Origin of the sequence: Collinsella aerofaciens (assembly GCF_009876115.1) — a bacterium.
Lineage (GTDB): Bacteria > Actinomycetota > Coriobacteriia > Coriobacteriales > Coriobacteriaceae > Collinsella > Collinsella aerofaciens_N.
In genome coordinates, this window is sequence record NZ_WWSY01000008.1 from 1 (window position 1) to 57,671 (window position 57,671).

At 57.6% G+C, this 57,671-nt stretch carries 48 protein-coding genes and 1 tRNA gene (1 of these 49 running past the window's edge); 21 read left to right on the forward strand and 28 right to left on the reverse strand.

Annotation, left to right across the window (positions count from 1 at the left end; translation table 11 throughout):
• Positions 1-193 precede the first annotated feature (193 nt).
• Positions 194-1,225 (forward strand): 3-deoxy-7-phosphoheptulonate synthase, encoded by a 1,032-nt coding sequence (locus GT571_RS05565; protein ID WP_161155970.1) that lies wholly within the window; start codon positions 194-196, stop codon positions 1,223-1,225.
• Between the two features lie 407 nt (positions 1,226-1,632).
• The gene (locus GT571_RS05570) at positions 1,633-2,277 is read left to right on the forward strand and encodes a GNAT family N-acetyltransferase (protein ID WP_099432178.1); all 645 of its coding nucleotides are present in this window, start codon (positions 1,633-1,635) and stop codon (positions 2,275-2,277) included.
• An 82-nt stretch (positions 2,278-2,359) separates the two neighbouring features.
• Here the strand turns inward: GT571_RS05570 and GT571_RS05575 are convergent, their stop codons facing one another.
• Both GT571_RS05575 and aguA read right to left on the reverse strand, forming a co-directional pair.
• A complete protein-coding gene (locus GT571_RS05575; protein ID WP_161155972.1) occupies positions 2,360-3,910 on the reverse strand; it encodes an RNA-binding domain-containing protein in 1,551 nt (516 codons plus the stop codon).
• A 189-nt stretch (positions 3,911-4,099) separates the two neighbouring features.
• Complete coding sequence (gene aguA, locus GT571_RS05580; protein WP_161155974.1) at positions 4,100-5,221, reverse strand: agmatine deiminase; 1,122 nt, start codon at positions 5,219-5,221, stop codon at positions 4,100-4,102.
• 181 nt (positions 5,222-5,402) lie between these two features.
• Between aguA and GT571_RS05585 the strand changes: the two genes are divergently transcribed.
• Entirely contained in the window at positions 5,403-6,203 is an 801-nt protein-coding gene (locus GT571_RS05585) for a LuxR C-terminal-related transcriptional regulator (protein ID WP_161155976.1), read from the forward strand.
• A 138-nt stretch (positions 6,204-6,341) separates the two neighbouring features.
• Here the strand turns inward: GT571_RS05585 and GT571_RS05590 are convergent, their stop codons facing one another.
• The 3 genes from GT571_RS05590 to GT571_RS05600 form a co-directional block, all read right to left on the reverse strand.
• The gene (locus GT571_RS05590) at positions 6,342-7,724 is read right to left on the reverse strand and encodes an MATE family efflux transporter (RefSeq protein WP_099432182.1); all 1,383 of its coding nucleotides are present in this window, start codon (positions 7,722-7,724) and stop codon (positions 6,342-6,344) included.
• Positions 7,725-7,811: 87 nt separating this feature from the next.
• The gene (locus tag GT571_RS05595) at positions 7,812-9,440 is read right to left on the reverse strand and encodes an amidohydrolase (RefSeq protein ID WP_099432183.1); all 1,629 of its coding nucleotides are present in this window, start codon (positions 9,438-9,440) and stop codon (positions 7,812-7,814) included.
• Between the two features lie 307 nt (positions 9,441-9,747).
• A complete protein-coding gene (locus GT571_RS05600; RefSeq protein WP_161155978.1) occupies positions 9,748-10,740 on the reverse strand; it encodes a LuxR C-terminal-related transcriptional regulator in 993 nt (330 codons plus the stop codon).
• A gap of 90 nt (positions 10,741-10,830) precedes the next feature.
• Here GT571_RS05600 and GT571_RS05605 point away from each other — a divergent pair, with 90 nt between their 5' ends.
• On the forward strand, positions 10,831-11,022 hold the full coding sequence (locus GT571_RS05605) for a hypothetical protein (RefSeq protein ID WP_157758004.1): 192 nt from the start codon (positions 10,831-10,833) through the stop codon (positions 11,020-11,022).
• A 95-nt stretch (positions 11,023-11,117) separates the two neighbouring features.
• Here the strand turns inward: GT571_RS05605 and GT571_RS05610 are convergent, their stop codons facing one another.
• From GT571_RS05610 to ptcA, 4 genes are all read right to left on the reverse strand, one after another.
• Positions 11,118-12,515: an APC family permease gene (locus GT571_RS05610; protein ID WP_099432185.1), complete on the reverse strand. Its 1,398-nt coding sequence runs from the start codon at positions 12,513-12,515 to the stop codon at positions 11,118-11,120.
• 500 nt (positions 12,516-13,015) lie between these two features.
• Positions 13,016-14,221 carry an agmatine deiminase family protein gene (locus GT571_RS05615; RefSeq protein WP_117743247.1) on the reverse strand — a complete coding sequence of 402 codons (1,206 nt, stop codon included), beginning with the start codon at positions 14,219-14,221 and terminating at the stop codon, positions 13,016-13,018.
• Between the two features lie 284 nt (positions 14,222-14,505).
• Positions 14,506-15,945: an APC family permease gene (locus tag GT571_RS05620; RefSeq protein ID WP_099432188.1), complete on the reverse strand. Its 1,440-nt coding sequence runs from the start codon at positions 15,943-15,945 to the stop codon at positions 14,506-14,508.
• Between the two features lie 133 nt (positions 15,946-16,078).
• The gene (gene ptcA / locus GT571_RS05625; RefSeq protein ID WP_099432189.1) at positions 16,079-17,152 is read right to left on the reverse strand and encodes a putrescine carbamoyltransferase; all 1,074 of its coding nucleotides are present in this window, start codon (positions 17,150-17,152) and stop codon (positions 16,079-16,081) included.
• A gap of 330 nt (positions 17,153-17,482) precedes the next feature.
• Here ptcA and GT571_RS05630 point away from each other — a divergent pair, with 330 nt between their 5' ends.
• Entirely contained in the window at positions 17,483-18,448 is a 966-nt protein-coding gene (locus GT571_RS05630) for a response regulator transcription factor (protein ID WP_099432190.1), read from the forward strand.
• Positions 18,449-18,632: 184 nt separating this feature from the next.
• Here the strand turns inward: GT571_RS05630 and GT571_RS05635 are convergent, their stop codons facing one another.
• Positions 18,633-20,870 (reverse strand): ABC transporter permease, encoded by a 2,238-nt coding sequence (locus tag GT571_RS05635; RefSeq protein ID WP_099432191.1) that lies wholly within the window; start codon positions 20,868-20,870, stop codon positions 18,633-18,635.
• Positions 20,860-21,645, reverse strand: a complete 786-nt coding sequence (locus tag GT571_RS05640; protein ID WP_006234847.1) for an ABC transporter ATP-binding protein — start codon at positions 21,643-21,645, stop codon at positions 20,860-20,862. Before GT571_RS05640 ends, GT571_RS05635 begins: the two co-directional genes overlap by 11 nt.
• A gap of 148 nt (positions 21,646-21,793) precedes the next feature.
• On the opposite strand from GT571_RS05640, the gene vsr reads away from it, so the two are divergent.
• On the forward strand, positions 21,794-22,840 hold the full coding sequence (gene vsr, locus GT571_RS05645) for a DNA mismatch endonuclease Vsr (protein ID WP_240136058.1): 1,047 nt from the start codon (positions 21,794-21,796) through the stop codon (positions 22,838-22,840).
• Positions 22,841-23,491: 651 nt separating this feature from the next.
• Here vsr and GT571_RS05650 read toward each other — a convergent pair.
• Positions 23,492-24,349, reverse strand: coding sequence for a class II fructose-bisphosphate aldolase (locus tag GT571_RS05650; RefSeq protein ID WP_117629873.1), 858 nt, complete (start codon positions 24,347-24,349; stop codon positions 23,492-23,494).
• A 335-nt stretch (positions 24,350-24,684) separates the two neighbouring features.
• Between GT571_RS05650 and GT571_RS05655 the strand changes: the two genes are divergently transcribed.
• Positions 24,685-25,488 carry a DeoR/GlpR family DNA-binding transcription regulator gene (locus GT571_RS05655; RefSeq protein ID WP_161155980.1) on the forward strand — a complete coding sequence of 268 codons (804 nt, stop codon included), beginning with the start codon at positions 24,685-24,687 and terminating at the stop codon, positions 25,486-25,488.
• A gap of 66 nt (positions 25,489-25,554) precedes the next feature.
• Here the strand turns inward: GT571_RS05655 and GT571_RS05660 are convergent, their stop codons facing one another.
• Positions 25,555-26,715 (reverse strand): FprA family A-type flavoprotein, encoded by a 1,161-nt coding sequence (locus tag GT571_RS05660; RefSeq protein ID WP_192934651.1) that lies wholly within the window; start codon positions 26,713-26,715, stop codon positions 25,555-25,557.
• A gap of 129 nt (positions 26,716-26,844) precedes the next feature.
• Positions 26,845-27,831: a LacI family DNA-binding transcriptional regulator gene (locus GT571_RS05665; RefSeq protein WP_161156063.1), complete on the reverse strand. Its 987-nt coding sequence runs from the start codon at positions 27,829-27,831 to the stop codon at positions 26,845-26,847.
• Positions 27,832-28,214: 383 nt separating this feature from the next.
• On the opposite strand from GT571_RS05665, the gene GT571_RS05670 reads away from it, so the two are divergent.
• Positions 28,215-29,420 (forward strand): galactokinase, encoded by a 1,206-nt coding sequence (locus GT571_RS05670; protein ID WP_161155985.1) that lies wholly within the window; start codon positions 28,215-28,217, stop codon positions 29,418-29,420.
• Complete coding sequence (locus tag GT571_RS05675) at positions 29,411-31,039, forward strand: UDP-glucose--hexose-1-phosphate uridylyltransferase (protein ID WP_240140089.1); 1,629 nt, start codon at positions 29,411-29,413, stop codon at positions 31,037-31,039. Before GT571_RS05670 ends, GT571_RS05675 begins: the two co-directional genes overlap by 10 nt.
• 249 nt (positions 31,040-31,288) lie before the next feature.
• On the opposite strand, the gene GT571_RS05680 is transcribed toward GT571_RS05675, so the two are convergent.
• The 7 genes from GT571_RS05680 to GT571_RS05710 form a co-directional block, all read right to left on the reverse strand.
• A complete protein-coding gene (locus tag GT571_RS05680; RefSeq protein ID WP_161156067.1) occupies positions 31,289-32,224 on the reverse strand; it encodes a hexose kinase in 936 nt (311 codons plus the stop codon).
• 53 nt (positions 32,225-32,277) lie between these two features.
• On the reverse strand, positions 32,278-33,159 hold the full coding sequence (locus GT571_RS05685; RefSeq protein WP_161155987.1) for an aldose 1-epimerase family protein: 882 nt from the start codon (positions 33,157-33,159) through the stop codon (positions 32,278-32,280).
• A gap of 376 nt (positions 33,160-33,535) precedes the next feature.
• Complete coding sequence (gene lacB / locus GT571_RS05690; protein WP_006234831.1) at positions 33,536-34,060, reverse strand: galactose-6-phosphate isomerase subunit LacB; 525 nt, start codon at positions 34,058-34,060, stop codon at positions 33,536-33,538.
• A 63-nt stretch (positions 34,061-34,123) separates the two neighbouring features.
• Entirely contained in the window at positions 34,124-34,552 is a 429-nt protein-coding gene (lacA, locus tag GT571_RS05695) for a galactose-6-phosphate isomerase subunit LacA (RefSeq protein WP_006234830.1), read from the reverse strand.
• 307 nt (positions 34,553-34,859) lie between these two features.
• Positions 34,860-35,849 (reverse strand): hypothetical protein, encoded by a 990-nt coding sequence (locus GT571_RS05700; RefSeq protein ID WP_161155989.1) that lies wholly within the window; start codon positions 35,847-35,849, stop codon positions 34,860-34,862.
• Positions 35,850-36,309: 460 nt separating this feature from the next.
• Entirely contained in the window at positions 36,310-36,648 is a 339-nt protein-coding gene (locus GT571_RS05705) for a PTS lactose/cellobiose transporter subunit IIA (RefSeq protein WP_089572387.1), read from the reverse strand.
• Positions 36,649-36,862: 214 nt separating this feature from the next.
• Complete coding sequence (locus tag GT571_RS05710; protein ID WP_161155991.1) at positions 36,863-37,867, reverse strand: LacI family DNA-binding transcriptional regulator; 1,005 nt, start codon at positions 37,865-37,867, stop codon at positions 36,863-36,865.
• A gap of 356 nt (positions 37,868-38,223) precedes the next feature.
• On the opposite strand from GT571_RS05710, the gene GT571_RS05715 reads away from it, so the two are divergent.
• Together GT571_RS05715 and lacG (GT571_RS05720) are read left to right on the forward strand one after the other, a co-directional pair.
• Entirely contained in the window at positions 38,224-39,999 is a 1,776-nt protein-coding gene (locus GT571_RS05715) for a lactose/cellobiose PTS transporter subunit IIB (protein ID WP_161155993.1), read from the forward strand.
• A gap of 66 nt (positions 40,000-40,065) precedes the next feature.
• Positions 40,066-41,505, forward strand: a complete 1,440-nt coding sequence (gene lacG / locus GT571_RS05720; protein ID WP_161155995.1) for a 6-phospho-beta-galactosidase — start codon at positions 40,066-40,068, stop codon at positions 41,503-41,505.
• A gap of 257 nt (positions 41,506-41,762) precedes the next feature.
• Here the strand turns inward: lacG (GT571_RS05720) and GT571_RS05730 are convergent, their stop codons facing one another.
• Positions 41,763-42,764: a LacI family DNA-binding transcriptional regulator gene (locus GT571_RS05730; RefSeq protein ID WP_161155999.1), complete on the reverse strand. Its 1,002-nt coding sequence runs from the start codon at positions 42,762-42,764 to the stop codon at positions 41,763-41,765.
• Positions 42,765-43,048: 284 nt separating this feature from the next.
• Here GT571_RS05730 and GT571_RS05735 point away from each other — a divergent pair, with 284 nt between their 5' ends.
• The 4 genes from GT571_RS05735 (at position 43,049) to GT571_RS05750 (ending at position 47,182) form a co-directional block, all read left to right on the forward strand.
• Positions 43,049-44,827, forward strand: a complete 1,779-nt coding sequence (locus GT571_RS05735) for a PTS lactose transporter subunit IIBC (protein ID WP_161156001.1) — start codon at positions 43,049-43,051, stop codon at positions 44,825-44,827.
• A gap of 75 nt (positions 44,828-44,902) precedes the next feature.
• Positions 44,903-46,324, forward strand: coding sequence for a 6-phospho-beta-galactosidase (gene lacG, locus GT571_RS05740; RefSeq protein ID WP_204987202.1), 1,422 nt, complete (start codon positions 44,903-44,905; stop codon positions 46,322-46,324).
• A gap of 296 nt (positions 46,325-46,620) precedes the next feature.
• Positions 46,621-46,887 (forward strand): type II toxin-antitoxin system Phd/YefM family antitoxin, encoded by a 267-nt coding sequence (locus GT571_RS05745; RefSeq protein WP_117564761.1) that lies wholly within the window; start codon positions 46,621-46,623, stop codon positions 46,885-46,887.
• The gene (locus GT571_RS05750) at positions 46,877-47,182 is read left to right on the forward strand and encodes a type II toxin-antitoxin system RelE/ParE family toxin (protein ID WP_117583553.1); all 306 of its coding nucleotides are present in this window, start codon (positions 46,877-46,879) and stop codon (positions 47,180-47,182) included. Before GT571_RS05745 ends, GT571_RS05750 begins: the two co-directional genes overlap by 11 nt.
• A 242-nt stretch (positions 47,183-47,424) precedes the next feature.
• On the opposite strand, the gene GT571_RS05755 is transcribed toward GT571_RS05750, so the two are convergent.
• Together GT571_RS05755 and GT571_RS05760 are read right to left on the reverse strand one after the other, a co-directional pair.
• Positions 47,425-47,715, reverse strand: coding sequence for a hypothetical protein (locus GT571_RS05755; protein WP_161156003.1), 291 nt, complete (start codon positions 47,713-47,715; stop codon positions 47,425-47,427).
• Between the two features lie 415 nt (positions 47,716-48,130).
• On the reverse strand, positions 48,131-49,825 hold the full coding sequence (locus GT571_RS05760; protein WP_161156005.1) for a PTS lactose transporter subunit IIBC: 1,695 nt from the start codon (positions 49,823-49,825) through the stop codon (positions 48,131-48,133).
• 357 nt (positions 49,826-50,182) lie between these two features.
• Between GT571_RS05760 and GT571_RS05765 the strand changes: the two genes are divergently transcribed.
• From GT571_RS05765 to GT571_RS05780, 4 genes are all read left to right on the forward strand, one after another.
• Positions 50,183-51,103, forward strand: a complete 921-nt coding sequence (locus GT571_RS05765) for a DUF7916 family protein (RefSeq protein ID WP_161156006.1) — start codon at positions 50,183-50,185, stop codon at positions 51,101-51,103.
• A 72-nt stretch (positions 51,104-51,175) separates the two neighbouring features.
• Positions 51,176-51,895, forward strand: coding sequence for a GntR family transcriptional regulator (locus GT571_RS10170; RefSeq protein WP_161156007.1), 720 nt, complete (start codon positions 51,176-51,178; stop codon positions 51,893-51,895).
• Between the two features lie 105 nt (positions 51,896-52,000).
• On the forward strand, positions 52,001-53,167 hold the full coding sequence (locus GT571_RS05775) for an AgaS family sugar isomerase (RefSeq protein ID WP_161156008.1): 1,167 nt from the start codon (positions 52,001-52,003) through the stop codon (positions 53,165-53,167).
• A 9-nt stretch (positions 53,168-53,176) separates the two neighbouring features.
• Positions 53,177-53,422 (forward strand): family 1 glycosylhydrolase, encoded by a 246-nt coding sequence (locus tag GT571_RS05780; RefSeq protein WP_338400636.1) that lies wholly within the window; start codon positions 53,177-53,179, stop codon positions 53,420-53,422.
• A 193-nt stretch (positions 53,423-53,615) separates the two neighbouring features.
• Here GT571_RS05780 and GT571_RS05785 read toward each other — a convergent pair whose 3' ends face one another.
• Positions 53,616-54,380, reverse strand: coding sequence for a DeoR/GlpR family DNA-binding transcription regulator (locus GT571_RS05785; RefSeq protein WP_225093911.1), 765 nt, complete (start codon positions 54,378-54,380; stop codon positions 53,616-53,618).
• A 206-nt stretch (positions 54,381-54,586) separates the two neighbouring features.
• Between GT571_RS05785 and GT571_RS05790 the strand changes: the two genes are divergently transcribed.
• The gene (locus tag GT571_RS05790; protein WP_161156010.1) at positions 54,587-55,639 is read left to right on the forward strand and encodes an aldose epimerase family protein; all 1,053 of its coding nucleotides are present in this window, start codon (positions 54,587-54,589) and stop codon (positions 55,637-55,639) included.
• 84 nt (positions 55,640-55,723) lie between these two features.
• Here the strand turns inward: GT571_RS05790 and GT571_RS05795 are convergent, their stop codons facing one another.
• Entirely contained in the window at positions 55,724-56,203 is a 480-nt protein-coding gene (locus GT571_RS05795) for a PTS sugar transporter subunit IIB (protein WP_161156012.1), read from the reverse strand.
• Positions 56,204-56,410: 207 nt separating this feature from the next.
• Between GT571_RS05795 and GT571_RS05800 the strand changes: the two genes are divergently transcribed.
• A tRNA-Thr gene (locus GT571_RS05800) sits at positions 56,411-56,486 on the forward strand.
• Positions 56,487-56,692: 206 nt separating this feature from the next.
• On the opposite strand, the gene GT571_RS05805 is transcribed toward GT571_RS05800, so the two are convergent.
• The gene (locus tag GT571_RS05805) at positions 56,693-57,268 is read right to left on the reverse strand and encodes a DUF5067 domain-containing protein (RefSeq protein ID WP_161156014.1); all 576 of its coding nucleotides are present in this window, start codon (positions 57,266-57,268) and stop codon (positions 56,693-56,695) included.
• A 247-nt stretch (positions 57,269-57,515) separates the two neighbouring features.
• A protein-coding gene (locus tag GT571_RS05810) for a NanQ anomerase/TabA/YiaL family protein (RefSeq protein WP_117772916.1) crosses the window boundary here: on the reverse strand, positions 57,516-57,671 show its 3' portion. The gene runs 318 nt beyond the window's last position; the window shows 156 of its 474 coding nt (coding positions 319-474); its start codon lies beyond the right edge, outside the window — the gene reads right to left on this strand; its stop codon occupies positions 57,516-57,518.

Here is a 57,671-nt window from a genome sequence, read left to right on the forward strand (position 1 = left end):
GGGTATCGGGTTCCCACATTCATCCGCACATGTGCGGATGAATGTGGGAGGTGTTCGGATAAAGTTGATAATCAAGGCTGTCCCTTTTTGGCAGGTTTCAGGGTGACAAGGGCTTGCACTTTAGCATGCGACAGCGGATAATGCCGTGCATTCGACAATTCACGCTTTGACTTATTTGATTGAGGAGGTCCCTATGGCCATGGAATTTAAACGCAAGCTGCCAATCCCCATGGAGATCCGCAAGGAAATGCCGCTTTCCGCCGAGCTTACCGCCAAAAAGCAGGCATTCGACGCCGAGGTCGCCAAGGTCTTTACCGGCGAGGACGCACGCAAGGTGCTCATCATCGGCCCGTGCTCTGCCGACCGCGAGGACTCGGTGCTTGAGTACATGAACCGACTGGCCAAGGTCGCCGAGGAGGTCAAGGACAAGCTCATCATCATTCCGCGCGTCTATACCAATAAGCCGCGCACCAAAGGCACCGGCTACAAGGGCCTGCTGCACAACCCCGACCCCGAGGCGCCCGATGACCTGCTCGAAGGCGTTAAGGCCATCCGCCACATGCACCTGCGCGTCATCGAGGAGACTGGCTTCTTTACCGCCGACGAGATGCTCTATCCGTCCAACTACCAGTACCTCGTTGACCTGCTGAGCTACGTTGCCGTGGGCGCGCGCTCGGTCGAAAACCAGGAGCATCGCCTGGTGTCGAGCGGCATTTCGGTGCCCGTCGGCATGAAGAACCCCACCGCCGGTTCCACCACCGTCATGCTCAACTCCATCTACGCCGCCCAGGCACATCAGAGCTTCATCTTCCGCAACTGGGAGGTTGAGTGCGACGGCAATCCGCTCGCGCACGCCGTCATGCGTGGCTACATCGGCCTCGACGGCCGCACTTATCCCAACTACCACTACGAGCACCTGGAGCGCCTGGCCGAGCGCTATACCGAGCACGCCGGCTATGCCAATCCCGCAGCGGTCATCGACTGCAACCACGACAACTCGGGCAAGCGTCCGCTGGAGCAGTATCGCATTTGCAAGGAGGTGCTCGACAGTTGCCGCCGCAACGAGTCCATCTCCAAGCTGGTCAAGGGCTTTATGATCGAGTCTTACCTTGAGGACGGCAACCAGCCGGTCGATGGCTGCGTCTTTGGCAAGTCGATCACCGACCCGTGCCTGGGCTGGGAAAAGACCGACTACCTCATCCACGAGATCGCGGAGCGGGTTTAGTTACGCGGGCCGCATTTGGACAATCTGACGTTCAACTTCAAGGGCGCGACCAGAAGGTCAGCGCCCTTTCGTTTCACGTCACCTTGTCTCAAATGCGACCCGGTCGCTGTCCGTCCTCTACCTGCGGCGTTGTCTTACTCCGGATGCGGCAGTTAGGGACGTTCCTTTTCTGCCGGCAGTCTGGGACATTCCTTGGGGTAGTCGTTGGGGACGCTCTTGTTTGACCAGTCGTTTAAGAACGTCCCCAACGACTACCCAGAATGAGAGTGTCCGAAAATCCGCCCTCATTCCTTCTTAGGGCCCTCCGTCCCCGAGGTATCGTGGCTCGTCTGCCGAATGATTGATGCGGGCGCTCTGCGGCCATGTCACACTCAGAGGTGGCCTGACCCAACTTGGAAGGAGCCTCCATGAGCCTTGACAACGTAACCCTGCGCGCCGCCACGCTCGATGACCTGGCCGGCATCGCCGCCATCTACAACCAGCTGTGGTGCAACACGCTGCGCAACCGCGGCGACGTCGAAGCTGCCGATTTCTGCGCGCGCTTTAACATCGCCATGCAGCTGCAGCGCTCCCCCATCGCACTCGTCGCCGAGACCGAGGGCCGCATTATCGCCGCCTGCTGCATCGGCATCTTCGAGGACGGCAAGCCGCGCACCAATCCCACGTGGGAGCCCTGCTATAACGAGATGTTCGCCCAGGCAACCGAGATGGCAAAGACCGCCGATGCCAAGCTCGAGGGCTCGCTCTTTGGAGACAGCCGCGAAAAGGCCACAGCGGATCGCTTTGCCGCCACAGGCAACGAATATGCCCAGGGTCAGCTCAACTTGATTATCATTGTGCCTGAATGGCAGGGCAAGGGACTCGGCCGCGAGCTCATCGACCTTGCGCGCGCCGAGCTCGCCAAGGCAGGCTGCACCAAATTCTTTCTGATGAGCGACTGCAACTCCGACTGGCAGTTTTACGAGCACCTCAACATGAAGCGCATCCTAGAGGACCACAGCCAAGACACCGGTGACGGATTTATCGTCTATATGTACGGAGGCACGCTCTAAGTACCCCTTCAATCAAGGTGCGCCGGGCACCCGGCCCTTGGCCTCTGCCCAGGAATACCCCAGGGGGCCGGACCGCCCGTCCCTAAACCTGCCCGACAGCGCGATATCTCGTCGCCCGAGCGCGCCCCTCTTTAACGAGTGCGCCTTCCTCAAGCAAACCGTTGATAACCCGCAGCGTCACGTCGCGCCCAGTTCCCAGAGCGTCCGAAGCATCCTGGCGCGTAAAACCGCGGGGCCGCTCAAGGGCAAAGCGAATCAAGGCGCGAGCGTATCCACCACGTCGCTCGTCCGAGACATCCTGTAGCATCGCGGACGCCTTGCACGCAACATCAAAGCCAAGCTCCTCCACGAGCTTGGCACGCACCTCGTGGCCGCAGTCGCCATTCATCGACACGTGCCCCTCTCGCTGCGCTCGCACGGATGCAAACGCCTGCGAAACATCGGGCGGCAGCGCCCCTTCCCGCTCGAGCTGCTCATAATCGCTGTAATCCCCACGCAAGTTGGGACCGCTATTGCCACGAGGCGTCAGATAGGAATTGCGCACGGCGTTGACGTTGGGCAGCGACAACCTAAACATTGCAGGGTAGGCGCAGACCTCGGGTTCCAACCCTTCTGCCTCATAGAGCGCACGGATCCCCTTGAGGCCCGTTCCAAACGCCTCAACCATCCCCAGACGCAAAAAGAGCAGTTGCAGCTTTGGATTCCGAGCGTCCGAGCCGCCCGCAAGCGCCTCCTCGACGCTGATGTGCTGCGGCCCTCCCGCATTGGTAAATTCAAGCGCCGTACGGCTCATCTTGATAAGAGACGCCACCGAAGATTCGTAGTCGCGATGGATAAACAGGTTCAGAATTCCCTCTCGAACAGCCTCGCGGGGATAGTCGTCCTTATCTATGCGATCGAGCCTTCCCGGCACAAAGTACATACGCGTTGCGTTCGATATATTGAGGAACCGTTCGATATCCTCTATCTGCCTGAAGATCGAGCCCTCGCCATCCTGGCGGTCGATAAACTCGGTATACGCATCGTCGTTGAAGAGGCCAGCGCGGACTGCAAAGGGGTTTTGGTCAGAGACCAGCAGTGCCAAATTGGTGTAAAAGCCCAGCTCATCGATAAGGCCGAGATTCTTTTGAGAGGTTTGGTCAAACGTAATCTCCGCGCGCCTAAAGACCCGCTCGGCTTCAAAAAACGTCAAGCTCTGTTCATGAGAGCGCGCGGTCTCAAAATAATCGCCGTCGGTGCGCTTGATCATCGAGCGGATCTGGGCCATCTCGATGGGCACGTTGGCAGGACCTAGGCGCCGATATACCCCGGCGGGAACAAATCCCTTCGAGCACAGGCAGTACGGCTTGTGAGGACCCGCTTCCACCTCGATTTTCACCAACGCTGCGCCATCGATGTCCAATGCGGAGACCGTCGTGATTTCAGAAACGTCGGGATACACGCCATCGGTTATTGCATTAGAGCATTGAAGCATGGTGGCATCGATATCGTCCACGCCGACGATGCTGCCAAAATCGTCGATTCCGATATACAAGGTACCGCCATTCGAATTGGCAAACGCCACCACAGCTTTGAGCAGCTTAGGGGTAAATGTGCACTTGAACTCCACGGTCTCACTTTCAACAAGCTGCATGCTACCCCCTATCATCGACTATCGACGATTCTAGACCAACTATCGACGATAAGCAAGGCCCCTGGTACCCTCGCTTAGACCCGAGTGCCCGCGTGCAACGCTGCCCGCCGCACGCAAAAGGGCCCGCCAGCGTGTGCGCCAGCGGGCCCCAGGTCATATCGACACTACCCCGTGTGCCTGCAACCGCCTCTACTTGCAGCGCGCCTTGGGCTGCTGCTGGGTGATGCAGTGAATGTTGCCGCCGCCGTAAATAACCTCGCGAGTCATGATACCGATGACTTCACGGTCCGGATAAGCAGCCTGGATATCCTTGAGCGCCTGGGCGTCATTGGGATCGCCGAACTGCGGTACAAGCACTGCGCCGTTGATGGGCAGGAAGTTGAGGTAGCTGGGCTCAAAGGCGTCCTCGGGAGTACGCGGCAGCACGCCCTCGACGGGGTCAATCGTGCTGGCCTCCTCTTCGGTCATATATACCGAGGTCGCAGGCATAATCACCTTGTGGATCTTGAGCTTGCGGCCACGGGCATCCGTCGTCTCGGAAAGCGTCTTATACGCCTCTTGGCACTCCTTGTAGAACTTATGGTTGGGATCATCGGTCCACATGCAGCAGACCTCGCCGGGCGCACTAAAGCATGCGACGTCGTCCACGTGCCCGTTGGTCTCAAACGGGTCGATGCCATCCTTGATCCAAATGACCTTCTCGATGCCCAGGTACTCGGCAAGCTTCTCCTCGATCTGCTCCTTGGTGTACTGGGGGTTGCGGTCCTCATTGAGCAGGCACATCTCGGTGGTCACCACGGTGCCCTGGCCGTCGCAGTTAAACGAGCCGCCCTCGAGGATGTAGTCCTCGGGACGATAGCGGTTGACCTGCTCGAGCTGTGCCACCTGCAAGCCGATGCTCGCATCCTTGTCCCACGGGAAATACAGACCGTCGATAAAGCCGCCATACGCGTTAAAGTGGAAGTGCGAGAGTGCCACGTCGCCCTTGTCGTTGACAAGGAACGCCGGGCCGGGATCGCGAATCCAGCTGTCGTTGTACTCCATGTGGATAACGCGCACGTTCTCAACGCCGTCGAAGATCTCACACACCGCGGGGAAGTCTTCGGTGTTGACGCCCACAGTGATGGGCTGAAAACGTGCAACGGTCTTGATGATCTCGGTGAAGACCTTCTGCGCCGGCTTGGCACCGCAGCGCCACACATCCGAGCGATGCGGCCACAAAATCCAGGTGCGCTCCTGCTCTTCGTACTCGCCGGGCATGTAGAATCCGTCCTTCTTTGGCGTAGACTCGCTCTCGTAAATGGTCTTCATGTTGGCTCCTAACGATATGGACGACCCTTTGTGATGACGGCCCCATTGTGCGGCTCCGGAAGCCCACTCTCAATGGGCCTAGGGGACCCTTTCGCCACCCAAAAGGACACCGTTCACTGACCTAAAGTTCTAGTGGCGCGCGAGACGTGTCATACTGACAAAGCCGCATGAAAGGACATCCATGACCAATACCACGCATACCCGCTTTAACCCCGATGAGATCCACGGGAGCCGCTGGTCCGCCCTCAACGAATGCGCCTTATGGATTCATGGCTGCGACGACTTCGCCACGCTTCAAGCCGGGCTTCTTGATAGAGTTAATCAGGTGATATCGCACCGGGCCTCGATGTTTGATATCGCACGCGCCGGCACACACGGACAGACAGAATTCGTAAGCCCCGTTGCCCGTGGCATGGCAGAAGACCAGCTCGAGAGCTACTACGAACGCTATGCCGCCTTTGACTACACCCTTTGGAGCTTTGACGTTCACAACGTGCATGTTTATCGCGACCTGGACCTTGTGGATGTCGAGCGCCGCAACGCAACGCCCATCTATCAGGAGTGGATGAAGCCGCTCGGCATCTACTATGGCTGCACTGCCACGCTCGCGCACGGGAGCACATCCCTGGGGTCGCTCACGCTGTTTCGCGCACGAGAAGCGGGGGATTTTTCGGACGAAGAGCTCGAAGCCCTACGCCAGCTCGCGCGGCACCTGAGCCTGCGCCTGTACGGGATCCTTGCGCAGAGCACCGCACAGCAAGCTTGCGAGAACCCCTTAGAGGCGCTCATCAGCGAGCTCGAAGTCCTCCCCCGCGAGGCAGAGGTGCTCAAGATGATGCTTGCCGGCAAGACCAACCGCGAAATGGCCGAGGAGCTCTATATCTCGGAGTCGACCGTAAAAAAGCATGTCAACGCCCTCTATCACAAGCTCGGCGTCAAAAACCGCCTGGGCCTCATGGCATTGGTTCGAGAACAATCATAAGCCGGCCTTTAATTTGAAAGTAGCGCTGGTAGATTGCCTATTTGAACCTCGTTGCAAAGAACCGCCGCAGACGCCTTGGGAGCATCTGCGGCGGCTTGCATTAAACAGTCGCTGTCATGTGTCGCAAGCGCGCGTTGGCTACGCGGGAAGCCCGCTCAGGCGCTTGGACTCGTGCGCGGCGAGCGCAATGGAGATGATGCCGGTAATGGCGTCGGCCACCACCAGGGCGATCCACACGCCCTCAACACCCATCATGTTGCCGAGGAGGTACATAAGCGGCACCGAGCAGATCACATAGCGAAGCAGGCCGGTAAACGTGGCGACACCAACCTTCTCGACCGCCTGGAAATATATCGACATGGTCATGGCAAGATAGCCCAGGGCAACAGCCAGGATGACGGTACGCGTGGCGTTGGCGGCAACCTCAACGAGCGCAGGATCGCTGCCGGCAAAGAAGGCGCACACCGGCGTGGCGGCAAGCCAGAGCGCGACGGTGACCAGCGCCAGCGTCACAACCTGGTACTTAAGCGTGCAGGAGAGCGTCTCCTTAAGGCGTGCCCAAGCCTTTGCACCGGCGTTGAAGGCAGCGATGGGCTGCAGGCCATAGGAGAAGCACTGGGCAACCATCATGGTGATGTAGAGGATGTAGCCGTTGATCACGCCAAAGGCTGCGATGTAGAGCGAGCCCATGTCGCCGCCGAGCGAGCCCAAAAGCGAGTTGGCAACTGTGTTAAAGATAAAGGTCGCGCCCTGGACCAGGAAGAACGGGAAGCCGATCTTGAGGATCTGGCCGCAGACGGCGAGGTCGAGCTTAAGGTCGGCCAGGCTAATCTGGAGCTGGGACTTTTTGCCCCCGATGAACCAGAAGATACCGATGGCCCAGATACCGATGGAAAGCCCGTAGTACACGCCGGCGCCCATAACGCCAAACTTGAGCACAAACGTGGAAAGCGCGAGCCAGCAGATGGCGACGATGGCCGAAACGGTCATGAGGTTGGCCTGAATCTGTACTTTCTCGTCCACACGCATCACAGCGGTGACCATCTGGCCAATGACCGTGAGCGGCAGCAGCACGGCGAAGGTGCGCACGCCGGCAACGGTATCGGCCATGATGTCGGGCGTGGCGCCAAAGAATGCGCAGATGGGCTCGGTAAACACGGCCATCACCACAGCAAGCAGCACACTCACAATCGTGGTGAGCCAAAAGCCCTGGCTAAAAGCCTTGCTTGCGCCCTTAATGTCGCCGGCACCCAAAAGGTTGCCCACCACGGCGGGCACGCCGGTGCCAAACAGGTTGCCAAAGGCCAGGTTGATGTACTCGACCGACATGATGATCGAGACGCAGGCCAGGCCGTGGGCACCCAGGCCCCAACCCATCACGAGGCCCTCGAGGACCACCATGATGATCTGGGCGAGCATGCCCTGGCCGGTGACGATGGTGTACTTACGCACCAGGCCGGGAATCGGTTGGGAGGCGAGCTCGCGCTCCTCTTCCACGGCAGCGGTTACTTCTTCTGCCATTGTTCTCCCCTTTCCTTGAGAGAGTAGTGCTGAATGGATGTCAGGCGGCTGACAACTGGCGCCAAGCCGCCCGGCCAAGCGATGGCGCTATGCCTCAAAGACCACCTTGCCGGCGATCATCGTGAGGGCTGCGGTAGCCTCGAGCACCTCTGCCGGCTCGCAGGTAAAGAGATTGCGGTCGAGTACGCAGATGTCGGCTTGCTTGCCGCAGGCGAGTGTGCCGATGCGGTCCTCAGCATGCATAGCGTAGGCAGCGCCGTAGGTGTATGCGCGCAGGGCCTCGGCCATGGTGATTCGCTCCTCGGGGAACCAACCCTCAGGATTAGATCCATCCTCGAGCATGCGGTAGACCGCTCCATAGACTTCCTCCATAGGCTCAAGCCCCACGACCGGAAAGTCGGAGCCCAGATGCACGCAGGCACCGCTCGCGAGCAGGCTATGAATTGGCCACGAGAGCGCCGCGCGCTCGGGACCAACGGCGTCGTCCTTTGCCAAGTCGGCCATATCAAGCAGCATATGCCACGGCTGCATGGCCGGACAGACGCCGAGCTCCGCATAGCGCGGCAAATCCTCAGGTTGAACAGTCTCGTTGTGCTCCATGGAGTGACGACAGCCCATAAGACCGTAACGCTTCTCACCCTCTTCGAAGCAGTCCAGGATAAAGCGTACGGAACGATCGCCTATGGCATGGATGCGCGTGTCGACACCCCACTCAAGCGCTTTAAGGATGGCTTTGCGCACACGCTCCGGTTCCTCAGCCGGCTCGCCACAGGTCTCGGGAGCATTAGCATAGGGCTCGAGCATCCAAGCAGTATGATCGGAACACACGCCGTCAATGAACTGCTTAAAGCCATGCCACTCAACTTGCGTGCCCGGGAAGTCGTATTTCGCCCGAATCTCCTCGAGCGTCATGGCCTCGTTCTCAAAAAGGTCTGTGTACATGAACACGCGCAACGGATGTTCGCCCTTGCGGTTGAGTTCCGCGAGGAATTTATAGGGGTTATCCATGCTCACAAAAGTGGGGTTAACCATGCCGACTGTCGTAATACCGAGAGCGTTGGCACGATGCGCGGTCTTGGCAAAGGAAGCACTAGCCACCTCGGGGGCAGGATTGTATACCTCATCCAAGAAAAGGGCTCCCGCGTTATTCGAGAAGACCCCAGTGGGGTTGCCAGCTTCATCCCTAAGAATCTTGCCGCCTGATGGGTCTGGCGTTTCAGCAGTAATGCCGATTTTCTCGATTGCGCAGGTGTTGGCACTAAACGTGTGCACGTCAACCTGCTGCAAAAAGACCGGACGGTCCGAAATGTACTCATCGATCATTGCTGCCGTAGGCATCTCGGGCACGTCCCACTGGAACTGAATAACCTGATAGCCCACGATCCACTCGTTGTTCGGGTGGTCTTCGGCAAACGCCTGCACGCGTTCCATACACTGCTCAAAGCTTGTGCAATCGATGAGATTGACGGCGAAATCGGGATCGGACACAAAGGCGCCCTGGGCATAGTGAGTGTGTGAGTCGATGATGCCAGGCATGACGAGCTTATCGCCATAGTCGCGCACCTCGGTATCGGGCCCGATAAAAGCGTCGAGGTACTTATCCTCGCCGCACGCAACAATCCTGTCACCTGCGACGGCAACGCCGCCCTTGAACGGGGCCAGCCCGTCACCAGTGAACACAGCATTACTTTTGATGACTAAATCCGCTTTGTCCATATGAGCCTCCTCAGACGTTACAGGACAATGGATGAGCGCCACGATACGACGCGCCCAATCGGTGAGGGAGCATTTGTCGCTCCCTACATGACACGTGCCTACGAGCGGTCGGGCGTCTGTCCAGCGCCCTACGCCCCGTGTCAACACCCATTGACGCACCTCCTGCACAAGCTGCCAAGATGGAAGCGAGCGAACGGACGGGTTAAGCAGGTTTACACGTCTGAGCAGGTATTTTATTGTCAAAGTTTATTGTCGCTTCATTACGCCAAGTGGTCTGCGATACGCTGTCAGCCGAACCACTCCAGCCTTACGAGCGCCAGAATGTCTCAATCAAGTCGTCACGCGCCTTGACTTCGCTCTTTACATAGATGCGATGCAGGTGAGCCTTGACGGTACCCGGACTAATCACAAGTTCGTTAGCAATATTTTGGACATCGAGTCCACGCAATACGAGTGTAAGCACTTCCTGTTCACGCTTTGAAAGCCCATGCTCGTCCGAGAAAATCACAACACGCGAGACAAGGTCCTCCCGTGCATCACGGCGCTCTGTCGCTACCTCTTCATCGGCACGAGGGTGACGCGAGAACACACGTAAGATATGGCTGAACTGTTTAAATAGCCGAACGGCTGCAGCCACAAACAATAAATTCTCTGAGATATTCCGCTCGCCCAGATACCATAAAAAGGCGCTCACCATCACGTTGTCAACGTCAGGCGTGCAGAATAGGATCATATAGGTATCTTCGATAACCACCATCACGGTAAGCACGCAGGCTATGCGAAAGAACGTCCGAGAGCGCTCAAGATCGAGCCGCTCAGCCCTATTCTCCGTCTTGCGATAGCAGGCGTAAGCATATACCAAGCAGAATGCCATTCCCAAATCGCGCGAAAGCCAAAAAAGATATTGCTGAACCTGGCCCGCAAAGCCAGTACGAGGCACCAGAGCAAGCTGAAGCACGGCGATCGGTACGACATATGCGGCAACGCGCTTAACGGTCACCTCATCGTGTAAGCGAAACGTTACCCAAAGCCATACGCACGCAAGAATCGCCACGCCCAGCGCGCAGCGCAGTAACGGATGTTGAAGCGGCTCATTAAACGTCACCACATAGTCATATTTGAGCCGGTTGTACTCATCAAAGAAGATCACCGACATATCGAAGATATAGAGAAGGAAGCCCGCGGCCGCCACCAAACAATCGCGTCGACGAGTCATGAGCCATATTACGAGCGCAGTAGATGCCGTCACCAATCCAACGCCCATGACAAGAATCGTGTAGATAAAGAATGCGAAGCTCATACTACCCTCATTCCGCGCACAACCAGCTTGATTCTGCATTACGGTTATGGTAGAAACATCGAACGAATACCAAGATCGAAAGGAGAGGCCATGGCACCGATTGCACCGCTCAAGATTATTGTCGCGCCTGCCGCCAAGGCCATCGCCAAGATCGGTTCGACCATGACCTACGATGATGTTCCTTGCATCGTTGATGAACGCAACGACAGCTGCCCCTACCTGGGCCATGTCCCCTACTTTGCGCCTAAACTCTCCTCTGATATCGAGCAGCACAACTGCTAGCATAACCTTCACGATTGCCGCAGTAATCCTCGCAGCAATTTGTTAACTCGGAAGCAACTCCGGTTTTGAGTCCCGCGCTGTCGAACCGAACCCCCTCACGATTTGCGTTTTCCACACACGCCAACGCCGGGATTGTCGACACTGCGGCCGCGGCGCGATATGAGGCGCGAAACCTCGCCCAGCAACACGCCGATCACCACACCCATGAGGATCGGCAACTTTGACATCTCGGCGGGCGAGCTGTTAAGCGGCACGATTGTCGCAACAATCGAAAGCACGAGTTCTATCACCGGCACCGCAAGCGCTACCGCAAGCACCTTGCCCTCGAAGGGCGCGCGGAACACGCGCGGGCGGTCGTCGTATTTGCGCAGGCGCCAAAACGCCGGGAACATCGGGATATAGCTCATGAGCAGAAAGACGACGTTCATCGAAAAGAAGACCCAAAAAACGTCGGAACCCTCACCCAGTGGAATCTGAAGTAGCAGCACCAAGCTGGCAAAACAACCGTTAATGAGTGCCGAGCCGTTGGGCATGCCGGTCTTCTTGGACACCAGCGCAAAGGGACGCGGCATGTTGCCATGGCGCGCGGCATAGCTCGCCACGTTGTTGACGCCAAAACTCCAGCAGATCATGTTGGCGAACAGCGTCACCAAAAAGGCCATGCCCACAATCATCGTCAGCGGGTGGCTGCGCCCCACCATGGCGGCAACCGCGTCCACAATGCCCGAATCGAGCGAAAGCTGCTCGGTGGGAACCGCAGCCCCAATGCCGATGCCGCAAATGATGTAAATTGCCGCAATGGCAACGCCACCGGCGATAACCGCCTTGGGAATATCGCGCGACGGGTTCTTCATCGTGCTGGCAAAGGTCGCGACCACCTCAAAGCCCATAAAGTTGAATAGGATGATCGAAAGATACGTCAGTGAGTTAGTGTCTCCCAGATTGGGGACAAAGGTCTTAAACGACATATCGTTGGCAAAGCCGTTGTTGCAGGCAAACCAGATGCCGACGATTCCCACCACGGCGGTAATGAGCACCTTGATGACGGCGCCGCCATCCATGACCCAATCGGCCTCGGCCACCGGCTGCATTGCCATGACCGTGACGCCCCACACAAAGGCAAGCTCGATGGCAATTCGGACCCCAAGCGAAAATTCGATGCCCCATACCGCATTGATAACACTGGGGAACATGCAGGCGATACTTGCCACCCACAGTGGAAAGTTGACCCAGTAGCACCAGGAGCAGCGTGCGCCCCAACGGTCGCCCAAGCCCAGGCGAACCCAGTCGTACAGGCCGCCCTCGGAATCGAACGCCGTACCCAGCTCGGCCACCACCAGGCCATAGGGAAGCAAAAACGTAATGATGAGGAAGATCCACCAGAAGAACTGCACGTTACCCATGGCAGATGCCGGAGCAGCCGCCTCGATGGTAAAGACAACGCAGATAACCGAGAGGATGACCTCGAACAGGGAGAACTTTTTACCTGCCACGGCACGCTCCCCCTACAGCAAAAAGGATGGCATCTGTACCGAAGGCGCAGCCCAAGGTAGGGTTGCAGGCCGCGTCACCGGTACAGGTGCCATCCCAAAGAGAGGAGAGGATGCAATTGTTGGACCAACGCTCGCGGAACAGGCGCGTGTAGATAACGATACGCTGGTACATAGATACTCCGATCAAAACGGTCGCGCTCGCAACCGGAAACTATCAGCAATTGAATACGCGTCTGACCTGGGAAATTCAAGCGAACAATTGGCCTAACCCGCAATAAATCCCAGATCAGACGCGTATTCAATCAAAGAAAAAGGCACTCCGATGTGGAGGCAACGGAGTGCCCAAAGAAAACCCAACCAATCAATCAGGTAGTCCCTGTCCGATTGATCGACTGGGTTTTCGAGGTGCCCCAGGTCGCCGCGAAAGAGGAGCGAAGCGTACTTTGGTACGCGAGCGACGGCTTGAGCGGCGAGATGGGGTGCCTCGGAAAGCCAGACGATTAAGCCGACGGCTCCTGCTGGGTAATGCAGTGGATGTTGCCGCCGCCGAAGACGACCTGCTCGGACTGAACGCCGACGCACTTGTAGACGCCCTCGCCCCAGACCTCGTCGTAGATCTTCTGGAGCGTGTCAACGGCCAGCTGGTCGTTCTCGTCGCCGTACTGCGGGACGATAACGCCGTGGTTGGTGACCAGGTAGTTCATGTAAGAGGCGATCAGCGGCTCGTCGGGGACGCGCGGCTCGGCGTTCTCGTCGGCGTCGATGGTGTCGCAGGAGGCCTGGTCCATGAACAGCGGGTTCACGGGCATGCAGAGCTTGTAGACCTTCATCTTGCGGCCCTTGGCGTCAACGGCGTTGGAGAGGGTCTCGTAGGCGGCGTGGCACTGCTCGTAGAACGGATACTCGGGATCGTCGGTCCAGATGCAGGCCATGACGCCCGGGGCGATGAACGTGGCGACGTCGTCGATGTGGCCGTTGGTCTCCTCGGGGTCGATGCCCTCCTTGACCCAGATGACCTTCTCGACACCCAGGTAATCCTTGAGGTGCTCGTCCATGTAGGCGCGAAGCTCCTCGCTCCAGGGCTCAAACTTCTTGTGGTACTTGGGCCAGATGGACTCGGGATCCTCTTCCTCCTCGAGCACCGCAGAGCAGGTGCGGCCCGGGGAAAGCAGGCACTGGTCGGTCACGACAAGGGTGCCCTCGCCGTCGACGGTGATGGAGCCGCCCTCGAGGATCATGTCATCGGGACGATAGCGGCGGCAGCCGGAGAGCTCAGCCATCTTGAGGGCGATCTGCTCGTCCTTGTCCCACGGGAAGTACAGGCCATCGACGAGGCCGCCGTAGGCGTTGAAGTGCCAGTGGTTGGCGCGCTTCTCGCCCTTGCCGTTGATGACGTAGGTGGCGGCGGTGTCGCGGAACCAAGCGTCGTCGGTGGTCATCTCGATGACGGTGACGTTCTCGTCGTTCTCGAAGACGGCCTTGCAGTTGGCGTAGTCGACCTGGTTGGCGCACATATAGACCGGGGTGAACTCGGAGATGGCGCGGGCGATGGCGGCATACTGCTTCTGGGCCGGCTTGGCGCCGTGGGCCCAGGTGTCGGTGCGGTGGGGCCAGCCCATCCACACGCGATCCTGCGGGGCGAACTCGGCGGGCATGAAGAAGCCGTCGGCCTTGGGGGTGGACTCGGACTCGGTGATCGTACGCATAAGATTTCCTCCAAATCGAACGATCGCTTGCTGCGGGCGGGTTACCCGCAGCCTAAAACCAAGAGATGGTAGGCGCCCGTTCCCCGGCAAAGGTCGGGGCGCCCGGTGCCGGTTTTCACGGAATCGCACCGGCAAGCGACGACGTAACCAAGTGCGCGGAGACAAAACGCACGAAGGATACGGAGAGAGATTGGGGTGGGCGGTGGTTACCGGAGCTATCGCTCACACCCACCCCAGGGAATGGTTAGAAGATGATGAGGGTTGGAGCCCCGAATCCGGGTGCTCTAGTTCTCCTCGGCCTCGGCAGCCTCCTCAGCGAGACGCTGGGCTGCGAGCTCAGGGGTCAGACCCTTGTACTCTTCCTTGCGGCCCTTGGCGCTGACGACGCGGACGACCTCGCCGATGAGCACGAGCACGATGAAGATGACGATCATCGGGACCTTGTCGCCAATTTCAGCAGCGGAGAACGGGATCAGCGTGGCAACGATGGCAAGAACCAGCTCGATGCAGGGGATGGCCAGCATGACCTTCATCATCGCGCCCTTGAACGGGAACGTGAAGATGCGCTCACGGTTGGGGTCGTTCTTACGAAGGTTGAGGAACGCCGGGAACATCGGGATGTAGGTCAGCAGCAGGAAGACGACGGAGGTGCCGAAGAGCATCCAGAAGACACCGTTGGAGATGGCGTCGATGGGAACGAGCTGCAGGCACAGCACCAGGGAGGCAACGACGGCGTTGACCAGGTTGGCGCCGTTGGGCATGTCGTCATCCGAGATCATCGAGGCGAAGACCTTGGGCATGTTGCCGTGCTCGGCAGCGTAGCGGGCGACGGAGTTGACGCCGAAGGACCAAGCGGCCATGTTGGCGAACAGGGTGATCAGGAAGGCGATGCAGATGACCTTGAAGATCATGGAGTCGCCCACCATGGTCTGGACTGCGACGATCATGCCGTAGTCGGGGTCGATGGAGTCGGCCGGCACGGCGGCGCCGATGCCGAAGCCGGCGAACAGGTAGATGACGGCGATAGCCACGCCACCGACGATGATAGCCTTGGGAATATCGCGAGCGGGATCGGCCATGTCGTCGGTCATGGTGCAGATGACCTCGAAGCCCATGAAGTTAAAGATGATGATGGACAGGTAGCCAAGAGCGTTGGTGTTGGTGAGCTCGGGCAGGAAGGTGGCAGCGGACATGTCGTTCGCAAAACCGTTCTCCATGGCATACCAGATGCCCAGGGCGCCGACGATAACGGCAACGGCGACCTTGATAATGGCGCCACCGTTGAGGACCCACTCGGAGTCGGCAGCCTTGGAGCGGCCCATAAGGTAGACGATCCACACAAAGGCAAGTTCGATACCCATCTTGGCAATCAGGTTGAACTCGACGCCAAAGACCATGCCCAGGATGTCGGGGAACATGGTGGCCAGCGAGGCGATCCACAGCGGGTAGTTGACCCAGTAGTAATACGAAATGCGGGCGCCCCACTTGTCGCCCAGGCCATCGCGTACCCAGTCGTAAATGCCGCCCTCGCCGTCATAGGTGGTGCCGAGCTCGGCGACAACCATGCCATAGGGAAGCAGGAAGGTCAGGATCAGGAAGATCCACCAGAAGAACTGCTGGTTGCCAATGGCGGCAGCAGGTGCGGCGGCCTCGCAAACGAAGACGACGCAGATGATGGTCGAAATGACCGTCAAGAAGGAAAGCTTTTTCTTTCCGTCGCTCATGATGAGCTCCTTCGCTCAGTCTTGGACAGATCCGAGGCCCTAAGGTATTAAGGCAATTGCTTGGGCCTCGGTGAGCGGGCGACAGGAGACGAGCATCCGCCGCCCGCAAACGTGCTTTTAGAAGCCTTGAGGCTTAGAGCTGCTCGAGAGCCTCGAGAGCGGCGTGGAGCTCAGCCTTGGCAGAGTACTCGACACCCTCGTCGTTGAGCGGGGTGCGCTTGCCCAGGGCGGCAAGGAGAGCACGGATGGAGTGCTTGCGGTTCTCGGCCTCGACCCAGCACAGGGAGCGCTCGGGATCGTCCATGACCTCGTCGACGACCTCCTCGTTGCGGGTGGCCGGCAGGCAGTGCATGAACTTGGAGTTGGGGCCGGCGAAGTTCATCATATCCATGGTGACCTGATACTTGGGATAGAACACGTCCATGTAGTTCTCGCCCGAGACCTCCTCGTCGTACAGGCCATACCACACGTCGGTGTAGATGAAGTCGGCGCCCTTGATGCACTCGATGTCGTCGGAGATAACAACCGAGCCGCCGGAAACCTTGCAGTTCTCCTCGGCGATGGCCATCATCTGCTTGCCGAACTCGGCGCGCTCCTCGACGGTGCCGACGTGCAGGCCGCCGTCGGGGATCTGGTGGCCCTTAGGTCCAAACTGGACAAACTTCATGCCGATCTTGGAGGCGATGAACATGAGGGAGACGCAGACCTGGGTGGCGTCGCCGATGAAGGCCAGGGTGCAGTCCTCGATCTTCTTGCCCTCGGGGAGGTTCTCGAGCATGGTCATGAGGTCGCCCATCTCCTGCGTGGGATGGTTGAACTCGGACATGCCATTGATGACGGGCACAGCGGAGCCCTCGGCGAGGCCGACGACGTCCTTGTGACGGTCAACGCGAGCCATCATGATGTCGAGCAGCGAGCCCATAACGCGAGCGGTGTCGCCCAGGGACTCGTGACCGCCGAGCTGGATGGTGCCAGGGCCATAGAACTGAGCATGGCCGCCGAGGTCGGTCATAGCGGTCTCGAAGGAAAGACGGGTGCGGGTGGAGACCTGCTGGAAGATCATGCCAAGGCTCTTGTTGCGGAGCAGGTGCGGATAATAACCGTCAACCTTGATGGCCTTCTTCATTGCCAGGCCAAGATCCTCGATAGCCAGGATCTGCTCTTTGGTGAAGTCGTTGGTGTCGATGAAATCCTTAGGCAGTGCCATGTCGATTTCCTTTCCGCCGGTCTTGCCGACTATTAACTATGAGGCGCTCGAACATCACGCCTCGTGTTGACAAGACCATCATTCACCCGTATGCAATTTTTACCTAGTTTATTCGGGATTAAAGACCGTTCACGGAGTTACACCCTCTCTAATCCAATATAAACCCGCAGGTCAAGAGTTTACAGGGGGTTTACCGTCTGGAACCGTGAACGGTATACGGCTATGCTGTATCTTGGCGTTTAATCCGCAATGGAACGAACGGCTGAGGCATGTATACCCGGGGGATATAGCGGGCTCTATAAGAGATCAAATGAGACAGGACGGTGACAGATGGACACACTCATGTTCTTCTATACCCTAGCAATACTCGTGATCTGTATTGTGACGGCAGTGCTTTCGCTTGCCGCCTATGCCTCGTCCCGTCGACGCTTCTTTATCTATGGCGGCGGCGTTTTTATTTGCTACGCCATCGAGATGACCGAGATCTTCTTTTTTGAATACACGTTGCAAAACCGAAGTTTTCCGGCCAATGACTATTACGCAATTACCATGCCTGTAATGCGGACCCTTGTGGCGACCGCTTCACAGGCTTTTATTTGGCTGATTGCCATGGACTTGCTCGACAAACATTCTAAAAAGCAGTTCGTTATCCCCGTCTTAACGTTTTTGCTGTGCGAGTCGCTGATTATCATCGCTGTCCCCTCCGGCCCCATGCATCAGTGGCTCTACTACACGATGCGTCAGGTATTCCTTGTCTTTGTGGGACTGTATATCTGTTGGACGGCTCATAAGAGTACAAAGGTTGAGCTGAAGGCACGCGTCAACAACCAGCGAAAGCACCTGATTATCGGCGCCATCCTGGTCGGTTGCATCGTTGCCGAGGATTTCTACAACATCCTTGTCGTCCCCATGAGTCTGGCGCCCTCTTGGCTGCAGCTATATCTGTCCGAGCGCAACTTTAGCGAAAACGTCTTTGCGTGCTACTTTGCAATTCTGCTGATTATCTACTCCTACCACGTGCTTTCAATCCGCATGCAGGAGGCGCCCGAGGAAAAGAACGTCAGCGATCTTGATCGACACATCGAAGAGCAAATGCCCTTCTATCGTAACGCCTACAGGCTCTCCAACCGTGAGACCGAAGTCATGCGCCTTGTTGTGCTGGGCAAGTCGAACCAAGAGATTGCTGACGAGCTATTCCTTGCCGTGGGCACCGTCAAGACTCACATCCACAACATCCTGGTCAAAACCGAACAGCAAAACCGCACCACGCTCATCCTCCACTTCTGGAAGCGATGAAGTTACGCGGTTTTACCAAACCGCGTAACGGCTCGACGCTGCAAGCGCCCCTAGGCGGCAATCTGACGTTCAATCGTCGGTCGCGTACAAAAGTACGCTTCCCTCCTCTTTCACGTCACCTTGTTCGCCTAGGGGCGCTTTCGCTGACTTATGCTCAACTTACGATAATTCCGAGCTGAACGAGTTATTCGCTATAACGGGTGGCGATGGCAGCTTGTACCATGCCGGCGCTCATGAGGTACGTTACCAGGAAGTAGCCACCATAGGCCGCCAGGAAAATCGCGCAGGTGAGGCCCACGGTGCCGGCGATGCTCATATCGCCGAATACGCTCACCAGCTCGATGATCACCTTGAGCGCCACAAAGGAGTGCGCCAAGCCCACTGCCAGCGGGAACAGGAAGAACACCGCTTGCTGCGCCATCACCGAATGCCGGATCTGACGGTCGTCACAGCCGATCTGTGCCAGCACACGATAGCTGCGGCTGCCGTCGGCCACATTGGAGAGCTGCTGGATCGACAGAATCGCCGCACATGCAACGACCAGCACAAAGCCAATGTAGATGGCTAGATAGCTAATCATGCCGTTCATCTGCGCTGCTTGCGTGTACATCTCGGAACGCGTGATGAAGACTCCCCATCCCCCCGGCTCCTTGCCGTCAACGAGCAGAATGTCGAGCATGGTGTATTTAATGCTCTCGTCTGCCTTGGTCACATCCATCCCCTGCTTGTAGTTAACGAGCAGATTACTGGAATACGGCTGCAGATTAAGCTGAGACAGCAGCTCATCGGCTACGACCACGGTACCGGGATTGCTGCCCATCGCCGAGTTGGCGATGGCCGCCGTGTCCTCGTCCGACTTATCGGTTGCGGGCTTGAGCTCATGCCCGCCCAAGGTGAGGGTATGGCCGCCGGCCATGTATTTGGTGTACAGGTCGCCCAGCTCACCACCCATATCACACGTAAGCAAGTACTGGTCCCGGCCAATGCTCACCGGCTCCTCGCCCATCATCTGGCGCAGTTTGTTGTACTGGCTCGCCGGCGTCACATACAGACCCATCGCATCGGCGTTGCTTCCCTCGAGCGCCTTGGGAAGCTTTTCGCCCATGGCCTTGCACATCTCACCCGCCACCACCGAGGGGCCCGAGCCGCCAAGCGGGTAACTCAGATACGAATCGATCTGCACATGCTCACCGGCAACATCGGCGATATTGACCTTTTTGCCGGTCTCGTCGTTGTTGTCCGCCGACTTGCCCTTAATACCGTCTGCAACGTTATCGGGATCTTTACGATCGCCATGCCATGCAGCGTACAAATCGACCGTTGCATCGGCCAGCACCATGCGATCGGCCTCAGACGGATTGACATACTCCTTGTAGTAGTCGAGCGTTTCGGGCGTGTAATAGACATACGTCTGAGACACGTCAACAGGGTTATAGCGCTCCAGATTCTCGTTCATCACGTTGGCAATCGACATACCACAGGTCACCGAGGTAATGGCCAAAAACAGAATCATCGCGATGACGCCCATCGAAAAGCACACCGTGTTGACCTTGGCCGCAAGCTGGCGCACAGTAAACATGTTGAGGCCGCGCCAATACACGCCGCGCAAGCTCTGCAGCAGCTTGATAAGCATGCCCGAGAGTCCCCAGAACAGGGCAAAGGTGCCTACCGTGACCATGGCCGTGGTGATGCCAAACTGGCTCATTGCCCCGTCCAGCTTGTCGCCCGTCTCGGTTAGCGGGAACCCATCACGTAGCAGACGGTAATAGGCCACGCCCACAAGCACCACGCCCACAGCAAAGATGGCAATCGCGATCCAGGGATTGCGCGTCTTGATGCTCTCGTTGCGACGCTCGGCACCCATAAGCTCGATGAGTTTGGTACGACGCACGGCGCGAAGGTTCAGCAGCAGCGTGAGCACAAACATTACGAGCATGCAGGCCAGGGTCAGGTTGAACGCATGCACCGAGAAAAAGAAGCGGAAATTGGCGATCTGCGTCTTAAAGAGCGAGGCCGTAAAGAACGTCATGAGCTGGGAGAGCCCCACGCCCAGCACAATACCGGCGACAAAGGCGCCGACCGAAACGATCACCGTCTCGAGCGCCATGATCGTGGCGACGCGCCCGCGCCCCATGCCGAGCACCTGGTACAGGCCAAACTCCTTCTTGCGGCGTTTCATGATGAAGTTATTGGCATACACCATCAAAAAGGCCATGACGCCGGCCAAAAAGTACGTGAGGTAGCCGAGCATGGTACCCATGAGCTCGGATAGGCCCTCCTCCTCAATGCCGGCAATATCGACCTGCATCGAAACGGTGTTAAAGGCATAGAATACGGTGACGCCCAGGGTGAGCGTCAAAAGATAGACGAGGTAGTCGCGGCCGGCGCGGCGGACGTTGCCCCAAGCGAGTTTACAGAGCATCGGAGCCCTCACCGCCCATCATGGCAACGACCTCCATGATGCGGTCGAAGAACTCTCGGCGGTCGGTGTCGCCGCGGCGCAACTCGGTGAAGATCTTGCCGTCGCGAATAAACAGCACACGGCTCGTGTAGCTGGCGGCAAAACTGTCGTGCGTAACCATGAGCACCGTGGCGCGCAGGCGGCGGTTGAGGGCCTCCAGGCTCTCGAGCAGCAGGCGAGCGCTCTTAGAATCGAGGGCGCCGGTGGGCTCGTCGGCCATGATCATGGTGGGGTCGGTGACGAGCGCGCGAGCCGCGGCAACGCGCTGCTGCTGGCCGCCGGACATCTGGTAGGGATACTTGTCGAGCACCTGACTGATGGACAGGCGCGCTGCCACATCCTGCACGCGGGTCGAGATCTCTGCCGAGTTTGTGCGGGCAATGGTGAGCGGCAGGGCGATGTTCTCGCGTGCCGTGAGCGTATCGAGCAGGTTGGAGTCCTGGAAGATAAAGCCGAGCTCCTCGCGGCGGAACTGCGAAAGCTTAGCCTGCTTCATGCGCGTCACGTCCTGGCCGTTGATGCGGATCGTGCCACTTGTGGCGCTATCGATGGTCGACACGCAGTTGAGCAACGTCGACTTGCCCGAGCCCGAAGCACCCATGATGCCAACGAATTCGCCGCGGTTGACGGTAAAGCTGACGTCGTTGAGCGCACGGGTCACGTTGCCCAGCGCTCCATATACCTTTTCGAGATGCGCGACCTCCAGTACCGGGGTCGCCATGTGCGTGGTTTGCATACCGAGTCCTTTCTTGCGATTAGTCTACGGCATCTATAGTCGCAAGAAGCCGAGTCGGCTACCATCGATATGGCTTACGCTTGCCTTACCGTTGTGTAAGGTACGGGTAGCTAGTCTGTCACTTGTTGATGTTGAGAGAGGACTCCTGTTGAAAACTGTTCATGTTGCCGCTGGGATCATTCGCAAGGAAGGATCCGACGAGCTGCTTGCCGTGCAGCGCGGCTACGGCGACATGCAGGGACTTTGGGAATTCCCAGGCGGCAAGCTCATGCGCGGCGAGACGCCCGAAGACGCCGTGCGCCGCGAGCTCATGGAAGAGCTACAGGTGAAGGTCACCAACCTGCGTGACTTCTACACCGTTGAGTACGACTACCCCGATTTCCATCTCTCCATGGAGTGCTACTACTGCTCGCTCGTCGATGAATCCGATGAGCCCCAGAAGCACGACCGCCAGCTCGATATCCGCTGGATTCCGCGCACCTCGCTTGCCACCGTTGAGTGGATGCCTGCCGACAAGGGGCTTATCGATGCTCTGATTGAATTAAAGGAAGATCGGCTCGAGGCTAACGGCAGCACCAACGACGCCGAGGCCACCGCGGCAGACGAATCTGCTACCAAGCCCAAACGTAAACCTAAGCGCCGCAGCAAAAAGCGTCCCAAGCCCGGCCTGCTGGACGGCATCGATACCTCGGACCTTTCCGCCGATGAGCGTGAACTCGTCCGCCGTCGCGCCGCCATCAAAAAGTCCATGAAGGGCAACAAGCGCGCCAACACCAGGCCCGAGCTGCTCGTACGACAGCGTCTGCGCGCAGCGGGCCTTACGGGCTATCGCTTGGAATGGAAGGTTCCCGGCAAGCCCGACATCGCCTTCCCCGGCCGCAAGATCGCCATCTTTGTCAACGGCTGCTTTTGGCATCGCTGCCCCAAGTGCAATCCCAGCCAGCCCAAGCGTAACGTTGAGTTTTGGGAGGCAAAGTTCCGCCGTAACGTCGAGCGCGACCGCGCTGCCGTGGCAGCACTCACTCAAATGGGCTGGACACCCATAACCATCTGGGAATGCGAACTCAAAAAAAGACCGCATCGACGCCACGATGGAGAAGGTCATCGAGCAGGTGCGGGCCGCAGAACCGCAGCGCTAACAGCGAGCATTCACACGCTCCGCACGTCCGCGCCACATCCACGTCACAAACCTTAGAAAGCCCTTAAGCCCAAAACCTTTCAAGAGTGTTACTCGATACCTCTGACCTGCAGTTTCATCGTAACATCAAACCAGGTTAAGCCTTTCTTTAGCGCTTCTTTGCAGCAGCCGCGGCATAATACTGCCAACGCACGGGACCTAGCAGCACACCCCGTGCGCGACCTTTTGGTGGACATCGAGGAGGCCGCATAAGCATGCATTCTTCCAATGACGCAACACAGCAGCCATCCCTAAAACATGCAGACCTTTTCTCCTTCCCCCCGACACAGAGAGACGGCCTCCTCGACTCCCCAACCACAAAAGTAAAACGCTCAACCAACCAGAGTCACAACTTGCGAGCATCGTTCGAAAAGCTCCAAGCATCCCTAGACAAAACATTCCCCAACCAAGCAAGGGCATACTAGCCCCCACCAACAAAGTAGCTCCTCGCGCACCACTATTCCGCCCCAACGCCACAAGGGCGATTGAGCAGGACGGCTTGGGCGGGTCCCCGTACTTAGTTTCCAAAATCATTCCGCAGCGCGAAGGCCCCCGTTGCCAACGCTTCATAGAAGCGAGGCAACGGGGGCCTTCATGCGCGAGGACGTTTTGGAAACTAAGTACGGGGACCCGCCCAAGCCGTCCGATGGGATCAGAGTACCCTTGCTGTTACTCTGCTTTGCCCACAGAGTTGAGGTTGGTCATGCGAATCTTAACCAGCTCGGTGATCTCACGCATGCCCTCCTTGGCCGGCTTCTTGGGATCGAAGCAGGCAGGGTTCTCGGCCATGTAGGCCATGAAGCCCTTGGTGAAGGCCTGACGCAGCTCGGTGGCGTAGTTGACCTTGCAGATGCCGTTCTTCACAGCCTCAGCAACCTGCTCATCGGGCACACCAGAGGTGCCGTGCAGAACCAGCGGCACGTCGACGGCGTCGCGGATTGCCTTGACCACGGACTGCTCGATGTGCGGATCGCTCGTGTACACACCGTGGCTGGTGCCAACGCCAATGGCCAGCGAGGTGCAGCCGGTGCGCTCAACGAACTCCTTGGCCTCGGCCGGATCAGTGTAGGGGCTCTCGCCCTCAACCGCGGGACCGTCGTCCTCCTTGCCGCCAACCTTACCGAGCTCAGCCTCGACGGGCACGCCCATGGCGCGGCCAGCATCGGCGACGGACTTGGTCAAAGCGATGTTGTCCTCGAAGGACTCGTGCGAACCGTCGATCATGACGGAGGTGTAACCCGTGCGGAAAGCCTGCATGCAGCGGTCATAGCCATCGCCGTGATCGAGGTGCAGAGCAACGGGCACGGAAGCGCGCTCGGCGGCAGCCTTGACCATGCCATAGAAGTAATCCAGGCCAGCGGTCTTAATGGTGCCCGGGGTGGTCTGCATGATGACGGGGGACTTGGTCTCCTCGGCAGCGGCCAGAACGGCCATAACAAACTCGAGGTTCTCGACGTTGAAAGCGCCAACAGCGTAGTGGCCGGCCTGAGCGTCCTTGAGCATCTTTTCGGTGGTAACAAGTGCCATGAGCGTTTGCTCCTCTCCCTCGCCCGCATCTGGACATCGGGCGTACGTGTCCGCAAGGCGTTTTACCTTGCGTTTTACTGCGCTCATTGTATGAAATTCAGCGGCTTTATATGTGCGAGATATTGAACCCATGCAGGTCAATACAGTCGTTTTTGAAAAGTAAACGGAAGGAGTTGGAACCGAGTGGGCGTGTTCGATATTGAATTTTGGGCGTTCAGCATCTTTCTTTTATAGAAAAGATAAGTAATCGAAAGGCGTTTTCTTACTTAAAAAGAAAATGAACGAAAATAGACTCAACACAATTCCTGCAAATTTCTGACAATGTTGGAGCGGATATGGCCCATGCAACAACCCGAGCTTTCGCCGATGAGCGTCGTTCCGCCATTATGGAAATGCTCGAACATAACGCCTCGGTGCAGGTAGCAGAAATTGCCCAGACCTTTGGCGTATCCTCCGTTACCGCCCGCGCCGACCTAGACGCGCTCGCCGAGTCCGGCAAGCTGCGCCGCACGCATGGCGGCGCTGTGTCGCTCCAGAAGCGACTGACCGTATCCACCCAGGATCGCCGTATCAACGTCAATGTCGCCGCCAAGCAGGCCATCGCGCAAAGCGCCATCGAACTCGTCGGCAATGGTGACACCTTGCTTGTCGACTCGGGCACCACCGCGCTCGAATTTGTCCGCCTGCTCGACCAGCGCGACGGCATCACCGTCATCACGGCCGACATCACCATCGCCGATTACATCGACGAAAGCATGCCCTCGGTCGATGTCGTCATGCTGGGCGGGGCACTGCGCAAAGGTCATCGCTATCTGTACGGACCGCTCACCATGCAGGCGCTCCAAATGGTCCATGCCGACCTTGCCGTCATGTGCCCCGGCGCTTTTGTTCCCGGCTGCGGCTTTACGACCGACTTTCCGCAGATGGCCGAGACCAAAACAGCCATGATCTCCGCCGCCCGTCAAGGCGTTGCCCTCATGGACGCGAGCAAGGTCAACGGACGCGGCATGTACCGCTTTGCCGAGCTGACCGACGTCAACGCCATCGTGATGGACCGTGACCCCGATCACGACGTCGCCACCTCAATCGCCGAGATCGTCGACAACGTCCGCCCAAATCTCCTCATCGCCGGCGCTTAAACAAAAACCACCACAAAGGTGCCTGTCCCCTTTGTAGTGGTTTGTGCGTTAAAAGTGAACGTATCGCTACTTGGAAAGCTCGTCGGCGAGGGCCTCGATCTGAGCGCGCGAGGCGTCGTTGAGCGAACCCAGGACGGTCACCTTGTTCTGCGCCAGGGTGATGTCCTTCATACCCTCGAGCTCCTTGGTCATAACCTTGGCAGCTGCAGGCGCCCAGGAACCGGCCTCGACAAGCGCCACGGTACGGTTCTGGTAGGCATGCTCGGCAAGCGTGTGGATAAAGGTGCTCATGAACGGGAAGATCTCGCCCTGATAGGTGATAGAAGCGAGCACCAGACGGTCATAGCGGAACGCGTCCTCAACGGCCTCGGCCATGTCGTCGCGAGCCAGGTCAAAGACGGAGACCTTCTGGCCGCGAGCCTCGAGCGCAGATGCAAGCTCCTCAACGGCAGCCTTCAGATGGCCGTAGACGCTCGCGTAGGCAATGGTGATGCCCTCGTCCTCGGGCTGATAGCTCGACCAGGTGTTGTAGGTGTCGAGGTAGTAACCCAGGTTCTCGGTCAGCACGGGGCCGTGAAGCGGGCAGATAATCTGGATATCCAGATCGGCGGCCTTCTTGAGCACAGCCTGCACAAACTTGCCGAACTTTCCCACGATACCAAAGTAGTAACGACGTGCCTCGCAAGCCCAGCCTTCCGGGTCCTCGATATCGTTGGCACCGAACTTGCCAAAGCCGTCGGCACTAAAGAGCACCTTGTCGGTGGCCTCGTAAGAGAACAGCACCTCGGGCCAGTGCACGTTGGGGGCACCGACAAACGTTAGGCTGTGACCGCCCAGATCGAGCACGTCGCCCTCTTTGACGACCATCTTGCGCTCGGGGTAGTCGGTGCCAAAGTAGTTGACCATCATGCGGAAAGCGCCCATGCTGGCCACAATCTGTGCCTGGGGATAGCGCTCCATAAAGGCGGCGATGCCAGCAGAGTGATCGGGCTCCATATGGTGAATGACCAGGTAGTCGGGCGTACGGCCATCGAGCACGGCCTCGAGGTTACCGAGCCACTCGTCGACAAAGCCGCCATCGACCGAATCGGCGACAGCGATCTTGTCGCCCAAGATAACGTAGCTGTTGTATGCCATACCGTTCTCGGACACGTCGTACTGGCCCTCGAACAGGTCAATGTCGTGATCGTCGACGCCAATGTAGCGGATATCCTTGGTGATCTCCATCAGGCAAAGCCTCCTAGATAGACAAAAGAACCCGTCTATCATAGCACTCGCCTTCATAGCCACGGCTATCTGTCAGCATCCTTATCGATTGTTATTGAGGCGGAATATACCGCCGTTTACCTGCACAAACTATGCGCGCGGTATCGCCGTGCTATGTCGAATAATGAGCTGGCCGGGAATACGAATGGCAACGGTTTTGCCCGCCGTACCCGCCTCGGGAACCGCATGCTCAAACACCTCGCGCCCACGTTGATGCAAGTCGAATCGAACGGTCGTAAGCTCGTTATGCGCGACAAAATCATCGAGCGAATCGTCGACACCCACCACGCTTACGTCCTCGGGTACGCGCAGGCCGCTATCGCGCAGCGCGGCAATCGCGCCATTTGCCATCTGGTCGTTTGCCGCATAGATCGCCGTCATGGTGCGGTCGTGCTCGGCCAGATATCTGCCGGCTTCGTAACCGCTGTTGGCAGACCAGTCACCCTCGAGCGGCTCTACCGGCTCGATGTGTTTACGCTCGAGTGCATCTTGCCAACCGGCGCGACGAAATTGCTCGTCGACCGAGAACGACGGGCCGCCAATATAGCGAATCTGCTCGTGCCCCAGCTCAAACAGGTGATCCATAAGCAATAGCGAGCAGCCGTAATGGTCGGAATCGACCGTGGTCACGCGCGGATGCGCGTACATGGTAACGATGACCGTGCCAATGCCCGGCAGTGGATCAAACGTCTCAAAATCAGGCGCCATGCGACTCATGCCGATAATGATGCCGTCCACCGGTAATGCGGCCATACGACGCGTGGCCTCGGCAAGCGAAAACTCCTCGGTCTTGGACATCTCGACCAGCGTGATGGCGCAATTATGCTCGCGAGCAGCGCTGGCGATGCCGTCAATCATTGAGAGGTTGCCGAACTTGGTGACATCGTTGATGCATAGGCCGACCGAATGGTAACGGCCGTCGCGCAGCGAGCGACCGGCATAACTCGGACGAAAGCCGAGCTCTTGCATAGCGGCCTGCACGCGCTGGCGCGTCTGCTCGTTAACGTTGGGCAAGCCGTTGGCGACGCGCGAAACCGTCTGCTGCGAAACGCCAGCAGCGCGGGCGACGTCGGCCATGGAGACCGGACGCGAACTGGTATCGTTGGACGGGCGCCTTGCCACAGGATCACCTTCACCCTTGCGAGATTTGAATAGCGTGAATGCCGGCCCGGGCAGAAATACATCCCGCGCCGAGGCCCGCTATCGTCGGACGCATGTTAACGTACTCTACTTTTTCTATCTGCATCTCTTCTGCTTTATAAGTCCATACGGCAGTACCGTTCACGGCTGAATTTCTACCGATTACCAGATTCTCAAAAAGTGACAAGCGATGTGTTATGAGTACGTTAACATAGCCCGTAACGTGCGGTATCGCAAACACTTGGTTCATGCCGCTTCAAGTTGTTAACGTACTCATAACGACGCAAAACTCACCCGTGCGCGCCAAGGAAAGGACTCCCATGACCACGCCCGACGAAAAGACATTCGCCACACTTACCAAGCTGTTTGAGGAGGAGTTTGGCCCTATCGGCGACCGCCAGGTGCTCTACGTGCACGCGCCCGGCCGTTCCGAGATCAGCGGCAACCACACCGACCACGAGGGTGGCCACGTCATCGCCGGCTCGCTCGATGTCGCCGTCGACGGCATCGCCGTGGCAACCGATTCCAACAAGGTTCGCGTCGCCGATGAGGGCTACCCCACCTTTGAGATCACGCTCGATACGCTAGATATTCAGGAGTCCGAGAAGGGCACGTCCGCAAGCCTCGTCCGCGGTATGGCCCACGAGATCGCAGCACTTGGTGTTGAGCCCAAGGGCTTCGACTTCGCCTTCACCTGCTCCGTTCCCTCGGGCGGCGGCCTTTCCAGCTCCGCTGCCGTCGAGGCCGCATACGGCCGCGCCATGGAGACGCTCTGGGGCGCGCCCGCCATTGAGCCCGTCGCGCTTGCGCAGATGAGCCAGCGCACCGAGAACAACTATTACGGCAAGCCCTGCGGCCTGATGGACCAAGCTGCCGTGTGCCTGGGTGGCCTTGCCTACATGGACTTTGAGGACCAGGCTCAGCCTAAGACCCAGAAGCTCGAGCTCAACTTTGAGGATCACGGCTATGCGCTCGTGCTCGTTAAGGTTGGCGCCGACCACGTGGCCGCCACCGACGACTACGCCGCCGTTCCGCGCGAGATGCAGGACGTCGCCGCCGAGTTTGGCAAGGCGCGCCTGTGCGAGGTCGACGTTGCCGACTTTGACTCCAAACTCCCCGAGCTGCGCGCCAAGCTGGGCGACCGCGCCTGCCTGCGCGCCGTTCACTACTGGTACGAGAACGGCCTGGTCGACAAGCGCTGGGCAGCTCTGAACGCCGGCGACATTGACCAGTTCCTGGTCCTGACGCGCGAGTCCGGCGCCAGCTCTGCCATGTACCTGCAGAATGTTGTTGCCAAGCTGGGTTCCGAGCAGCCTTCCATGTATGCCCTGGCGCTGGCCGAGCACGTGCTCGATGGCCGCGGCGCCGTCCGCATCCACGGCGGTGGCTTTGGCGGCACCATCCAGGCCTTCGTGCCGCTCGATTTGGTCGACACCTTCATTGCCAAGATGAACGGCTGGCTGGGCGAGGGCTCTGCCCGTCACTACGCAATTTCTGACAAGGGGGCTTACGCGGCATGGCTGTAATGACTGATGTGCGCGAAGCCGCGCAGAGCCTGATTGAGTATGCCATCCATCGATCGATGATCGGCCAGGACGATCGCATCTGGGCATACAACACCATTTTGGAGTGCATTGGCGCCACGGGGCCCGCACTTGACATGGCTTGGGCGCTCAAGACCGAGAAGATTTCGCTCTTGCACCCCGATACACTCCCCGACTTTGACCTGGAGGGCACGCTTGCCGCGCTTTCCGAGGCTGCCGTTGCCAACGGTGCTGCCGAGGACACGGCGTCCGGCCGCGACCGCCTCGCCATGCGCATCATGGGCGCGCTCATGCCGAGGCCTTCGGTTGTAAACGAGGAGTTCAACGGACGTATGGGCGTCAACGAGCCCCGCGCCGCGACCGACTGGTTCTACGGCCTGTGCTGTGACGCCGGTTACGTGCGCCGCGCCGCCATCGCGCGCAACATCAAATGGAGCACTTCCACCAACTGGGGCGATCTTGAGATCACCATCAACCTGTCCAAGCCCGAGAAGGACCCGCGCGATATCGCCGCGGCCGGTGCCGCCAAGAACACGGGCGAGAAGTATCCCGCCTGCCAGCTCTGCATCGAAAACGAGGGCTATCCCGGACGCTCCGCCGCAGCCGACGGCGGCGCTCACCCCGCCCGCCAGAATCTGCGCGTTATCCCCATCCAGCTCGACGGCGAGCGCTGGGGCTTCCAGTACAGCCCGTACGCGTACTTTAACGAGCACTGCATTGCCATGAGCTCCGAGCATCGTCCGATGCACGTCGACCGCAAGGGCCTGACCTGCCTGCTCGATTTTGTGGACCTGTTCCCGCATTACTTCATCGGCTCCAACGCCGACCTGCCCATCGTGGGCGGCTCGATTCTGTCGCACGACCACTTCCAGGGCGGCGCGCACGAGTTTCCCATGATGCACGCCGCCGAGGTCTCGCAGTTTAGCGTGCCCGGTTTTGACATGGTCAGTGGTACCGTGCTGCAGTGGCCGCTCTCGGTGCTGCGCCTGCGCTCGCACGACCGCGCCCAGCTGCTCGACGCTGCCGAGAAGATTATCCTCGCCTGGCGCGAGTGGACCGATGAGTCTGTGGGCGTCATCGCGCACACAGCCGATGGCGTGGCGCACAACACCGTGACGCCCGTCATCCGCCGCGTCGACTCCCGCGGCAATGCCGGCGGCGAAATCTACGAGGCCTACCTGGCGCTTCGCTGCAACATCACGACCGACGAGCACCCACTGGGCGTGTTCCACCCGCATGCCGAGTATCACCACATTAAGAAGGAGAACATCGGCCTGATTGAGGTCATGGGCCTGGCCATTCTGCCGCCGCGCTTGGTTCCCGAGCTCGGCGCTGTCCGCGAGCATCTGCTGGCGGCCAAGGCCGATGCCAGTTACGACCTTGCCGCCGCGCTCGAGGGCGACGACCTTTGCCGCAGCCACGCCGCATGGGCCGAGGACGTCTTTGCTCGTCGTGCCGATGAGCTTGCGGCCGACAACGCCATCGATATCCTGCACGAGGAGGTCGGCATGGTGTTTGGCCACGTGCTCGACAACGCCGGCGTCTTTAAGTGGGACGAAGCCGGCCGCGCCGCCCAGCAGCGCTTTATCGACTCGCTGTAGAGCACAGGCCCGGACGCTCAACGGCAGCCTCCACGACATAGCCACCCACACGACAACGGCGCCCGCCGGCAACATCGCCGACGGACGCCGTTTTTGAGTGTAGTCATTGGGGACGCTCTTAAACGACTAGTCATTAAAGAACGTCCCCGACGACTAATGACTCGAGCGTGGAAAATCTTCCACTTTGAGCTCGTATGGGCACCAAAAGCGGGAGATTATCCACGCTCATTCTATTAGGAGTCGCAACCGCTACAACTCTACGACCTCAACGCTGTTGTAGATCTCGTCCCAGCGGTCCATGACCAGGTGGCCGGTCTTGGGGTCCATGGCGTTGAGCTTGCCGCAGGTATTGGCGGTCTTGAGCACCGTGACATCGTCGGCACCAGCAGCAATGGCATGCGCAAAGCCGGCGATGGTCGAGTCGCCGGAACCCGTCGCGTTCACAGCCGCAATCGCGGGCGTCTTGGCGCGGAACGCGCGACCCTCATGGAAGCCCACCGAACCGGCAGCGCCCATCGAAACGACAACCCAGGGGATACCGGCAAAGCGGCCATCGGCGGCAAGCGCCTCGCGCAGGGCATCGACATCATCGGTCGTAAAGGACGTGCCCAGCAGGCCGTTAATCTCGGTCAGGTTGGGCTTTACGAGCTCAGGCTTAGCGTCGGACTCCAGCGCGGCCTCCAGCGATGCACCCGAGGTATCGAGCAGCACCTTGGCGCCCGCCTCCTCGGCGATCTTGACGAGCTCGGCATAGTAGCCGGCATCGACGCCACGCGGCAGCGAGCCCGAAAGCGTCACAACGTCCGCCTTCGCCGCAAGCTCGGCGAACTTGGCCGTAAAGGCCTCAAGCTCGGCAGGCGCAATCTGCGGGCCGCTCTCCAGCAGCTCGGTCTGATTACCCTCGTGCAGAATATTCAGGCAAATGCGCGTCTCACCGGCGATGGGCACAAAGTCGTTCTTGACGCCGTCGGCATCCATAAGCTCGGCCATATAGGCACCCATGTGGCCGCCGAGCAGGCCGGTCGCGAGCACGTCGTCGCCCAGCTGCAGCAGCACGCGACTCACGTTGAGGCCCTTGCCGCCAGCGGTCTTTTCGGGCGTAACACGGTTAACATCGTCGATGATCAGCTTGTCGAGCTGATAGCGCGTATCGATCGACGGGTTCATGGTAACGGTCAGAATCATATTGAACTCCTGTTCCGGGGCGGCACGACCCGCCTCAAACATACGATAGCTCTTTAAAGGATCTCGATCTCAAAACCGCGGGTGACGGTCTCCCCCGGCTTGGCAACCAGGCAGCCACGCTTGTGCTCCAGAATATCGTCCTCATCGGAGCAGGTGGACAGGCCGCCCCACGGTTCCACGGCCACAAAGTCGCCCTCGGGCTTGCTCCACACAATCAGGTACGGCATATCGGGGAACGTCAGGCGCACGCCCTTGTCCTCGGTTTTCTTGGCCAGCGTAACCACGCGGCTCTCGAGCACGTCAAAGATGGTCTCCGCGAAGTCGAAGAGTTCGTGGGTAAGCGGCAGGTTCTGGCCGACCATCGGGTTTTTGCTGCGATGCTCGACATCAATCAGGCCCGTCGAGGGAACGGCAGTACAGAGCTCGTCGGCCTCACGCTGATCAAAACGAAGTTCATAGTCGTCATAGGACTCGCCCTCGTCGAGCGGGCACTTAAAGCCGGGGTGGCCGCCCACAAAGAATGGCATATCCTCAGTGCCCTCATTGGTCACCTCGTACGACACGGCCACCTTTTCCGAATCGACCTTGTAGCGAGCAACGATCTTAAACGGATACGGGTACTGCTCGAGCAACTCGGCATGGTCGGCAGAGCTTAGGCTCAGCGCAACCATGTTGTCGCCCTGCTCCTCGAGCTTCCACTCCTGCTTGCGGGCAAAGCCGTGGCGGGCAAGCTTGACCTCGCGGCCGCCCATAGTCATCGCGCGACCGTCACGAAGGCCGCCGCAGATCGGGAAGCAAATAGGTGCCTGGCCCGACCAGACCGCCGGGTCGCCCTGCCACAGGTACTCGCGACCGTTGGCCTTAATCGAAGTGAACGATCCGCCAGCTGTGCTCAGTGCCACACGAATAGAACCGTTATCAAGAACAAACTCCATAGGAGCCTTCCCTTTCGTACGCCAGCCCGCCGAGTCAGTGGGGCTGATAGAAAACCGGCCCGCGCCCCCTCACAGAAACGCGAGCCGTCAATTGAAAAGCTGCAGAATGCCGGGTACCGCCAAAACGAAGCACACAAGCTCGGCAAGCAAACGTGTTATCGGAGCAGCCTACCGAACCAGAATGCTTCGCAACAACAGCGGTAACCCCACAGGTCACTCAGACATCAGCGAGAAGCCAGCTGGCGAGGCAATCTGCCGTTCAGTTTCGGCGGCATTGACCTTCTGGTCATGCCGCCGAAACTGAACGGCAGATTCCCCGCCAGATGGCTTCGCAGCGTCGACCCGTTACGCGGTTTGGCAAAACCGCGTAACCTCCTTAGTCGTGATACTCGCCGCGGTCCCACTTCTCGAGGAACTCGTCAAAGAAGTGCGGGTCAGCCTGAGCCTCGGCGTCGGCCTTATTGCAGGCATCGATCTTGGCGATCAGGGCATCGTGCTCGGGGGTCTTCTCGTAGGGCTCCTCCAGGAAGGCAAGCATGATGTCGGCCATCAGGAACTCGCCGGTGATCTTGCCGCCAAAGCCCACGATGTTGGCGTTGAGCTCGCGACGGGCATACAGGGCAGAGGTCATATCGCGGACCAGCGCGCAACGGGCGCCGGGAACCTTGTTGACAGCGTTGGTGATGCCGATGCCGGTGCCGCACAGGGCCACGCCAAAGTCGGCCTTGCCGCTGGCAACGGCCTCGCCCACGGCCTTACCGTAGATGGGATAGTGCGTACGGGTGTGGCTGTAGGTGCCGCAGTCGAGCACCTTGTAGCCAGCCTGCTCCAGGCGGTCGGCCAGATAGATCTTCTCGTCCGTAACGATATGGTCGCAACCGATTGCGATGGTCTTCTTCATCAGAACGTCCTTTCGTCTGAATTCACAAGTTGAGGTAGAAGTTCGAGTTCTCGGTGGCTCTCGTTAGGCCATCTTGTTGAGCATGTCGACACGGATCTGGTGACGGCCGCCGGCGTACTGGGCGCGCAGGAACTCGCGGGCGATCTTCTTGGCGACCTCGGTGCCCACAACGCCCGGGCCCATGGTGACCATGCGCGAACCGTTGTGCTCGCGGGTCATGTAAGCGGAACGCTCGTCGGAAATGTTGGCGACGACCATGCCCTTGATCTTGACGGCGGCCATATAGGAGCCGACGCCGTACTTATCGAATGCGAAGCCCTGGGAATCCTTGTGCTCCAGCAGGTCCTTGGCAACGGCGGTCGCGGAATCGACAAAGTCCGCGGCAGGGGTCTCGGAATAGTCGACGACCTCGTGACCGTCGGCGATGAGCATCTCCTTGATGGACTCCTTCATCGACATACCGTCGGCATCGGAAGCGATTACAACCCTCATGACATCCTCCTTGAGAGATACGCAGGTGCGTAGTTTCTGTTTGGAAGTGTTGAATCGCGCTCAGGTCCGGGCATCTGAATGTGCGGTTCTTCACTGTTCATGTTTATTTGAACACATTCGAACATCGGGTGCAACCATTATTTGTTTAACTTTGTTCTTTTTTGAACAAATACCGTTCACGGTTGATTGCCGACCGTTTGAGCCCGGCGCAGACGCAGAGACCATGTGTTCAACAAACAAAAGGGCGGCCGAGAACGTGTCTCGGTCGCCCTTCTTACGGTTGATCTTCCAAAGATCGCTTTGCCGCCTACTCAGTCTGCCCACTCTTCTTGGCATGTTTGGACGGAGCGCTCAAGAAACGACCCGCCAGATAGTTCGCGGGACCGGAGACATCGATCCCCAGCAACACGTGTCCTAGCCATAGGAACGCCACGAGCACCAGTAGAGGAATCACACACGAGGTCACGATCATCACAATGACGCCTTCGATCAGATCGGTCACCTGCCGCACGATCTCGTCGGTCATCTGCTTGGCACCGCTGGTTACCGACGTGACCAGGCTCGAGGCCCCGTCAGTCAACTGCTCGAGCACGTTTTTGGACTCCGTGGCCTCGGATTTTTTCTTGTTCGATTTTGAGCTGGTCTCGCCTGACTTGTCCGTGGTATCGGTCTTTTCCGCAGCGTCCGCCGCCTTTTGCTCAGCTTGCTCAATACTTACGCGATATGTCTCGTCAACCTTTTGCGATACCCATACGCTCGCGGGTACAAGCGCCATGCCGATCACGGCAACCACCAGCACGCGCGTCGCCACACGGCGCAGGACAGCGCTCGTGCTCCAGCGCCCGTGAATGCCGAGCGACACCGCAAAGAGCACCAACGCAAACGGGATTAAGATGCCCAAACCAACCGACCACAAAATCGTGAGCAAATATTTCTCGAGGTAGAGCACGGCAAGCACGATGCCCAAGTTGCCCGAAAGCTGTGCGAGCTGCTCAGCGACCGGCGTACCCGTATCACCCGGCAGCGCCGTAATACCCGCAGATAGAGCAACGCATGAAGCCGTGAGCGCCAAAACGTTACCTTTCTTTTGATCGATGACCTCGATGGTGGAGTCCCAAGTTTTGGTATCGGCGAAATGCGGACGAGCTACAAAACCCGACAGCAGCGCCAGCACCACGAGCGCAACGATAAAGCCAATCTGCAGCTTTTTGTTTGCGCACACGACATCGGACAGGCTGGGCTGCAGCTCGGTTACCGTCGTGTGCTCAGTTATCTGGACAGGACGCCCATGAGCCATCTCGTGCGCGCCTCTATTTTGTATTGACCCGTTATCCGGCATTTGGATACCTCCTCATTCCGGCGTTTAATGCGAAAGGAAGTATACCCACCCAGCGAAAAACTGAACGACAGGAGGCGCAACGGGCTGCCGCATGACCCGCTTGCCACGAAATGGGCCCATCTACTACGTTTAACTGCACACCCCCGATCATGCCCCGTGACGTAAAAACAAAACCACAGGTAGAACGCTTGCAGTTTTTCATGAAACGCGAGTGTGTTCGGGGGTATCGGGTTAAACGTAGTAGATGGGCTATTTTCGTGGCGAGCGTCGCCACTGCCCCTCGGGGGACGAAGGAAAGCGGGTCATCTTGGCCTGTCAACCCAAATTTCACCGCAACCAAGACAGATGGGATACAGAAAAAGCCCTGTCGCGGGTTTGCGGCAGGGCTTTTGGAAGGGGACTTGGTTGTGAGAGCTCGTTAGGCGAGCTTAGCCTCGAGTGCGGCGATGCGCTTATAGGCATCGATGGTAAAGCGGGTCTGCTTCTCCAGGATCATGGTGGTCATGAGAGTATCCTGAGCGTGAGCCATGATGAAGGTCATCTCCATCTCGCCGCCGCCGGCCTCCTGCGAAAGCAGCTTGGTCTGCGTGTCGTGGGCGCCGATAAGTGCATCGCTGGCATCCTTGTGCAGCTGCTCGGCCTTCTCAAAATCACCCTCGCGAGCAGCATCGAGCGCTGCAAGCAGATCGGTCTGGGCGTCGCCTGCGTATGCGACAATCTCGAATCCAACCATCGAGATTTCTTCTTTGGTTGCCATATTGCGTTCCTTTCACATATGAACCAACGGAGAGCATCGCGTCCGGGCATACGCGCTGCGCTGTGTATGGCAGGAACATTAACATTCAAACAAAAAAGAACAGCGCAAAACGTAATTTCGAGCTATGAACGGTCGTTTTTCGCCCGTGAACGGTTTTTAAAGCAATCCGAACATTCTTGAACACAATTAGCGGAAACCCAAACGGGGCCGCACCCTAACGCAAATCGCGCACCGTATCGCCCTCGACGAGCACGCCCGGAAACAGCATGTGCTCCACACCGGGTGCAGCGCCCTCGGCGCCGGCAATCTTGTCGACCGCCCACATGCCGACGCGCTTGTTGTCAAAGCGCACCGTAGTCAGGCGACGATCGGGCACGATATCGCCCAAACTATCGTCAACACCCACCACACTCACGTCCTGGGGCACGCGTTTCCCGCGCGACTCAAGCCCACGGATGCAGCCATATGCCATGGCATCGTTGGAAGCATAAATTGCCGTGCAGTTCGGATCGTCCGCAAGCACCTGGCCGGCGGCATATCCGCTCTGTGCCGTCCAATCGCCGCGTACGAGCTGCGGTGGCTCAATGCCATGCGCACGCAATGTCTCGCGCCAGCCCTCCTCGCGCCGCATGCCCGAAAGCGAGCGCTCGGGGCACGAGATAAAGTGCACGGTCTTGTGCCCCTGCTCCAGCAAGTACTCGACCACCTGGCGCGAGCAATCGAACTGGTCGTTATCGACTGTTGAACAGAGCGGGTGCTCCAGCATGGTAACGAGCACCGTCTGCATACCGGGCAGCGGCTCGAAGGTGCCAAAGTCCGCCGGCATGCGATTCATGATCACAACCATGCCATCCACCGGCAGCGCGCTCATGCGCGACGATGCGCTCTCGAGGGTATACGGATGCCCGTCTACTTTAGTGAGGGTGATGGCATAGCCATGTTTGTCGGCCGCGGCGGCAAAGCCCTCCATACGGTCGAGGTTGCCGGTGCCGGTAATGTTGAACATGGCGACGCCGACGGTCTTGAACTTGCCGCGACGCAGCGAACGGCCGGCAAAATTGGGGCGATACCCCAGCTCGCGCATGGCGGCGCGCACGCGCTCCTTGGTCTCGGGGCGCACGCTGGGCGAATCGTGCACGGTGCGCGAGACCGTCTGCTCCGAGACGCCCGCGAGACGCGCCACGTCCTTAACGGAAACCGATTTTTTAACAGCGGGCATAGGTCGATCTTTCTATGTCAACGATGCCATCGCGGGCATCCCAACAGACAAAATGAACGACTCCAAGTATATCCAACGCCTCTCCCGCCATACGCTCACCACCCAAAACCTACCGTTCACCGACAATCCTGCTTCCCCGAACGGCTTTTGTCGCCCAAATGTTAACGTTGCCATTGTGCAAACACAGAGCCACCGGGCGGCTCAAACGTTTACGCGTAAGGAATCGACGGTTCGCAGGCACAGGAACCACCGATTCGCGTCTTTTTTTGTGCCGCAAAATGGCAACGTCAACATTTTGGCAACCGAACGCCAAAAGCTACCATCGTTGCTAACTCACCGACTCTTAGGAGCATTGCATGGAGCAACTCATCGCCATCATCGAAAAGGGCCAACCCTTTTTCAACGCGATCGCCCGCAACAAGTACCTCAAGGCGATCCGCGACGGCTTTATCTCCGTCATCCCCATCATCATCTTCTCGTCCATCTTCTGCCTGGTAGCCTCGGTCCCTAACATCTGGGGTTTCTACTGGCCCGATGACATCAACAACGCCCTGTGGAAGTGCTACAACTACTCCATGGGCATCCTGGCCATCGCCTGCGCCGCCACCACGGCCAAGCACTTCGCCGACGCCCAGAACCGTGATCTGCCCAAGAACAACCAGATCAACTTCATCTCGTGCATGTGCGCGGCCATCATCGGCTTCTTGCTCCTTTCGAGCGACACGATCGCCACGGACGCCGCCAGCGGCTTCAACACCACCTATCTTGGTTCCAAAGGCCTGCTGACTGCCTTCATCGCTGCATTTGTGACCGGCATCATCTACAAGTTCTTTATTAAGCGCAACATCACCGTCAAGATGCCCGAGCAGGTTCCGCCCAACATCTCGCAGACCTTTAAGGACATCATCCCCTTCTCCGTCTGCATCACCGTCTTTTGGGTCTTTGACATCGTCTTCCGCGCTGCTTTTGGCTTCTGCTTTGCCCAGGGCGTCATCCAGGTGTTCCAGCCCCTGTTCACCGCTGCCGACGGCTACATCGGCCTCGCTGTGATCTACGGTGCCATGAGCCTCTTCTGGTTCGTGGGCGTCCACGGTCCCTCGATCGTCGAGCCCGCCATCGCCGCCGCCCTCGTCGCCAACATGACCGACAACCTGGCTGCGTTCCAGGCCGGTCAGCACGCTTCCGCTGTCCTGACCCAGGGTGCCCAGTACTTCGTCGTCTGCATGGGCGGCACCGGCGCCACGCTCGTCCTGGTCTTTATGTTCTGCTTCCTGGCCAAATCCCAGGAGATGCGCGCCGTCGGTAAGGCAGCTATCGTCCCGGTCTGCTTCGCTGTCAACGAGCCGCTGCTGTTCGCCGCGCCCATCGTGCTCAACCCCGTCTTCTTTGTCCCGTTTGTCTTTGCCCCGATCGCCAACATCTGGATCCTCAAGATCTTTATCGACTTCTTGGGCATGAACGGCTTTATGTACACCCTGCCTTGGACTGTCCCTGGCCCCATCGGCACCATCATGGGCTTGGGCTTCCAGCCGCTCGCCTTTGTGATGCTCGCCATCATCCTGGTCGTCGACTTTGCCCTGTACTACCCGTTCTTCCGTGCCTATGACGCCCAGAAGTGCGCCGAGGAGGCCGAGATCTCCCAGGAGGAGCTCGCCGCCAAGAATGCCGAGAAGGCCGCCAAGCTCAACGATGCCTTCCAGGGCAAGGCCGATGCCAAGAGCGTTGCCGCCGGCGCTGCTGCCGAGGCCGTGAAGGCCGACGCCCCCGCCGCTTCTGCAACACCCGCTGCCGAGGCCACGACCGCCAGCGACCTCAACGGCAAGCGCGTGCTCGTACTCTGCCAGGGCGGCGGTACCTCGGGCCTGCTCGCCAACGCGCTGGCCAAGGCTGCCAAGGAGCGCGGTATTAACCTCGAAACCGCTGCCGAGGCCTATGGCAACCACGTCGACATGCTCCCCGACTTTGACCTAGTCGTCCTGGCCCCGCAGGCCGCAAGCTACCTGGCCGACCTGCAGAAAGACTGCGAACGCGTGGGCAACAAGTGCGTCGCCTGCCGTGGCAAGCAGTACATCGAGCTCTCCCAGAACGGTGACAAGTCTCTCGCCTTCGTCTCCGAGCAACTATCGAAGTAAGTAACGCCCAGGGCCAGCCGACCATCAACAGCCGGCTGGCCCTTCGATTTAGACGATTGGATCATCATGTCCGTTAATCCTGCTAGCGTCACCAACCCATCCGCGCAGTTTCCCGAGGACTTTATCTTTGGCGGCGCCACCGCTGCCTACCAGGTAGAGGGCGAGACCCGCACTCACGGTAAGGGCAAGGTTGCCTGGGACGACTTCCTGGAGGCCCAGGGCCGTTTCTCCCCCGATCCCGCTTCGGACTTCTACAACCAGTACCCCGTCGATTTGGAGCTGTGCGAGGAGTTCGGCATCAACGGCATCCGCCTCTCCATCGCCTGGAGCCGCATCTTCCCCAACGGCACCGGCGAGATCAACCCCGAGGGTGTCCAGTTCTACCATGATCTCTTCGCCGAGTGCCACAAGCACCACGTTGAGCCGTTTGTCACGCTGCATCACTTTGACACGCCGCTGCCCCTCTTTGAGAAGGGCGACTTCCTCAACCGCGAGACCATCGACGCCTTTGTGGACTTTGCCACCTTCTGCTTTAAGGAGTATGCCGACCAGGTAACCTACTGGTTCACCTTTAACGAGATTTGGGCCGACGCCTCCAACACCTACATCGAGGGTACCTTCCCCGGTGGCGTCAAGGCGCATCTTGCCGAGGCCTTCCAGTGCGAGCACAACATGATGCTCGCCCACGCCAAGGCAGTGCTGGCCTTCCACAACGGCGGCTTTAAGGGCAAAATCGGCGTCATCCAGTCGCTGGAGTTTAAGTACCCGCTCAACGAGAACGACCCCGCCGACATCAAGGCCGCCAACAACGAGCACGTGCTGCAAAACCAGTTCCTGCTCGACGCTACCTTCCGTGGCGATTACGCGCCCGACACCCTCGAGTGCGCCAACCGCCTGGCTGCCGTCTCGGGCGGCACCATCGAGATCCTGGACGAGGATCTCGAGATTATGCGCGAGGCAGCGCTCTACAACGACTACCTGGGTGTCAACAATTACCAGTGCCGCTTCCTCAAGGCTTACGATGGCGAGAACGACCTGCACCACAACGGTACGGGCGAAAAGGGCACCGGCCGCTGGCGCGTCAAGGGCATCGGCGAGCATGTGAACAAGCCCGGCATCCCCACCACCGACTGGGACTGGATCATCTATCCCGAGGGCCTGTTCGATCTGCTCGTCTACATTAAGCAGCGCTACCCCAACTACAAGCAGATCTTCATCACCGAAAACGGCATGGGCTACAAGGATCCCTACAAGGACGGCTTTGTGGACGACCAGCCGCGCATCGACTACATCGAGCAGCACCTGCGCTGGCTGCTCAAGGCCATGGAGGTGGGCGTCAACGTGGGTGGCTACTTCCTGTGGAGCCTGCAGGACCAGTTCTCCTGGACCAACGGCTACAACAAGCGTTACGGCTTTTTCTACGTTGACTTTGAAACCCAGAAGCGCACGCCCAAGGCAAGCGCTTACTGGTATAAGCACGTGGCGCAGACCCGTCGTCTGGACTAGTTAACGCCATCGGCCGCTGTGTCCATCACGCTGCCGTGCACCTGACCATTCCCGATCGCATGGGCGCTGCGTCCATGCACCTCTTTCCGTGTGGCGGATACGACCTTCCCGGTGGATGCTTCAGCATCCTTGGTCGTATCCGCCGTTTTTGTTTTTGGGCGAGCCGGGCTGTGTTCGTTTGTCTCGATCTGTAACATCTAGCTGAGTTTTTCGGTCCCACCTGTTACAGATTGAGATGAACGCGCAGTCGAGCAAACCTACGCCCGCAGGTCCTTTACGCTGGAACGCTCGACCAACACGCCCGAGACGAGCGTACGGCTTCTGGAGCTCGGGGCTTCCAAACCTGCGACGACCTCGTTAAGCGCACGGATGCCCAGCTCGCGGTGGCGAAACTTCACCGACGTCAGAATCGAGTTGGGTATCGTCTTGTAGAGCTCATCGTCGAAGCCGATCACGGACACGTCGTCGGGCACACTGAGCCCTTTGTCACGTAGAGCCATCATCACGCCGTTTGCCATACAGTCGTTAGCAGCGAGGACCGCCGTGCAATCGGGTTTACCGGCAAGCACAAGGCCCGCGGCATAGCCACTATCCGCATTCCAATCGCCCTGCAGAGGCTCGGGCGGCTCAATTCCACGCGCCTCGAGCGCCGCACGCCAGCCTTTCATACGACATTGGCTCGACAGCGACTCTTTCTTTCCCGAAACGAAATACACGTTCTTGTGCCCGCGATTCAAGAAGTACTCGCACGCCATGCGCGCACCACCCTCTTGATCGTCACTAACGGTAGAGCAGGCAGGATGCTCCATCGGCGTGATAATCACCGTCTTGAGGTCCTTCGGTGCCTCGAACGTATCGAAATCGTCGACCATCTGGCGCAGGTTGAAAATCATGCCGTCGACGGGAAGCCGTGACATCCTACGCGCCGCTTCGGCAAGGGTCATCTTCTCCCCAGCCCGCTTTTTGATCATCGTGAGAGCAAAGCCGCGTTCTTCGGCGGCATCGGCGATACCGTCAATCATGTCCACGGCGCCGCCCGACAAGTGGAACATCACCACGCCGATGCACCCGTAACGGCCCAACTTGAGTGAACGCGCGGCAAAGTTCGCCCGGAACCCAAGCTCCTCCATGGCCGCATGGACCCTATCGCGCGTCGACTCTCGTACGCTATCGGGCTCGTTGATCACGCGCGACACCGTCTTGAGAGAAACACCCGCGGCAACTGCCACATCATTCATTGAGACATTTTTCTTGTCCATCGTTGCCACTACTTCTCCAGTCGGTTTTGAATCGCTTGTTTTTTGCGTTCTAGCATACACTACCTGCCCGACTGACAAATCAGCCGTTTATCGGACAATATCGACCGTTCACCTGTAAATCCTTGTTGCTCTTCCAAAAATGTCTTACGTTGTCATTAACGAAATGACAACGTTGTCATTTCGCAATGCCTTCCTTAAGCAGGAAGGTTTCCGGGCAGTCCTGACCATCCATCGACGACCAGTTCCATCCACATGCATCGCGCATCAAGCAGCAAAGGAGCTCTATGGACGCCATCGTAAAGATGCTCGAAAAGCATCAACCGTTCTTTGAGAAGATCTCGAGGAACATCTACCTCCAGGCCATCAAGGACGGATTCCTTGGGTGCATGCCCATCGTCCTCACCTCTTCGATCTTCCTGCTGATCGCCACGCTTCCCGGCGTGGTCGGAATCACCTTGCCCCAACCGCTCATCGACTGGTGCAACAAGCTCTACAACTTCACCATGGGTGTCATGGGCATCATGGTTGCCGGCACCACTGCCAAGAACTTTACGGCTTCCATGAACCGTCGCATGCCCGCCGGCAAAGTGCTCAACGACGGTTCCACCATGGTGGCCGCCCAGTGCAGCATGCTTCTGCTCGCAGTCACGCAGTTCACCACCAAGTTCAACGGCTCCGAACTTTCGGTCTTCGATTGCACCAGCATGGGCACGCGCGGTCTGTTCTCGGCCTATATCGCCGCGTTCATTACCGTGTGGGTCTATAAGTTCTGCGTCTCGCGCGATTTGACCATTAAGCTGCCCAAGGAGGTCCCGGGCGCCATCGCTCAGAACTTCCGCGACATCATCCCCTTTGGCGGCGCCGTCATCATCTGCGGCATCATCGATGTCATCGTACGCAACCTCATGGGCGTCCCGTTCTCCGAACTGCTTATCAAACTGCTCTCCCCGCTCTTTACCGCTGCAGAAACCTATCCTGGCCTTATCCTTATCCAGGCAGCCACCGCGTTCTTCTGGTTCATCGGCGTCCACGGCCCCTCGATCGTCCAGCCGGGCATCGACCCCATCCGTCTTGCCAACCAGGCCGAGAACCTGCAGGTTCTGCTGGCCGGTGGTCACCCCGCCCACTCCCTCACCTTTAACATGTCGCTCGTAGGTGAGTTCGGCGGCACCGGCGCCACGTTCATCGTGCCGCTTCTGCTGATTCTCTTTATGAAGTCCAAGCAGCTCAAGGCCGTCGGTAAGGCCTCGATTGTTCCTGTTGCCTTCGCCGTCAACGAACCGCTGCTCTTTGGCGCGCCGATGATCCTTAACCCCTACATGCTCGTCCCCTTTGTTGCCGCCGGCTGCGTCAACGTGAGTGTTGCCAAGTTCTTTATCGATAACGTGGGCATGAACGGCTTCTCCTTCGTGGTGCCTTGGGCTACCCCCGCCCCCATCGGCATCTTCATCACCACGAACTTCCAGCTTATTGCCCTGGTATTTGTCGCGATCATCATCTTGCTGGACGCCATCATCTACCTGCCGTTCTTGAAGGCATACGATAAGCTGCTCTGCGACCAGGAGGCCGAGCGCGCCGCCGAGCTGGGTCTCGAGTCCAACGGTGCCGCTGCCATCGCCGACAGCGCGCCTGTGCCCGCTGTCGAGCAGGCCACCGCTTCCGTCGAGACGACTGTTGCCGCCGCTGACAGCAAGCCTGTCGCCGACCAGCCCGAGCCCGCCGCCGACGCATCCGCTAAGAAGGATGTCGATGGCCTGAAGGTCCTCGTCCTGTGCGCCGGCGCCGGCACCTCTGCCATGCTTGCCAACGCCATCAAGGAAGGTGCCGCGCAGACCGGAGAGAACATCGCTTCCTCTGCCGGAGCTTATGGCCAGCACACTGCCATCATGGATCAGTACGACGTTATCGTGCTTGCCCCGCAGGTTCGTAGCTACTACAACGACATGAAGGCCGACACCGATCGTCTGGGCATCAAGCTGCTCGCCCCGCGCGGTAAGGAATATATCGACCTTACTCGCGACCCCGCCGGCGCCATCAAGTGGCTCCGCGAGAACCTCGACTAGTTCCTCCCTCTGTTGGTGCCCGGACTCCCAGTTTGGGCACCTCTCCCTATTCGTATCCCACAGAAAGGATGACTCATGACCAACCCCATGCAGTTCCCCGACGGCTTTGTGTTTGGCGGCGCCACCGCCGCTTACCAGGTTGAGGGCGAGACCCGCACGCACGGCAAGGGCAAAGTGCCCTGGGACGATTTCCTGGCTGCGCAGGGTCGCTTCTCCCCCGACCCCGCAAGCGATTTCTACAACAAGTATCCGGTCGATATCGCCCTGTGCCAGCGCTTCGGCATCAACGGTATTCGCGTCTCCATCGCTTGGAGCCGTATCTTCCCCAGTGGCACCGGCGAGATTAACCCCGAGGGCGTCGCCTTCTATCACGAGCTTTTCGCCACCTGCAACAAAGCTGGTGTTATCCCCTATGTCACGCTCGATCACTTCGATACGCCCGAGGCCTTTTACCAGAACGGCGGCGAGGGATTCCTGACGCGCACGACGATCGACGCCTTTGTCGAGTACGCCAAGTTCTGCTTTGCCGAGTTCACCGAGGTCAAGCACTGGTTCACGTTTAACGAGATCCCCGCGACCGCCGAGGGCAGCTTTATCGTCGGCAACTGGCCGCACGGCGAGAAGTATCGCCTGGACAAGGCCTTCCAGCTCATGCACAACATGATGGTGGCCCACGCCAAGGCTGTCGTCGCCTTCCACGAGGGCGGCTTTGAGGGCGAGATCGGCATTGTCCAGAACCTGGAGCCCAAGTATCCCCTCGACCCCAACAACGCCGCCGACTGCGAGGCGGCTCGCATGGCCGACGTCATCAACAACCGCTGGGTACTCGACGCCACCTTCCGCGGCCACTATGCAGCCGACACCATGGAGGCTGCGGCCAAGCTGGCCCATATCGCCGGCGGCGAGCTCGACGTCCGCGACGAGGACATCGCCGCGCTGACCGCCGCGCTCCCCTACAACGATTGCCTGGGCGTCAACACCTACAAGTGCCAGTTCCTGCGTGCCGCCGAGGGCGAAAACGACATCAACCACAATGGCACCGGCGACAAGGGCTCCTCGCGCTGGTTCCTCAAGGGCGTGGGCGAGTCATGCGTGCGCGAAGGCGTTCCCACCACCGATTGGGACTGGATTATCTATCCCGAGGGCCTGTACGATCTGCTGCTGCGCATTAAGAACGATTACCCCAACTACAAGAAGATCTACATCACCGAGAACGGCATGGGCTATAAGGACGACTTTGAGGACGGCTTTATCGACGACGCCCCTCGCATCGACTACATGCGTCAGCATCTCGCATGGATCCTCAAGGCAATCGACGGCGGCGTAAACGTCGACGGCTACTTTGTGTGGTCGCTGCAGGACCAGTTCTCCTGGACCAACGGCTACAACAAGCGCTATGGCCTGTTCTACATCGACTTTGAGACCCAGAAGCGCTATCCCAAGGCGAGCGCGTACTGGTACAAGAACGTCGCGGAGACCGGCCTGCTCATGGCCTAGTTTCCGCCGCATACCCCCTGTCGGCCGCATGTGAGCCCCTCCACGGGTTCGCATGCGGCTTTTTTGTTGTGGCTCGGCCCGAGCAGGCCGTTTGTCTCGATCTGTAACATCTAGCCGAGTATTTCGGCCCTAACTGTTACAAATCGAGACAAACGGATAGCCTGGAGCAGAAGATCTCGATCTGTAACATCTAACCCGGTTTTCTACTCCCAACTGCTACAGATTGAGATAATTCGACGACGCCGACGTTTTAATATACCGTGGTACAATTGTGTCCCAACGCAAAGGAGGTACCCATGTCAGCTTGTGTGCCCGTCCGAGATATGAAGGACACTGCTGCATTCACCACGCTTGTTGAGTCTGAGCGCGACGTCACCGTAACTAAGAACGGCTACGAGGCCATGCACTGCATCAGCAGCGACCAGTATCGCCTCATGCAAGAAGAAATCGCCAAGGCAAAACTGCTGTCTCGTATGATGTTGGCAGAAGACGAAATATCGCAAGGCGACTACAGCGACTACGAATCCTTCGCGGCTTCGATACGAGACAAATATGACCTATAACGTCGTAATCCTCAAAAGCGCGCGATATGAGTACGAGAGTATTGTCGGATACCTTGCTCAAATCCTCAAGAATCCGCGTGCAGCAGGCAATTTTGTCGCTGAGTTTGAATATCAGCTTGACCTGCTTCGCGAGCAGCCGCTTTTACGTCCCCTCTCGCACATGCAAGAGCTGGCGGCACGTAATTACCGATCGTTTCCCGTCAACAACTACGTGTGTCTATACAAGTTTGAGCACGAAACAATCTATATCGCCCACATCTTTCATCAGTCACAGGACTACGCCCGCCTGGTCTAGCCCACAAGCTGAATATTTGTTTTGAATCAATGCGTGAGAAGGCGCATCTTGATCAAAAAACTCTTTGATGCATGCACCACGAGCAAATCGAGTTCTATCCTCATGGGATTTAGCAAGGGCGAGCCAACGTCCCGCTCGGACCCAAAGGAAACAGAGTCATTTACATCGTCGACCTAGCGGAGATGACCTTTGGGGCTTATAGGACAAAATGTGTGTCCCGATAGAACATCCGTTTCCAACCATTAATCCAGCCTGAAGGGGTACGGGTCCCTGTGGTGGAGGTCCTCCCACACGACCTCGTCGCCCCATTGCGGCCCTCCGTCCTCGCGCGACGGCGAGGCGGAGTAGACGCTGAACAGGAAGTCGATGTCCGCGTCGGTCGGCATCGCGGCGAGCTTCTCGCTCGCTGTCCTCGCTTCCCCCGAGCGCGCGTGGCACCACCAGAACACCGCCTTCACGCGCTTGACCGACGTCAGCCCCCGGTGGTTGCGCAGGACGGCCCCCGGCTGCGAGTTCACCCCTCCCTCGATCATGTCCTGCCGTTACGCCTGGTCCGACCGCCGCAGTAGGGGCAATAAACGGCCCTCATGGGCACCTCTTCCGAACGGGTATTTAACGGTTCCGGAAAAGGTAATCTACCGGCGGGAACGATAGGCAACCGGACACACATTCTGTCCGAGCGGTTAAAAGCGGGCACGGAATTTAAACGGCTGAAAAGGGGCATCGACCTGCGCCGATGCCCCAAACATGGACACATATTTTGTCCTATAAGCCACCTTTGGTCACACAGATGGAAGGCAGCTTGTCGGTGACTCGGAGAGCGCCAATGCGATCTCACGACGGCTGCGCTCATTGTCTCAATTAGCTACTCAACGAAATACGGCCCCGCAGCTCAATAAGCTGCGGGGCCGCACTACACACCGACGGATCAACGACGAAGTGCATCTACTATTTGGCCAGCTCCTGAACGATCCAGTCAATTGCACCTTCGGGATCGTTGGTAAGGTCGATATACTGCTTACCCCTTGTGGTGAGCAGTTTAATTCCAAGGCGATCGGTATCGGCCTTCATAGCGTCATAGTACATGCGTGCCTGGGGCGCCAGAACAATCACGTTGTACTGATTCATCGTCTCATAGTGGCTTCCGTACGCACCGGACTGAGAAACCAGATCAATACCCTTAGCAGCGGCACCTTCGCGAAGAGCATTTGCCAAGAGAGTCGAAGTGCCGGCACCCTGGCAAAGCACAAGCACGCGGATCTGCTCCGCCTTGCTCTTTACCGCCTCCAGAGCTTTTGCGGCATTTTCTTGTGCGGCAATAGCATCTGCATCCGAGGTTCCTGCAGCTTCCTTTGCGGACTCCTCCAAACAAAGCTGATGGTCATACGCCTTGCAGAACGGATAGTAAATCACAAAGTCAACGACCAACAGCACTGCCATCAATACAAGAGAACGTAGATCAAGACCTGTGGTGAGAAATGCACCGATTGGGCCGGGAAGCGCCCACGGCATAGTATACATGGGGGCGTTCATTCCAATTACGTCAATGAAAAACTTACCGATTATGGCGTTGACCATAGGAGCCGCTAGGAAGGGCACGAACATATAGGGATTGAGAACGATCGGCATACCGAAGAGAACGGGCTCGTTAACTCCAAAAATCACCGGGATAATCGATGCCTTGCCCATGGCTTTAAGCTGCTTGGAACGCATAAACATGATCAGGATAATAGGAACGATGAACGTGCAGCCAGAACCGCCCAGACCGCCGATGAAGCTTGTAAAGTCCTGCGTGAGAGCAATTGACGGGTGTCCACCTGCTTGGAAAACCTCAAGATTGGTAACGGTATTGCCGTAGAGCGCAGCATTGATCGGGCTCATGACAACCGAAGCGCCGTGAATACCCATAAATTGGAAAAGTGCGACCGCGCCTTCGATAAGCGCCATGCCAGGATAGGTGTCGACCGCGGAGAACAGCGGCGAAATTAGAGCAGATACCAAATTGGCGAACGGCACAGCAAGCAGCGTACGGCTCGCGAGATCGATAACGGCGCACGCAAGGATTGAAAACCCAAACGCAAAGATATCGCGAAAACTCTGTGCAATAGCGCCAGGGACCTCTTTGGGGAGCTTGATCGTCACATTATGGCTAATGCACACCTTATAGATATTAACGGTCAAGAACGCGGATACGAACGCAGCGAGAAAACCCTTGGTTCCCATATAGCCGGTTTCAAAAACAGATGTATCTGTTCCGCCAATCGAGACAACATCGTTCGTCACCGATAGCAAGAACATGCCGCACATGGCACAAACCATGCACGAGGTGGGGTTGAGAGATTTGCCCGAAGGCATGCGGCGGTTCATCGACATGGCAAGTGAGCTCGCCGTGGTGCCGGCCACCATAATGCCAAGAAGCCCCATGGTATATGCATAGATTTTATTAAAGAAATCCAGCACCTCAGACGGAAGCGTGATGCCTACATAGGCAGGGAGCGTCGAAAGAAGAAGGAACAGGCTCGAGAACAGCACAATTGGCATATTCGAGAGAAAGCCATCCTTAATCGCCACCAGATAAATGTTCTTTGAGATTTTGTCGAAGAGAGCCTGGTGTTTTTCAAGGAATTTGACGATAGCGTCCATAACGCATCCTTTCATGATTGCCGGGCACACAACGATTTATCCGGACTCAACCGTCGTCGTCCCAGTTTGTATCCGCTTATCGTAAGTGAATACGTTCTCGTGCGAAATGTAATATCATTTGCGCGATTTATCATAACCAATTCTTTTTCCGCTTTGTCGATATGTCAAGAATTCAAATCTTTATTCGGTGAACGGTAGTTGCGTAATTTTAGATTTGTCCAGCTAAAGGCTATTTTTTCGGAGCATTACAATAAGTTTGTAACCGTTTACCGATTGGATATAACATATTAAATATATTGTTGTAACAATATTAGAGACAATGTCACAAGCCTGTCGTTCTAGTCAAAGGAAGTAACAATGCACAAACGATTGCTGAACATGTCCGCATCCGATTTTGCCGCCACGTCACCCATGGATCTAAAGCAGGCAATTCTGGCTTCCGAGGGACGTACCATCATGGCGGAAAACGTACCCTCTTCCCAATTTCTCGGCGGCGTTACTAATGCAGAAATCGAACGTGCCGCAGGTGCCGACCTGCTTCTGTTTAACGCGCTCGATGTGTTCGATCCAGTTATTGCCGGTATTCCAGATGATCTCAATGAAAACCCGGTCACTTGGGTGAAGCGAGCATGTGGAAGGCCTATTGGCGTCAATCTGGAGCCAGTTGATAACGAGGCAGAGATGTCTGAATCCCGTACGGAAATCCCCATGGGTCGTCGCGTCTCTCCCAAGACCTTAGAAAAGGCTAACGAACTCGGATTTGATTTTATCTGCCTGACGGGCAACCCTGGAACTGGCGTCTCCAACGATGCAATCGCCCATTCGATTAAACTCTCCAAAGAACATTTCAATGGCCTGGTCATAGCCGGAAAAATGCATGGAGCGGGCGTTGCGGAACCTGTCATGACACTCGAAATAGCGCGCAAGTTTGTTGATCTCGGCGTCGATATCCTTCTCGTGCCAGCCCCCTACACTGTCCCTTGTTTCCAAGAAGCAGACCTGCGCGCCATCGTAGACTTTGTACGATCCCACAACGCAGGCAAGTCAATTGAAGAAAAGGTTCTCGTCATGGCGGCGAACGGGACCAGTCAAGACTCCTGCGACAGCGAGACCATTAAGAAAATAGGCCTTGCAGCAAAAGCCGCTGGCGCTGACCTCCAACATATCGGGGACTCCATGAACGGTATTTGTCTGCCCCAGAATATCTTCACGCTTGGACAAGCCCTTCGTGGTTACAGGCATCAGATCGTCATGCTGAGCCGCTCTGTGATACGTTAAGGTTGTTGCACTCAAGCTATATCCCGACCACGGCAATCATCAGATACCACCAACATGCAAACTGAGGCTCCAATGCTCGATACACACGAAAAACGGCCACTCTATTTACAGCTCACCGACGCGCTGCTCAAGCAGATCGTCGATGTATATCAAGCAGACGATAAACTTCCAACAGAAATGGAACTTTGCGACGAATACGCCGTAAGCAGAACAACCGTCCGACTTGCCATGAGTGAGCTGGAGCGTCGTGGAAGTATCTATCGAATCCAAGGTAAGGGATCGTTTGTTGCACCGAAACGCGTCAGTGAGCTCAATTCACTTTTAGACTTTGACTTTGCAAGCCATTGCGATGGTGTTGATCCGGATACCATCACCAAACATTTCGGCGGCCGCACATCAGGTCGTCCAATTTCCGTAATGATGCTCCAACAATTTGGATGTCAAAGTCGCGATGAGATTCAGCGTCTTGAATTGACCTACGAACTTGAAGGCAGCTTCATAGGCGCTGATACGTTCTTCATTTCAAAGTCGCGCGTTCCGAATAATCAGTTAGATTTTCAGGCATTTAGCAAAATCATGGACGAGTTGTCCATGTCTATCCAATCTGCTCGAGAAAGCTATAGAGCACGTCAGCTTAGCGATTCCGAAGCCAGCAATTATGGTGTTGCAAAACTTCCGGTCATCGAACTAACTCGATATGCTTACGACTCCGGAGGCAAATTAATTGCAATTACTTGCCGCACCGTCTTAACTGGGCAAATCCCTTATCAAAACTACGTATTCAAATCCTGATCCCCTATTTTGCTTCATGTCTTGTGCTCCCTACGGCATAAAGCGCGGCAAGGAGCAGCGAGTTTGTTTTAACAATTGATATTTTTATTAGAAAGGTGTCTTATTATGTTTCACCGCACGCACGATGAGCTGAAACAGCTTGGGGCAGCTACCACTACTTCTGAAATTATGCAACAGCCCGAACTCTGGCGCGATACATTTTTGATCTATAGAAACCAACTTGACGATATTGAAACGTTTTTATCTGATGCTAGATCTATGGCAGACGGACGTCTTGTCGTCATTTTCACCGGAGCGGGGACCTCGGACTATGTCGGAGACACATGCGCGCCTTACCTTAGGCATGCAGGAGACACATCACGCTATGAGTTCAAATCCATTGCTACTACCGATATCGTATCCGCTCCGCTCGACTTCGTTAATCCTGATGAACCAACTCTTCTCGTTTCTTTTGCACGCTCTGGCAACAGCCCAGAGTCTCTTGCCGCAATTGAAGTCGTCCGAAAGTGCGTGAAGCAGGCAAAGTTTCTCAACATCACCTGTGCACCCAATGGAAAGCTCGCCGTCAAATCTGCAGCTGATCCGGATTCCCATACGGTATTAATCCCTCGAGCAAACGATGGCGGATTCGCCATGACGGGATCATATACCTGCATGGAGCTCTTAGCCACGCTTATTTTTGACGATGCATCGATCAACCAGAAGGAAAGTTGGGTCAGCATTGCCGCCGAGATGGGCGAACAAGTTATTTTACGCGAACACGAGATTGCTGCATTTTTAGATGATGATTTTAATCGCGTGACGTATCTTGGATCTGGCTCTTTTGGAGGACTCGCTCAAGAAGCTCAGCTTAAAATTCTTGAGCTGGCACATGGTCTTATTGCCACCTCATACGACACTTCCATGGGTTATCGTCATGGACCAAAATCATTCGTGGACAGTAAAACCCTTGTGTTTGTATTCGTTAGCGAAAACGAATACACTCGCCAGTACGATCTAGATATTCTTAATGAAATTGACCATGACAATATCGCACAGAAGGTAATTGCAATTCAGCAAAAGTCCGACAATCCCTACAGCGGCATTTCTTTTACTTTTGACAGCGCAGAGCGCCTGCCCGAATCTTATCTTGCATTACCTTTTGTGATGGTTGCCCAAACTGTTGCACTTTTAAATTCAATTCGCGTTGGAAACACGCCGGACACGCCAAGTCCAAATGGGACAGTCAATCGTGTTGTGAAGGGCGTCACAATCCATCCATTCAATGCCTAGGACGGCTTTATCGACGACGCCCCTCGTATCGATTACATGCGCCAGCATCTCGCGTGGATCCTCAAGGCAATCGACGGCGGCGTGAACGTCGACGGTTACTTTGTGTGGTCGCTGCAGGACCAGTTCTCCTGGACCAACGGCTATAACAAGCGCTACGGCCTGTTCTACATCGACTTTGAGACCCAGAAGCGCTATCCCAAGGCGAGCGCGTACTGGTACAAGAACGTCGCGGAGACCGGCCTGCTCATGGCCTAGTTTCCGCCGCATACTCCCTGTCGGCCGCATACGAATCCCAAACCGGTTCGTATGCGGCCTTTTTGTTTTGGCTCGGCCCGAGCAGACCGTTTGTCTGGATCTGTAACATCTAGCAGGGGTTTTCGGTCCCAGCTGTTACAGATCGAGACAAACAGGACGTCCGGTCAGAAAAACTCAATCTGTAACACCTAAGCTAGCAAATGACCTGCGTGTGCTCCTCGATGGCGGCGCGGTCTGCATCGGTAATACCCGGCTCGCACACCACGGCGTCCAAATTGTCCAGGCGGCAGAAGGTGTAGAAGTCGCGCTTGCCGATTTTGCTGGAGTCGGCGATCAGATAGCGCGAGTCGGCCTTGCTAAAGGCGAGCTGCTGGATACGGCCCTCGTCCATGTTGGACGTAGACACGTCGCCATCCAGAATGCCGTTGGCGCCGATAAACGCTGCATCGATGCCCAGCGCACGCAGGGTATCCTCGGCCGTTGGTCCCACAAAAGCGGCGGTACGGCGACGGTACATACCGCCCACGAGGCACAGGTCGCAGTCTTCGCGCGCCTCGAGCAGGTTAAACACCGAAAGCGAATTGGTCACGATACGCAGGCGAAACGCCGGCAGCATCGACGCCATCTGTTCAACCGTGGTGCCCGTACCCAAAAAGATAGTCGAGCCCTCCTCGATGAGCTCCACAGCACGGCGCGCAATCTGCAGCTTTTCCTCGGCATGCTTAGTGCGCTTTTCGCTGTGCGAATACTCATGGCGCAACATAGCGTGCGGACGCCCCTGTGCACTGCGGGCTCCGCCGTGCACGCGCTCGATCTCGCCCAGACTCGCAAGTTCTTCGAGGTCGCGGCGAATCGTCATGTCCGAAACGCCCAGCGCATCCGAAATCTCCTTGACCGAGACCGTGCCCTGCTCTTCGAGCAGCTGACGAACCTTATCCTGTCGCTCTGCCTTAATCACGATGAATCCTCGCCGTTCTTTGCGCGCATATCATTCAAACAGTAACGAACAAATTGTATCAGAATCGCGCGCGCCAAAAATGAGCGCCCACACAGCCCAAATCATCACTTTTTTGAGAAAAATACCCCCTGCTTTAGTGGGGTGTAGTGATAATCTTGCCTGTTCGCGCTACAGTTTGTCCGAAATACCTCGATGTTAGGAACCAAATGATCACTTCCGAGCTTTTCGGCACCGCGCCGTGCGGTACCCCCGTTCATCGTTACACCCTCAACGGGCCCGAGATCTGCGTTCGCATTATGGACTATGGCGCCACCGTGCTGGGTATCGATGTGCCCGACATTCCCGGCAACGTGCGCGATGTGGTGTTGGGCTTCGATAAGCTCGAGGATTACTTTGACAACCCCGCCTGCTTTGGCGCGACCATCGGCCCCGTGGCAAACCGCACCGCGGATGCCACGATCACCATCGCCGGCACAGACTGGCATATGCCCGCCAACGAGGGCGCCAACAACCTGCACAGCGATCTTGAGCATGGTCTGCACAAGCGCGTGTGGGACGCTGAGCTCGACGAGACTCACAACGCCGTGCGCATGACCACCTCGCTTGAGGATGGCGAGCTGGGCCTGCCCGGCAACCGCACCTTTACGGCCGTGTTTACCGTGACGCGCACCGGACGTTTCCGTATCGAGTATGGCTGCGAGAGCGACCGCGCCACCTATGTGTCCATGAGCAACCACACGTACTTTAACCTTGCCGGTCATAACGCCGGCATGGACTGCGAACACTTCTTTGTTGCTAACGCTGCCCACTACCTGCCCATTAACGAGCAGAACATCCCCACCGGCGAGATTGCTCCGGTCGAGGGCACGCCGTTTGACTTCCGCGAGCTGCGCCCCGTCGCCCCCGGCATGGAAGCCGACGACCCGCAGATTAAGCAGGCCCGTGGCTACGATCACTGTCTGTGCATCGATGGCTATCAGTACGGCCGCAACCTACGCCGTGCCCTGCATGTTGAGGAAATGTGGACCGGCCGCGAGATGGACTACTACACCACCGCCCCGGGCGTGCAGCTCTATACCGGCAACTGGCTGGGTGACGAGCACGCCAAGGACGATGCCAACTATGGCTGGGGCGCCGGCTTTGCCCTCGAGGCAGAGATGTACCCCGACACGCCGCACCAGCCGCTGTTCCCGCAGGGCATTGTGGGCCCCGGTCACCCCTACAGCAATGTGATCGAATACCACTTTATGAGGCACTAAGCCCATAACGCAACATATCGCACAGCAGCGCCCGCCGGCACCACCGCCGACGGGCGTTTTGCTACCTAGTCATTGGGGACGTTCTTAAATGACTAGTTGGATGGGGTCGGGATTGGAGCTGGGGAGGTAGCGGATTTCTAGTTCTATGCCGAGTGCTTGCAGCTCTTTGAGGACAGCGACGTCTGCATCATCTATGGCGACTGCGGGCGTTGCTGGACGCTTGCCCTCCCCTGCCTGCATGTGACCGATGCTGATCTTGGTGATCGGCACACCACCCTTAACCAGCGCGAGCGCATCGGCGGGTGAGGCCACCATGATCAGAATCAGTTGGCGCGGCGTTGCGGTATGAATGATGTCGATGGTCCTTTGCACCGAGAAAAACCGTGTCCAAACGCCTTCTGGCGCCGCGACCCTCATGGGTGCCCATTGGCGCGAATCCGCTGCGATTTCATCGTTGACGATTAAGACAAGGTTGGAACCCACGGCTTCGTTCCACAGCTCAACGTCTTGCCCGTAAATGAAACGGTCATCGATACGCGTGAGAAGGATCTTGGGTTGAGCCATCGCCGCCTCGTTTCGCTCGACATCCATACGATCTGGACGCCAGCAGCCAACTCAGCAGCAGGTCAAACGCCAAATGGGTGCCACAGACATCACGCTTCTAATATTAGTGCATTTAAAGTGAGAAAAGCCGTCAGAACACTTGCGCGGATTAGCGATGTCCCGTATCATAGACAGCCGTTGACGCCTCAGTTGCGTCACCACATGGCCGCCAGCGTAGCTCAGTTGGTAGAGCACCGCTCTCGTAAAGCGGGGGTCACCGGTTCGAGCCCGGTCGCTGGCTCCATTGCACAAGATAGCCGCCTTCGGGCGGCTTTTTTGTTTTCGATTTTGAGTGCGCGTCCGCCAATCCGATCGCTACACCGCAAGGCACCCCCCTACTCAACAATAAAGCCCCGCCAACCGCGGCCTCCCAAGCGGAAACCACAATCAACGGGGCTCAAGCGCGACCCCTCGCAAGGATTACGACAGCTTTTATACTATGAGCAGGGATTAAAGAGTGCTCAAATCAATTGTCTGCGGATTGGTCAGGCCGTAGAAAGCATTTTCATCACCAGAGGATGTGGTTTGGCCGCCAGCTTCACATTCAACCGGCGTCGTTTCGTCAATCAGCTCGTAAGCAAGCCAACCCTCAAGCACGGCACCTGGTTGTATTTGGCGCGATTCAGGAAGATCAAGGCCTTCCACAAGCACGCCCGAATTAAGCCCCTTTCCATCTTGGAATGCTAGAATTTCATTGCCTGCAAAATGTGCATCTTGCAGATCATCCGACACATTTTTAGCAGTTACATTCAAAATCAAAAGCGACTTACTGTGATCAAGCTGCTCTACTCCGCGCTGCGCCCCCGTGATGGTGTACTCAATACCCGATGCTGGGATATCGCCGTTCCCGCCGCTGCCATCTTTCTCTTTTCCGGCAGCGTCTGCCTGAGCAGCAGCATAGCCTGCAGCGTAACCATCATCATAGCTCCCCTTCCCGGAGCAAGCGGTGAGGCAAGCAGAGCCAGCTGCGAGCCCCAACGCCAAGAAAGCGCGCCTAGGAATTAAAGCGGTTGTGCTGAGTCCCATAAAGAGCTCCCATCAATTAGCCATTTCTCGTATCCACAGCTATTTTAATTATTCTTCAATCCATTTAGCATCGATTGTGTCTCAATAACTGCGTCGTTCAGCCTAATTTGGTCACTCCGAAGAATACAGCTCAAACAACAAAAGCCCCGCCGACCGCAATCCCCAAAGGAACCGCAATCAGCGGGGCCCAAGAGCGCTCCTCCAAGGGATAACGCTCACAACACGAACAGCTCAGCCGAGCAGCGCGCTACTCCTCCCAGTAAGCATCTGCAAGCAGCTTAAAGCAGATCTTCTTGACCGGCTGCGCGCCATCGCCCTGGAACTCGAGCGTAGGCATGTGAGGCTCGCCGGCAACAAACAGCGCAAACTTGTCGTCAGCAAGATCGCCGGCGATCGAGGCGTC

What these genes read in the sequence shown, in the direction of transcription:
- GT571_RS05565 (WP_161155970.1), top strand. Translation starts at nt 194, where the DNA reads ATGGCCATGGAATTTAAACGCAAGCTGCCAATCCCCATGGAGATCCGC.
- GT571_RS05570 (WP_099432178.1), top strand. Translation starts at nt 1,633, where the DNA reads ATGAGCCTTGACAACGTAACCCTGCGCGCCGCCACGCTCGATGACCTG.
- GT571_RS05575 (WP_161155972.1), bottom strand. Translation starts at nt 3,910, where the DNA reads ATGCAGCTTGTTGAAAGTGAGACCGTGGAGTTCAAGTGCACATTTACC.
- aguA (WP_161155974.1), bottom strand. Translation starts at nt 5,221, where the DNA reads ATGAAGACCATTTACGAGAGCGAGTCTACGCCAAAGAAGGACGGATTC.
- GT571_RS05585 (WP_161155976.1), top strand. Translation starts at nt 5,403, where the DNA reads ATGACCAATACCACGCATACCCGCTTTAACCCCGATGAGATCCACGGG.
- GT571_RS05590 (WP_099432182.1), bottom strand. Translation starts at nt 7,724, where the DNA reads ATGGCAGAAGAAGTAACCGCTGCCGTGGAAGAGGAGCGCGAGCTCGCC.
- GT571_RS05595 (WP_099432183.1), bottom strand. Translation starts at nt 9,440, where the DNA reads ATGGACAAAGCGGATTTAGTCATCAAAAGTAATGCTGTGTTCACTGGT.
- GT571_RS05600 (WP_161155978.1), bottom strand. Translation starts at nt 10,740, where the DNA reads ATGAGCTTCGCATTCTTTATCTACACGATTCTTGTCATGGGCGTTGGA.
- GT571_RS05605 (WP_157758004.1), top strand. Translation starts at nt 10,831, where the DNA reads ATGGCACCGATTGCACCGCTCAAGATTATTGTCGCGCCTGCCGCCAAG.
- GT571_RS05615 (WP_117743247.1), bottom strand. Translation starts at nt 14,221, where the DNA reads ATGCGTACGATCACCGAGTCCGAGTCCACCCCCAAGGCCGACGGCTTC.
- GT571_RS05620 (WP_099432188.1), bottom strand. Translation starts at nt 15,945, where the DNA reads ATGAGCGACGGAAAGAAAAAGCTTTCCTTCTTGACGGTCATTTCGACC.
- ptcA (WP_099432189.1), bottom strand. Translation starts at nt 17,152, where the DNA reads ATGGCACTGCCTAAGGATTTCATCGACACCAACGACTTCACCAAAGAG.
- GT571_RS05630 (WP_099432190.1), top strand. Translation starts at nt 17,483, where the DNA reads ATGGACACACTCATGTTCTTCTATACCCTAGCAATACTCGTGATCTGT.
- GT571_RS05635 (WP_099432191.1), bottom strand. Translation starts at nt 20,870, where the DNA reads ATGCTCTGTAAACTCGCTTGGGGCAACGTCCGCCGCGCCGGCCGCGAC.
- GT571_RS05640 (WP_006234847.1), bottom strand. Translation starts at nt 21,645, where the DNA reads ATGCAAACCACGCACATGGCGACCCCGGTACTGGAGGTCGCGCATCTC.
- GT571_RS05650 (WP_117629873.1), bottom strand. Translation starts at nt 24,349, where the DNA reads ATGGCACTTGTTACCACCGAAAAGATGCTCAAGGACGCTCAGGCCGGC.
- GT571_RS05655 (WP_161155980.1), top strand. Translation starts at nt 24,685, where the DNA reads ATGGCCCATGCAACAACCCGAGCTTTCGCCGATGAGCGTCGTTCCGCC.
- GT571_RS05660 (WP_192934651.1), bottom strand. Translation starts at nt 26,715, where the DNA reads ATGGAGATCACCAAGGATATCCGCTACATTGGCGTCGACGATCACGAC.
- GT571_RS05665 (WP_161156063.1), bottom strand. Translation starts at nt 27,831, where the DNA reads ATGGCCGACGTCGCCCGCGCTGCTGGCGTTTCGCAGCAGACGGTTTCG.
- GT571_RS05670 (WP_161155985.1), top strand. Translation starts at nt 28,215, where the DNA reads ATGACCACGCCCGACGAAAAGACATTCGCCACACTTACCAAGCTGTTT.
- GT571_RS05675 (WP_240140089.1), top strand. Translation starts at nt 29,411, where the DNA reads ATGGCTGTAATGACTGATGTGCGCGAAGCCGCGCAGAGCCTGATTGAG.
- GT571_RS05680 (WP_161156067.1), bottom strand. Translation starts at nt 32,224, where the DNA reads ATGATTCTGACCGTTACCATGAACCCGTCGATCGATACGCGCTATCAG.
- GT571_RS05685 (WP_161155987.1), bottom strand. Translation starts at nt 33,159, where the DNA reads ATGGAGTTTGTTCTTGATAACGGTTCTATTCGTGTGGCACTGAGCACA.
- lacB (WP_006234831.1), bottom strand. Translation starts at nt 34,060, where the DNA reads ATGAAGAAGACCATCGCAATCGGTTGCGACCATATCGTTACGGACGAG.
- lacA (WP_006234830.1), bottom strand. Translation starts at nt 34,552, where the DNA reads ATGAGGGTTGTAATCGCTTCCGATGCCGACGGTATGTCGATGAAGGAG.
- GT571_RS05700 (WP_161155989.1), bottom strand. Translation starts at nt 35,849, where the DNA reads ATGGCTCATGGGCGTCCTGTCCAGATAACTGAGCACACGACGGTAACC.
- GT571_RS05705 (WP_089572387.1), bottom strand. Translation starts at nt 36,648, where the DNA reads ATGGCAACCAAAGAAGAAATCTCGATGGTTGGATTCGAGATTGTCGCA.
- GT571_RS05710 (WP_161155991.1), bottom strand. Translation starts at nt 37,867, where the DNA reads ATGCCCGCTGTTAAAAAATCGGTTTCCGTTAAGGACGTGGCGCGTCTC.
- GT571_RS05715 (WP_161155993.1), top strand. Translation starts at nt 38,224, where the DNA reads ATGGAGCAACTCATCGCCATCATCGAAAAGGGCCAACCCTTTTTCAAC.
- lacG (WP_161155995.1), top strand. Translation starts at nt 40,066, where the DNA reads ATGTCCGTTAATCCTGCTAGCGTCACCAACCCATCCGCGCAGTTTCCC.
- GT571_RS05730 (WP_161155999.1), bottom strand. Translation starts at nt 42,764, where the DNA reads ATGGACAAGAAAAATGTCTCAATGAATGATGTGGCAGTTGCCGCGGGT.
- GT571_RS05735 (WP_161156001.1), top strand. Translation starts at nt 43,049, where the DNA reads ATGGACGCCATCGTAAAGATGCTCGAAAAGCATCAACCGTTCTTTGAG.
- lacG (WP_204987202.1), top strand. Translation starts at nt 44,903, where the DNA reads ATGACCAACCCCATGCAGTTCCCCGACGGCTTTGTGTTTGGCGGCGCC.
- GT571_RS05745 (WP_117564761.1), top strand. Translation starts at nt 46,621, where the DNA reads ATGTCAGCTTGTGTGCCCGTCCGAGATATGAAGGACACTGCTGCATTC.
- GT571_RS05750 (WP_117583553.1), top strand. Translation starts at nt 46,877, where the DNA reads ATGACCTATAACGTCGTAATCCTCAAAAGCGCGCGATATGAGTACGAG.
- GT571_RS05755 (WP_161156003.1), bottom strand. Translation starts at nt 47,715, where the DNA reads ATGATCGAGGGAGGGGTGAACTCGCAGCCGGGGGCCGTCCTGCGCAAC.
- GT571_RS05760 (WP_161156005.1), bottom strand. Translation starts at nt 49,825, where the DNA reads ATGGACGCTATCGTCAAATTCCTTGAAAAACACCAGGCTCTCTTCGAC.
- GT571_RS05765 (WP_161156006.1), top strand. Translation starts at nt 50,183, where the DNA reads ATGCACAAACGATTGCTGAACATGTCCGCATCCGATTTTGCCGCCACG.
- GT571_RS10170 (WP_161156007.1), top strand. Translation starts at nt 51,176, where the DNA reads ATGCTCGATACACACGAAAAACGGCCACTCTATTTACAGCTCACCGAC.
- GT571_RS05775 (WP_161156008.1), top strand. Translation starts at nt 52,001, where the DNA reads ATGTTTCACCGCACGCACGATGAGCTGAAACAGCTTGGGGCAGCTACC.
- GT571_RS05790 (WP_161156010.1), top strand. Translation starts at nt 54,587, where the DNA reads ATGATCACTTCCGAGCTTTTCGGCACCGCGCCGTGCGGTACCCCCGTT.
- GT571_RS05795 (WP_161156012.1), bottom strand. Translation starts at nt 56,203, where the DNA reads ATGGCTCAACCCAAGATCCTTCTCACGCGTATCGATGACCGTTTCATT.
- GT571_RS05805 (WP_161156014.1), bottom strand. Translation starts at nt 57,268, where the DNA reads ATGGGACTCAGCACAACCGCTTTAATTCCTAGGCGCGCTTTCTTGGCG.